At 46.6% G+C, this 57,671-nt stretch carries 48 protein-coding genes and 2 pseudogenes (1 of these 50 cut by a window edge); 32 read left to right on the top strand and 18 right to left on the bottom strand.

The genetic code is table 11. From position 1 onward, the window contains the following. Positions 1–112: the end of an O-fucosyltransferase family protein gene (locus BP95_RS0119965; RefSeq protein ID WP_021254640.1), read on the top strand. It extends 800 nt beyond the left edge of the window; only the last 112 of its 912 coding nucleotides appear in the window; the start codon falls outside the window, past its left edge; the stop codon is at positions 110–112. Between the two features lie 87 nt (positions 113–199). Here the strand turns inward: BP95_RS0119965 and mtnB are convergent, their stop codons facing one another. The 8 genes from mtnB to BP95_RS0119925 form a co-directional block, all read right to left on the bottom strand. Beyond that, positions 200–844, bottom strand: a complete 645-nt coding sequence (gene mtnB, locus BP95_RS0119960; RefSeq protein ID WP_021254639.1) for a methylthioribulose 1-phosphate dehydratase — start codon at positions 842–844, stop codon at positions 200–202. Between the two features lie 44 nt (positions 845–888). Next, positions 889–1,566, bottom strand: coding sequence for a 2-hydroxy-3-keto-5-methylthiopentenyl-1-phosphate phosphatase (locus tag BP95_RS0119955; RefSeq protein WP_036667429.1), 678 nt, complete (start codon positions 1,564–1,566; stop codon positions 889–891). 2 nt (positions 1,567–1,568) lie between these two features. Beyond that, positions 1,569–2,798, bottom strand: a complete 1,230-nt coding sequence (locus BP95_RS0119950) for a 2,3-diketo-5-methylthiopentyl-1-phosphate enolase (protein WP_021254637.1) — start codon at positions 2,796–2,798, stop codon at positions 1,569–1,571. Beyond that, entirely contained in the window at positions 2,795–3,667 is an 873-nt protein-coding gene (gene proC / locus BP95_RS0119945; protein ID WP_051614162.1) for a pyrroline-5-carboxylate reductase, read from the bottom strand. The genes BP95_RS0119950 and proC overlap by 4 nt, the downstream gene beginning before the upstream one ends. A 61-nt stretch (positions 3,668–3,728) precedes the next feature. Beyond that, positions 3,729–4,976 (bottom strand): glutamate-5-semialdehyde dehydrogenase, encoded by a 1,248-nt coding sequence (locus tag BP95_RS0119940; RefSeq protein WP_021254635.1) that lies wholly within the window; start codon positions 4,974–4,976, stop codon positions 3,729–3,731. Positions 4,977–4,991: 15 nt separating this feature from the next. Further along, positions 4,992–6,101, bottom strand: coding sequence for a glutamate 5-kinase (gene proB, locus BP95_RS0119935; protein ID WP_028533083.1), 1,110 nt, complete (start codon positions 6,099–6,101; stop codon positions 4,992–4,994). Between the two features lie 635 nt (positions 6,102–6,736). Then, positions 6,737–7,930, bottom strand: a complete 1,194-nt coding sequence (locus tag BP95_RS0119930; RefSeq protein WP_028533082.1) for a pyridoxal phosphate-dependent aminotransferase — start codon at positions 7,928–7,930, stop codon at positions 6,737–6,739. A 137-nt stretch (positions 7,931–8,067) separates the two neighbouring features. Further along, positions 8,068–8,571: a hypothetical protein gene (locus tag BP95_RS0119925; RefSeq protein WP_021254632.1), complete on the bottom strand. Its 504-nt coding sequence runs from the start codon at positions 8,569–8,571 to the stop codon at positions 8,068–8,070. A gap of 176 nt (positions 8,572–8,747) precedes the next feature. Between BP95_RS0119925 and BP95_RS0119920 the strand changes: the two genes are divergently transcribed. After that, positions 8,748–9,605: a carbon-nitrogen family hydrolase gene (locus BP95_RS0119920; protein WP_028533081.1), complete on the top strand. Its 858-nt coding sequence runs from the start codon at positions 8,748–8,750 to the stop codon at positions 9,603–9,605. A gap of 92 nt (positions 9,606–9,697) precedes the next feature. Beyond that, on the top strand, positions 9,698–11,566 hold the full coding sequence (locus tag BP95_RS31035; RefSeq protein WP_197035307.1) for a glycoside hydrolase family 3 N-terminal domain-containing protein: 1,869 nt from the start codon (positions 9,698–9,700) through the stop codon (positions 11,564–11,566). Positions 11,567–11,605: 39 nt separating this feature from the next. Here the strand turns inward: BP95_RS31035 and BP95_RS31030 are convergent, their stop codons facing one another. After that, positions 11,606–12,571: a LysR family transcriptional regulator gene (locus BP95_RS31030; RefSeq protein WP_021254629.1), complete on the bottom strand. Its 966-nt coding sequence runs from the start codon at positions 12,569–12,571 to the stop codon at positions 11,606–11,608. A gap of 147 nt (positions 12,572–12,718) precedes the next feature. On the opposite strand from BP95_RS31030, the gene leuC reads away from it, so the two are divergent. From leuC to gyrA, 16 genes are all read left to right on the top strand, one after another. Further along, positions 12,719–14,143, top strand: coding sequence for a 3-isopropylmalate dehydratase large subunit (leuC, locus tag BP95_RS0119905; protein WP_028533080.1), 1,425 nt, complete (start codon positions 12,719–12,721; stop codon positions 14,141–14,143). 14 nt (positions 14,144–14,157) lie between these two features. Further along, positions 14,158–14,769 (top strand): 3-isopropylmalate dehydratase small subunit, encoded by a 612-nt coding sequence (gene leuD / locus BP95_RS0119900; RefSeq protein WP_021254627.1) that lies wholly within the window; start codon positions 14,158–14,160, stop codon positions 14,767–14,769. Positions 14,770–14,989: 220 nt separating this feature from the next. Beyond that, complete coding sequence (locus BP95_RS0119895; protein WP_028533079.1) at positions 14,990–15,724, top strand: class I SAM-dependent methyltransferase; 735 nt, start codon at positions 14,990–14,992, stop codon at positions 15,722–15,724. 306 nt (positions 15,725–16,030) lie between these two features. Continuing rightward, positions 16,031–17,530, top strand: coding sequence for an N-acetylmuramoyl-L-alanine amidase family protein (locus BP95_RS0119890; RefSeq protein WP_028533078.1), 1,500 nt, complete (start codon positions 16,031–16,033; stop codon positions 17,528–17,530). Positions 17,531–17,596: 66 nt separating this feature from the next. Further along, positions 17,597–18,223, top strand: a complete 627-nt coding sequence (locus BP95_RS0119885) for a GerMN domain-containing protein (protein WP_028533077.1) — start codon at positions 17,597–17,599, stop codon at positions 18,221–18,223. Between the two features lie 129 nt (positions 18,224–18,352). Further along, positions 18,353–21,127, top strand: coding sequence for an S-layer homology domain-containing protein (locus BP95_RS0119880; protein WP_028533076.1), 2,775 nt, complete (start codon positions 18,353–18,355; stop codon positions 21,125–21,127). Positions 21,128–21,230: 103 nt separating this feature from the next. Continuing rightward, positions 21,231–21,926, top strand: coding sequence for an endonuclease III (gene nth, locus BP95_RS0119875; RefSeq protein ID WP_021254622.1), 696 nt, complete (start codon positions 21,231–21,233; stop codon positions 21,924–21,926). Then, the gene (locus BP95_RS0119870) at positions 21,926–22,198 is read left to right on the top strand and encodes a hypothetical protein (RefSeq protein WP_021254621.1); all 273 of its coding nucleotides are present in this window, start codon (positions 21,926–21,928) and stop codon (positions 22,196–22,198) included. Before nth ends, BP95_RS0119870 begins: the two co-directional genes overlap by 1 nt. A 105-nt stretch (positions 22,199–22,303) precedes the next feature. Continuing rightward, the gene (locus tag BP95_RS31025) at positions 22,304–26,218 is read left to right on the top strand and encodes a dynamin family protein (RefSeq protein ID WP_051614148.1); all 3,915 of its coding nucleotides are present in this window, start codon (positions 22,304–22,306) and stop codon (positions 26,216–26,218) included. A 286-nt stretch (positions 26,219–26,504) separates the two neighbouring features. After that, complete coding sequence (locus BP95_RS0119860) at positions 26,505–28,301, top strand: ABC transporter ATP-binding protein (protein WP_028533075.1); 1,797 nt, start codon at positions 26,505–26,507, stop codon at positions 28,299–28,301. Next, a complete protein-coding gene (locus tag BP95_RS0119855; RefSeq protein WP_028533074.1) occupies positions 28,298–30,178 on the top strand; it encodes an ABC transporter ATP-binding protein in 1,881 nt (626 codons plus the stop codon). Before BP95_RS0119860 ends, BP95_RS0119855 begins: the two co-directional genes overlap by 4 nt. Before the next feature lie 218 nt (positions 30,179–30,396). Beyond that, a complete protein-coding gene (locus tag BP95_RS0119850) occupies positions 30,397–31,218 on the top strand; it encodes a GDSL-type esterase/lipase family protein (protein ID WP_021254617.1) in 822 nt (273 codons plus the stop codon). Between the two features lie 39 nt (positions 31,219–31,257). Beyond that, positions 31,258–32,223 carry an ABC transporter ATP-binding protein gene (locus tag BP95_RS0119845; RefSeq protein ID WP_028533073.1) on the top strand — a complete coding sequence of 322 codons (966 nt, stop codon included), beginning with the start codon at positions 31,258–31,260 and terminating at the stop codon, positions 32,221–32,223. Next, a complete protein-coding gene (locus tag BP95_RS0119840; protein WP_021254615.1) occupies positions 32,216–33,205 on the top strand; it encodes an ABC transporter permease in 990 nt (329 codons plus the stop codon). Before BP95_RS0119845 ends, BP95_RS0119840 begins: the two co-directional genes overlap by 8 nt. 233 nt (positions 33,206–33,438) lie before the next feature. Then, on the top strand, positions 33,439–35,430 hold the full coding sequence (parE, locus tag BP95_RS0119835; protein ID WP_021254614.1) for a DNA topoisomerase IV subunit B: 1,992 nt from the start codon (positions 33,439–33,441) through the stop codon (positions 35,428–35,430). Between the two features lie 15 nt (positions 35,431–35,445). Next, positions 35,446–37,893, top strand: coding sequence for a DNA gyrase subunit A (gyrA, locus tag BP95_RS0119830; RefSeq protein WP_021254613.1), 2,448 nt, complete (start codon positions 35,446–35,448; stop codon positions 37,891–37,893). Here gyrA and BP95_RS33620 read toward each other — a convergent pair. Beyond that, positions 37,890–38,057 carry a hypothetical protein gene (locus BP95_RS33620; protein ID WP_175460722.1) on the bottom strand — a complete coding sequence of 56 codons (168 nt, stop codon included), beginning with the start codon at positions 38,055–38,057 and terminating at the stop codon, positions 37,890–37,892. The genes gyrA and BP95_RS33620 overlap by 4 nt on opposite strands. 226 nt (positions 38,058–38,283) lie before the next feature. On the opposite strand from BP95_RS33620, the gene BP95_RS0119820 reads away from it, so the two are divergent. Then, positions 38,284–38,754 (top strand): MarR family winged helix-turn-helix transcriptional regulator, encoded by a 471-nt coding sequence (locus tag BP95_RS0119820; RefSeq protein WP_021254611.1) that lies wholly within the window; start codon positions 38,284–38,286, stop codon positions 38,752–38,754. A 1-nt stretch (position 38,755) separates the two neighbouring features. Here BP95_RS0119820 and BP95_RS0119815 read toward each other — a convergent pair whose 3' ends face one another. The 4 genes from BP95_RS0119815 to BP95_RS0119800 form a co-directional block, all read right to left on the bottom strand. Beyond that, positions 38,756–40,126 carry a CapA family protein gene (locus tag BP95_RS0119815; RefSeq protein WP_021254610.1) on the bottom strand — a complete coding sequence of 457 codons (1,371 nt, stop codon included), beginning with the start codon at positions 40,124–40,126 and terminating at the stop codon, positions 38,756–38,758. A 220-nt stretch (positions 40,127–40,346) separates the two neighbouring features. Continuing rightward, positions 40,347–41,060: an RluA family pseudouridine synthase gene (locus BP95_RS0119810; protein ID WP_021254609.1), complete on the bottom strand. Its 714-nt coding sequence runs from the start codon at positions 41,058–41,060 to the stop codon at positions 40,347–40,349. A gap of 6 nt (positions 41,061–41,066) precedes the next feature. Next, positions 41,067–41,930 carry a class I SAM-dependent methyltransferase gene (locus BP95_RS0119805; protein ID WP_028533072.1) on the bottom strand — a complete coding sequence of 288 codons (864 nt, stop codon included), beginning with the start codon at positions 41,928–41,930 and terminating at the stop codon, positions 41,067–41,069. Between the two features lie 140 nt (positions 41,931–42,070). Further along, positions 42,071–42,772: a response regulator transcription factor gene (locus tag BP95_RS0119800; RefSeq protein WP_021254607.1), complete on the bottom strand. Its 702-nt coding sequence runs from the start codon at positions 42,770–42,772 to the stop codon at positions 42,071–42,073. Between the two features lie 160 nt (positions 42,773–42,932). On the opposite strand from BP95_RS0119800, the gene BP95_RS0119795 reads away from it, so the two are divergent. Continuing rightward, entirely contained in the window at positions 42,933–45,014 is a 2,082-nt protein-coding gene (locus BP95_RS0119795; RefSeq protein ID WP_028533071.1) for a sensor histidine kinase, read from the top strand. A gap of 15 nt (positions 45,015–45,029) precedes the next feature. On the opposite strand, the gene BP95_RS0119790 is transcribed toward BP95_RS0119795, so the two are convergent. Together BP95_RS0119790 and BP95_RS0119785 are read right to left on the bottom strand one after the other, a co-directional pair. Then, on the bottom strand, positions 45,030–45,341 hold the full coding sequence (locus BP95_RS0119790; RefSeq protein WP_021254605.1) for a helix-turn-helix domain-containing protein: 312 nt from the start codon (positions 45,339–45,341) through the stop codon (positions 45,030–45,032). A 219-nt stretch (positions 45,342–45,560) separates the two neighbouring features. Beyond that, positions 45,561–45,794, bottom strand: a complete 234-nt coding sequence (locus BP95_RS0119785) for a hypothetical protein (RefSeq protein WP_021254604.1) — start codon at positions 45,792–45,794, stop codon at positions 45,561–45,563. 271 nt (positions 45,795–46,065) lie between these two features. Here BP95_RS0119785 and BP95_RS34320 point away from each other — a divergent pair. The 3 genes and pseudogenes from BP95_RS34320 to BP95_RS32085 form a co-directional block, all read left to right on the top strand. Then, positions 46,066–47,094, top strand: a pseudogene (locus BP95_RS34320) (glycosyltransferase); the annotation flags it as partial. 99 nt (positions 47,095–47,193) lie between these two features. Next, positions 47,194–48,312, top strand: coding sequence for a glycosyltransferase family 2 protein (locus BP95_RS0119780; RefSeq protein WP_028533070.1), 1,119 nt, complete (start codon positions 47,194–47,196; stop codon positions 48,310–48,312). Between the two features lie 62 nt (positions 48,313–48,374). Continuing rightward, positions 48,375–49,637 (top strand): glycosyltransferase family 2 protein, encoded by a 1,263-nt coding sequence (locus BP95_RS32085; RefSeq protein ID WP_051614147.1) that lies wholly within the window; start codon positions 48,375–48,377, stop codon positions 49,635–49,637. Positions 49,638–49,713: 76 nt separating this feature from the next. On the opposite strand, the gene BP95_RS0119770 is transcribed toward BP95_RS32085, so the two are convergent. After that, the gene (locus tag BP95_RS0119770) at positions 49,714–50,871 is read right to left on the bottom strand and encodes a glycosyltransferase family 2 protein (protein WP_414813095.1); all 1,158 of its coding nucleotides are present in this window, start codon (positions 50,869–50,871) and stop codon (positions 49,714–49,716) included. Positions 50,872–51,049: 178 nt separating this feature from the next. Here BP95_RS0119770 and BP95_RS0119765 point away from each other — a divergent pair, with 178 nt between their 5' ends. From BP95_RS0119765 to BP95_RS34075, 6 genes are all read left to right on the top strand, one after another. Beyond that, entirely contained in the window at positions 51,050–51,355 is a 306-nt protein-coding gene (locus BP95_RS0119765) for an alpha-helical endospore appendage domain-containing protein (protein ID WP_021254600.1), read from the top strand. A 231-nt stretch (positions 51,356–51,586) separates the two neighbouring features. Further along, a complete protein-coding gene (locus BP95_RS0119760; RefSeq protein WP_021254599.1) occupies positions 51,587–51,898 on the top strand; it encodes an alpha-helical endospore appendage domain-containing protein in 312 nt (103 codons plus the stop codon). A gap of 36 nt (positions 51,899–51,934) precedes the next feature. Next, on the top strand, positions 51,935–52,321 hold the full coding sequence (locus tag BP95_RS0119755) for an alpha-helical endospore appendage domain-containing protein (RefSeq protein ID WP_021254598.1): 387 nt from the start codon (positions 51,935–51,937) through the stop codon (positions 52,319–52,321). A 17-nt stretch (positions 52,322–52,338) separates the two neighbouring features. After that, positions 52,339–53,133, top strand: coding sequence for a hypothetical protein (locus BP95_RS0119750; protein WP_155987314.1), 795 nt, complete (start codon positions 52,339–52,341; stop codon positions 53,131–53,133). A 44-nt stretch (positions 53,134–53,177) separates the two neighbouring features. Further along, positions 53,178–54,158: an MBL fold metallo-hydrolase gene (locus BP95_RS31015; protein ID WP_021254596.1), complete on the top strand. Its 981-nt coding sequence runs from the start codon at positions 53,178–53,180 to the stop codon at positions 54,156–54,158. A 30-nt stretch (positions 54,159–54,188) separates the two neighbouring features. Then, positions 54,189–55,319 carry a glycosyltransferase gene (locus BP95_RS34075; protein ID WP_231515148.1) on the top strand — a complete coding sequence of 377 codons (1,131 nt, stop codon included), beginning with the start codon at positions 54,189–54,191 and terminating at the stop codon, positions 55,317–55,319. A 17-nt stretch (positions 55,320–55,336) separates the two neighbouring features. Here the strand turns inward: BP95_RS34075 and BP95_RS0119735 are convergent, their stop codons facing one another. Next, on the bottom strand, positions 55,337–56,011 hold the full coding sequence (locus BP95_RS0119735; RefSeq protein ID WP_021254593.1) for a class I SAM-dependent methyltransferase: 675 nt from the start codon (positions 56,009–56,011) through the stop codon (positions 55,337–55,339). A gap of 53 nt (positions 56,012–56,064) precedes the next feature. On the opposite strand from BP95_RS0119735, the gene BP95_RS31005 reads away from it, so the two are divergent. Together BP95_RS31005 and BP95_RS31000 are read left to right on the top strand one after the other, a co-directional pair. Further along, on the top strand, positions 56,065–56,775 hold the full coding sequence (locus BP95_RS31005; protein ID WP_021254592.1) for a hypothetical protein: 711 nt from the start codon (positions 56,065–56,067) through the stop codon (positions 56,773–56,775). Positions 56,776–56,895: 120 nt separating this feature from the next. Further along, a pseudogene (locus BP95_RS31000) lies at positions 56,896–57,671 on the top strand (hypothetical protein); the annotation flags it as partial.

Genomic DNA, 57,671 nt, shown 5'->3' with positions numbered 1-57,671 from the left:
CTTTTCATATTTAGCGGGCTACATGCGTCATTATCGTAGTTATCAACCAGATACGCTGGATTTATTTCCAACGTATCAACCTTATTGGGATATGTGGTTTCCTTGCGTATAAATGATGTCATTCCTACACATGAATTATAAAGCCCTCTGTCTATTGTGACTGAGGGCCTTATCAGTTTTATGGAACAATAGCTAGAATTTATTGATGAAGTGCTTGTTTGCGGTATACATATTCGAACAAAAATTCGAATGCCTCCAGATGACGTTTGGCTTCAAAGGCATTGGCACCCCAAGCATATATACCGTGCTTCCGCAGCAGAATACCCGGAATACGGGGGTCAAGAGACGCTGTAACACAGGGTACGATACGGGGGATATCAGCGTAGTTAGGTACAACAGGGATGTGAATTTTTGCGTCTTCCTCCCAAATATTAAACGCTTTAATTAATTCCACGCCTTCGACGGGTACAGCACCACGATCTCCATATAAATCAGATACGATCGTGTTGAATACCGTATGTATGTGGAAGATGGCACCACATCCAGTGAGTCGATAGATTTCACAATGAATTAAGGTCTCGGCACTAGGCTTGAGATGAGTGGCTTCCGTTGCACGGCCATTCTCATCGACGAACAGGAAATCTTCGGGAGTATGGATCGATTTGTCTTTGCCGCTGGCTGTGATGGCAAATTGGAAGTGTTCTTGCTGGATGTCACCAACACGAACGGAGAGGTTACCGCTTGTTCCTGGGAACCAGTGGCGGCTGGCAAATTGCTCTTTGATTGTTCGCAGCTCTGCAAGTGCTCGCTGCTTCTGCTCTAAAGTGAGCGTATGCGTATTCATTCTATAGGTTGGCTCCCTTCACTTCATCCACTTCATCATCCGATCTACGGATGCGTTATATGTGTATTGGAATGACTCAAATGTTCAATAATATCATAAAACGTCTGGAACGGCGCATATGGGAGCTGAAGCTCATCGCATCGTTCGATTAATTGCGCTCTGGCAAACACGAAATCAGCTAGCTTGGCTGCAGTAAAATCAGTGACGCTGTCGCCAATGACAATACGCTCATACTGATCCTTAGGGAAGCGGCGCACGATAGTTGTTTTGCACATCCCGCAATCATTCGTACATGGCGGCTGACAATAATGCGGCCATGTAATCTGAATCTTATCACCACGAAAGTCACTGCCATTGCAATAGATGTGATCGATAGATATTTGATAAGGCTTCAGCAGCGGATACACGAAGAAATCGATGCCGCCGCTTGTAATATATAATTCGATCCCTTCTGCTTGGCAGAACTGAACAAATTGCTCGAAACCAGGGCGAATACGTGCCTGTGTTACGGCGTATTGAACAACCTCTTCTTGCAATGAAGAAGGGAGCAAGGCGAACATTTCCCCGACCCCTTGACGAATCGACTTGCGTTCATGGATGACGTCCTGCACGATTTTGTCCCATCCAGGCGGTTCGAAATGTCTAATAATCGACACGATGTTATCATTTTCAGTTATCGTTCCGTCGAAATCACAAAAGACAACTCGAAGCTTCTTCTCGATGCTCACTTCTTCACACCCCACAATCCAATTGCGGCAGCCAATGGTGCAGAAATAGCAGCTCGTGCTTCTAAGGTGTCACCCTTCAAGATGGCATCAATGGCATCGACAAACGCATGCCCGCCTGCAGCTGTTCCCATTGGATGGCCGTGAATACCGCCTCCTGCATTGACGACAACATCGTTGCCGAAATCTTGAAGAATGAGCGGAACCAAGCCAGGATGTATACCTGCGGATGGCACAGGGAAGCTTCTCTTATGTATCGCTCCAAATGAATCATTTACACTGGTCAGAGCGTGGCGGATCCCTTGTGTCTCTTCCTTCGGCATTGTGACCGAACCATATGGAGAAGGGAAGAGAACGAGATCGGCACCAGCTAATCGCATGAGCTTGCCAAGCAGAAGTGGGGCGGCAATTCCATGCTCCCTCGCTGGGTAGTAGGCACCGGCAAGTGCAGGATGAGCGGCGATTGGAACGGTAATATCAGGATCTTGGCTCAATCCATGCAGGACATCGTACCCGTAGCTTAATACGTTGAAGAGCAGGGCATTTGCTCCAGCTTCGATTGCACGGAGTGCTTGTTCACGAAGGGAGAACGTAGACCCTGTTAAGTTTACGGCATATAGCAATTTCTTGCCTGTCACTTGTTCGGCACGAGCGGCAGCTTCCATACATGCGCGGACACGCATGTCGATCGGTGTGAGGGGATTTTCAAATAAAATCTCGTCATCCTTGATCAAATCAACTCCGCCAAGTGCTTGCTGGTAGAACTGCTCCTTCAAAGCTGCTAGATCATGACCGATGACAGACTTGAAAATGCTCATTAACAGTGGGCGGTCATGGACGCCCAGCAGTTCGCGAACTCCATCGATTCCATACTTAGGTCCTTGAAATGAAGCTGTAAATGCATCGGAAAAATCAATATCCAGAAGTTTAATCCGACCATCCATGGACAGCTTGCCGAAGGCTGTAACGAGCAGGGCAGGAATGTCAGGGCTAAAGTTAATGTCCGGATAAGCAATTGCAATATCCGCGTAGCGTTCCCCAAGAACATCTGATGGATGTTCCTCAATCGAGATTACCTTGCCGAGATGCTTCGACATCTCGGCCTTTCTCGCCTCAGGGAGCTCGGTCCAGCTCCCGACCGTCAATCCAACGGCAATTCCTTCGGCCTTCTTATGAAAGTCTGCACGATCATCGAACAGCCGATAGGTGGCGACGCAGTGATCTTTCATTCGATTTCCCTCCCAATTTGGTGTTCCATTTCCTGAGATCGTTCTGCAGCGCGGTGCACAGCAGAAACGATGGTTCTGCCTACATGATGGGTATTCATGACGTCTATTGCAGCTTGTGTCGTGCCGCCAGGGGAGGTCACCTTGCGGCGCAGCTCAGCAGGTTCTTCCTGCGTTAGCCGTACCATTTCAGCCGCACCTAGAACAGTCTGGACGGTTAAATCCCGCGCATCCTCTTTTGTAAGTCCCCCATCTACAGCTGCTTGTATCATCGCTTCCATGACGTAGTACAAATAAGCAGGGCCGCTGCCAGATAATCCGGTCACGATATTCATGTACTGCTCTTCAACTTCAACTGCGATGCCGACTGCTTCGAACATCGCCATCGCGATGGCGCGCTGTGTGTCATTGACCGCATCCGAACAGCAGATTGCAGTCGCACCGAGACCAATCGTGCTCGATGTGTTCGGCATGGTGCGAACAGCGGCAACTGGACCAAGAATATGCTCAATGGCATGAAGCGATAGACCAGCAATCACAGAAATGATAAGCGTTCCGGAACGGAGAAGCGGCTTCAACTCATGAAGTGCTCCTGCGGCATCCTTCGGCTTCATGCACAATACAATGACATCTGCTTCCTGCAAGAGCTGCTGTTTGCCTTCTGATGAGAGCTCTATCGTGACGCCATACTTTCGCTTCAACTGCAGAAGCCGTTCGTTATTGCTGCGATTGATCATGGAGATTTGCGAAGGCTCAGTCAGCTGCTTCGCAAGTACTCCTCTCACAATCGCTTCGGCAATTGATCCTGCACCGAAAATACTAAAGTGAAGAGACCGGAATGTGTCCTTCTCTTGTGTTTTTATTTCATTCATGATGTCCATTCCTCTCCCTTCTTGCCAACACTTAAATGGAAAATAGCACTGGCGTGCGATGTTACTCGCGAATTTGACCTTTGCCATATATCCGATACTTCGTGGACGTTAGGGCAGGTAGGCCCATTGGACCTCTTGCGTGTAGTTTCTGTGTGCTAATGCCGATCTCAGCACCAAATCCGAATTCAAACCCATCTGTGAACCGCGTTGATGCATTATGGTAGACAGCAGCAGCATCAACTTCCCTTAAGAAACGGCTGGCACGGTCTTTGTTCTCGGTCACAATACATTCGGAATGCTTCGTTCCATAGCGAGCGATATGCTCAAGTGCTTCATCAAGCGAGTCAATGACGCGCACGTTCAGTACATAGTCGTTATATTCTGTTGCATAATCCTGTTCGGATGCTTTCTTAGCCCATGGCGCATAGGCGATTGTTCGCTCGCAGCCGCGCAGTTCAACACGATGTGTGTCAAATCCTTCAAGCAATCCTGTCAGATGGCGCTCGGCAAACTGCTCATGTACGAGCAGAGTCTCCATAGAGTTGCATACGGAAGGGCGCTGCACTTTCGCGTTGAATGCAATTGCTTCGGCCATCTCCGGATCAGCGGACTGGTCAATATAGGTGTGACAAATTCCTGCCCCGGTCTCGATAACGGGTACAGTTGCATTTTGAACGACATTCTGAATGAGCGATGCGCCACCGCGCGGAATGACGACATCCAGCAAGCCGTTACATTTCAACATCTCGTCAACAGAAGCACGATCCGCATCTTCGATTAGCTGCAAGGCTTCAACCGGAACAGAAGTGAGCTTCAACGCTTCATGCAGCACAGCGACAATGCGCTTGTTAGATTCCAGCGCAGAAGAGCCTCCGCGCAGTACGACCGCGTTGCCTGTCTTAAGACACAGGCCAGCCGCATCCACGGTGACATTCGGACGCGCTTCATAGATCATGCCAATTACACCTAGTGGCACACGGATTTTCTCAATATGCAAGCCGTTGGGACGGTCAATTTTCTCAAGAACATCTCCAACAGGATCTGTCAGTTCGGAGATCTGGCGCAATCCTTCTGCCATATCTTCAATTCTTGCCTCATTTAGTGCAAGGCGATCCAATAGAGAATCTGATGTTCCCTGCTGCTTCCCTCGTTCTAGATCTTTTGCGTTTGCTTCAATAATCGAATCTGCATGTTGGACAAGCAGATCCGCCATTCTCAATAATGCTTCATTCTTCTGATCGGTTGTCAGTCGGTTCATGACTGCGGCTGCTTCTTTCGCTAACGTAGCCTTGGAAAGTACTTCACTCATCGTACATGCCTCCATCTATGATCGTAGTGTGACCCATTCATCTCGATGTATCACTTCAATGCGCGGAACCTCGATGCGATTGAGAACCTCATCCGTAGACCAGCCCGCTGCAATCTTTAATTGATCGGCTTCGTAATTGACGATGCCTCTGCCAATCACACGTCCGTCCGCACCAGACACCTCAACCACATCTCCAGGGTGGAAGTCGCCTTCGACTCCTCGAATACCAGCAGGCAGCAGACTTGATCCTCGTGATATCAATGCCCGTTCAGCGCCTTCATCGACAATAATTTGTCCATGTGGGGTAGAGTGGAAACCAAGCCATTGCTTCTTCATCGGCAATGCGTGCAGGTGAGTATCGAAATAGGTACCCTTGCCAATACCGTCTACAGCAAGGAGCAAATCACCTGGCTCATTGACCCGGCCAACAAAGGCAGGTACACCGCCACGCATGGCGATACGTGCTGCATCTAGCTTCGAACGCATGCCGCCCGTACCGACAGATGAGCCGGCTCCTCCAGCATATGCGTAGATTTCCTCGTTAATTTCCTCGACTCTGTCGAATCGCTTCGCATTCGGATTGGAACGGGGATCGGCAGTATACAACCCGTCCGTATCCGTAATAATCACTAGCCGATCAGCATGAACAAGATTCGCAACCAGTGCTGAGAGCGTATCGTTATCACCAAACTTGAGTTCCTCAACAGATACGGTGTCATTCTCATTAATGATAGGGACGACACGCTGCTTCAGCAGTTCCTCCATTGTCATCTGGGCATTATGGCCGCGCTTGCGATTGGCGAAGTCTGGCCGAGTTAACAGCAGCTGTGCTGAAGGAATGCTGTACTTCTGGAATTGTTCTTGGTAGGCCTGCATTAGCAGCGCCTGACCGACTGCAGCAGCAGCCTGCTTCTCATGGAGAAGCTTCGGACGAGTCATATATCCAATATGTCGAAATCCGGCTGCAACGGCACCTGAGGTGACGAGCACGACATGTGCACCACTTTCCATAAGAGAGACGAGCTCGTGTACGTAGAATTCAATATGTTCTCGATTTAAGCCGCCATGCTCAGAGGTAAGCGAGCTGCTTCCAATTTTCACTACAATTCGTTGACACTGTTCCATCATTCATTCACTTCCTGATTCTTTGACTCTCATGAGTATAAGTATCATACATCTCACGATTTGCCGGTGCCAGATTGTAATACGATGATGTGAATGGATCAAGGGAATGCCGAACAGTGATGTCGCGAAAACGGATTATGGGTATAAAAAAAGACCCTCGTCCTCTAAAGGACGAAAGTCACACTTCCGCGGTACCACCTTCATTGAGGGTTCCTAGAGCATATACCTGAACTGCGTTGATCGCAGATTCATGATCATGCAGAAACCATCCCACTTGATCGCCTATAACGGAGGCAGCCGTTCAGCTTCACGCGTAACGCTTATGCTGACCGCTCAAGGATAGGTTCTGTAATGGCTCTGCGGCGGATGCTTGCAGCCTATGGCATTCCGCTCTCTGAACGCGACCTTCATTACGTACTGGTCCTGTCATCACGATAAGGGTATTCACTCTGGCACCCGCTGCTCCATGAGAGCAATGAGTGTATTACGAATAGAATACCATGTGATTCCAATGGAGTAAAGAAGGCGAATCCTGTATAAAGGCAGGTGACAGAAGATTCCTTTAGTTAAAAACACAATGAAATTGTTGATAAGCCCGATTATAAACCGAGACAGCATCATTGCACTGATCTAGCTTAGAATAGCGATAGTCTTCCTATTCGCTCGGCAGCTTCGCATAATCGAGCCTCTGGCGCGAGCAGTCCGACCCGGACGTAGCCCTCTCCATGCTTACCAAATCCGATGCCTGGCGCGGTGACAACATTGGCACGCTCCAGTAGTAAATCTGCGAATTGGGCAGAGTTGTAATTTGTAGGAACAGGGAGCCAAGCGAAGAAGGATCCTGCCGATGGAGCGGCCTCCCAGCCAATGCGATGAAGCTCCTTGAAGAATACATTCCTGCGCTGTTCATATGTCGCACACAGTTCATGAACTGGTTGCTGCGAACCGGTCAATGCGGCGGCAGCGGCAGCCTGAACAGCACCGAACAGGCTAACATACATGTGATCCTGCATCAGATTGATTAGGCGGATAAGCTCTTTATTACCTACAGCAAATGCAACTCGCCACCCGGCCATGTTGTATGTCTTGGACATCGTGTAGAATTCGATACCGACTTCCTTCGCACCAGGCGTCTGTAAGAAGCTCACAGGCCGTTTTCCGTCAAATCCAATCGATCCATATGCGAAATCACTGGCAACGACGATATTATGCTTCGCTGCAAATTGCACGGTGTCCACATAGAAATCAGAACTTGCAGTCGCCGCCGTTGGATTGTTCGGATAGTTCAGGAACATCAGCTTAGCCCGTTCTAGCTGCTGCTTCTTAATCCGTTCATAATCAGGAAGGAATTGATTTTCTTCTAACAATGGCATCATAACCATGTCAGCACCAGCAAGGGCAACGCCAGACCAATAATCAGGATAGCCTGGATCTGGAACGAGGCAGACGTCGCCTGCGTTAAGCAGAATTTGACTGATTTCAACGAGTCCCGTCTTGCCTCCGAACAATACGGCTACTTCTGTATCGGGATCGAGATCCACATTATAGTCTTCCTTATACCGCTTGGCTATCGCTTCCTTCAAGTAGCGATGTCCACTGAATGGAGGGTATTTATGATTGATTGGGTCAGTTGCTGCTTCCTGCAGCGCAGTCACAATATGAGGAGCAGTTGGCAAGTCAGGATTGCCCTGACCAAGATTGATGACATCATGACCGTCAGCGATGCGAGCGTTCGTCCGCTGCACAAGCTGGGCAAAGAATTGCTTCGGAAGCCGGTTCATGCGTGCGGCCGGCTTGATCGAGATAGAACGGTATGTTTCTTCTAACATGTCTTATCCACTCCAGCAACCGGATCGTTATCGGTTATCAAAATAATAACGATAATTTAGCATGTTTCCACTGAAGTGTATACCCTTTTTTTTCATCGATTTCCGTAACTTACATACGGTTTTTCTTTAAATACAACTTATCCGCTCGATTTTTCAGCCTTTCCTGTCGGTTCTGTTGTCAATAGCTGCTGCATAAATGGTTTGACATCTAAATTTATTCGCAGCAAATAGGGCTTGCGTTCCTTCGAGAATACGAGCAGCAGCGGATCTTTATCTGGGCAATAGATAAGAAATACGTCTTTTATCTGCACCGTCTCTCTTGGAAGAACCACATCAGCCACTGATGTTAATGGGATACGTACGATATATCCACATTGATGCCCAATCGTGAGCTGAGGGGACAGTCCGGTTATCGACTTGAGCCAAGAAGCAGCGACGGCTTGGAACTCCTTGCTGTTAGGGAACGTCTTCACAATCCGTTGTGCCTTAATATCGAACAGTTGGATCGGAGGACTTGCAGCCGAATCGCTGCCTTCACTCGGTGCCCATGCGGATACTGAATTCGTCATCAGTGTACTTGTGCTGCATACAAGTAAGAGAGCAATAGCTACGACCCATTTGACCATACAACGATTGCGCATGCTACTTTTCATCCTTTCGAGACCGCGGTGGGTGATTATTCGTTGTTTATTTTTGATTCCGCTTGCTTCCTTAACGTACCCATCTTGACTCCAATCCATGAAAAGGTATGATGGATGGTAGAAAGTGCTACCGAAGAACAAATGCTTGCTGAAAGCCGAGAAAAGGAGTGTATACGATGGAGCAATTATGGAATGTGTGTGCGATTCAAATGGATGTTGCAATCGGCGAACCGGACAAAAATATGGAGAACGTTATTCAATGGATCGGCAAAGCAATGGAGAGAGATTCGAAGCCGGACGTCATTGTGCTTCCAGAAATGTGGAATACAGGTTATGCACTTGAGCGGATTCACGAAATAGCAGATGTAAATGGACAGCAGACGAAGCAAATGCTCACGATGCTTGCTGCACGATATGGTGTAAACATTGTAGGTGGTTCCGTATCGGTTCGTGAAGGCGACCAGATCTACAACCGGGTGTATGCAGCAAATCGTAACGGCGACATTGTTGGCGCCTATGACAAGGTTCATTTGTTCCAGTTGATGGATGAACATGTTTATTTATCTTCCGGAAATGCGCTCGGGACGTTTACCCTAGATGGTGTGAAGTGTGGAGTTATTATTTGTTATGATCTCCGTTTCCCGGAATGGACCCGAACAATGGCGCTCCAAGGTACAGAAGTTCTTTTTGTTCCAGCTGAGTGGCCGCATCCACGGCTTCATCATTGGAAGACGCTGTTGACTGCGAGAGCCATTGAAAATCAAATGTATGTGGTAGCCTGCAATCGAGTCGGTACGAGCAAGGGAGCTTCCGGACAGGAGACAGCTTTCTTCGGACATTCGGCAATTATTGATCCATGGGGAGACACACTTGCTTCATCAGGGGAACAAGAAGCATTTGTGCAGGCGCCAATCTCTCTGTCGCTCGTACAGGAGGTGCGGGGTCGAATTCCTGTGTTCGCTGATCGTAGAGAATCGCTTTATCAATCTGCTACGGCTTCCTATGGTTCTGCACCCTTACTTGATCGTGTATGATGTCGAGAAAAGAGCGGCATAAGCGGGCAGGCACATCTCGTAAACGTCGTCAAGCACGTCTTCTTTTTCTCATTATTGGATGTACAATAGGTGTGCTCCTTTTAGTCTGGTCTGGATATGGCGCTCATGTGGTAGATTGGGTACTGGGTATAGATGGTGATGGTAGAGTCCTTCATCAAAACGGTTCGGATGCGATCCAATCGAAGGGTTCGGATTCTTCATTTGACCAGAAAATTGTAAACGGCTCTGCAGAAGACAACATTCAAGTGGAAAAATGGCTGCAAGCACTCACCTTAGACGAGAAAATTGGCCAAATGTTTTTGGTTCACTTATCTGCGCTTACTGCTGAGAAGCCTAACCAAGCGCTGTCGAATATCCTTCATGAACTGGCTCCTGGAGGCGTTATTTTATTCAAAGACGACATCAAGACTGTGGGGCAAACGGTTGAAGACAACGTCCAAATGCTCCGATCATCCCGTATCCCACTCTGGATTGGCGTAGATCAGGAGGGGGGAGTAGTAAATCGTATCCTGTTCACTGGCGATTGGAATGGAAATATGGCGATTGCTGCGACTGGACAACCCCAGCTTGCGAAGGAAACGGCTATTGAAACGAGCAGCCTCATGCAGCTGCTCTCCTTCAACCTAAATTTTGCCCCTGTTGCTGATGTAAATAATGATCCGTACAATCCCGTCATCGGACTTCGCTCATTTGGCTCTGAGCCTAAACAGGTGTCTGCGTACGTACGCGCCTATGTACAGGGAGCACATTATAGCGGCATGCCCGCCATTGTGAAACACTTCCCTGGGCACGGCTCAACACGTACTGATTCGCATGTGGGACTACCTCAGTTGACTCATGACTTGAAGCGGTTCGAGCAAGTAGAATGGTTGCCCTTCAAGGCAGCCATTGAAGAAGGAGTGGATATGATTATGTCCGCTCACATTCAGGTTCCTCAACTTGAGCCGAAGACAACCTCCTCTCAAAAAGATGGCTCACTCATCACGATTCCAGCTACACTATCTTCCCGTGTCCTTAAAGATATTTTGCGTGATCAATTGCATTTTCAGGGGGCCATTATTACGGATGCATTGAATATGAAGGCGATTGCGGATCATTTTGGTTCGGATGAAGCTGCTGTAATGTCGATCCAAGCAGGTGCAGATGTGCTCTTGATGCCCCCTAAGCCGCATCAGGCAATAGCTGCGATTCATAAAGCGATAGAAGAGGGGACATTGACCGAGCAGCGCATTGATGAGAGTGTGCGTCGCATCTTGCACTTAAAGTTGAAGTATAAGGTGACGAATGCAAAGCAGGCTTCTCAATTAAATGTGGAACAAGCGATTGGGAAAGCCCAATCATTTATTGCTTCCAATCAGGCGCAGGGATTAATGAAGCGCATAGCGGAACAGGCTGTTACACGTTGGGGGACATATTCTATTGCTAATCAGCCCAGTGAGCTGATTACATCCAGTATGAACCAAGTACTTCTGGTCGGTCATGATAGTGCCAGCTTGGAAGCGATGCAGCGTGCATTAGTAGCTGAGGTGAAGGGAAGACGAGATGTTGGGGCGGAGGAGAAGGAAGCTCATGCAGCAGCTAATCGCAACAAGGTGCGTTCGGCTGAGACAGACGTTCGAGTGAGTAAGCTTGAAGATACAGGATTGACCGATGCAATCAGAGCCGCAGACGCCGTCGTTATCGTGACGAACGATGTATACCGACAGCCTCGTAGAATCAAACTGCTTGAAAAGTTGGTAGCTCAGCTTGAACAAATAAAGAAGCCTGTTGCAGTCGTTGCAGCAGGACTTCCCTATGATGCTCAGGCTTTGGCTAACATACCAATCGGCTATGCGATTTATGGGCTGACGGATAGCAATGTGCGGGCTGCAGCACAAGTATTGCTTGGACGCGCAGCTGCATTAGGTCAATTCCCTGTTGCGGTTGCAGGATTGCCATAATGCGAATCGATGAGCTGATTCGTACATAGAGATACGAACTCATTCAGACTTCTTAGGTTGATTCATCATTCCTCCGGCGCGAACTCGCGAGCCGAAGCGGGCTGTGATCGTATCTTGCAGTGTCTGCATGAAGGCTTCTGCCGCATGGGACATATAGCGGCCTTCACGATACGCGATAACAAGCGTACGGGAAGGTCTTCCTGTCAGCGGAAGATATAACGGAACAAATTCGCTTCGAGGAGCAGTCGCAATAAATGAAGGAACTAAGGCAACCCCCATACCAGCTGCAACGAGAGACTGGACGGTCTCAATGTTCGTGCTCTCGAATACGACATTCGGGGTAAAACCGGCTTCCTGGCACAATTGTACGGTAATTTGCCGGAATCCTTGACCACGCTTCAAGAGAATGAAGGGCTCGTCTCGGAGGTCTGATAAGGACACCGGACTTGGCTCAGAACATTCGCAATGCTGCTTGGCAAGAGAATGCTGAGGGGGGATTGCCAGCAGAATCTCCTCTTCCACGACAGGTCGATAGGTAAGAGAATCATCCGTTAAGGGCAGAGATAGCAGGCATAGATCATTCTTGCCTTGGGCCGTCATTCGCTCCAGGTTGGACGTCGAAGTATCCTCTACGAGTACCAGATCGATGGCTGGATAGCGTTCATGGAATTGAGGAAGGACATGGGGGAGGATATGGGATCCCGTAATCGGCATTGTCCCGATAACCACCTTTCCCCTCTTCGTTTGGCTGATATCAGCCATTTCATTCTTCAACTGTTCCATCGCATCGAGCATCTTCTGCGCGCGGTCGACGAATATCTCTCCTGCATGTGTGAGTTCCACTGAATTGGTCGTCCGTTGAAATAAGAGGACGCCAATTTCCTTCTCTAGCTTCGACAACTGCTGGCTTAATGAAGGCTGTGCGATGTGCAGCTTCTCAGCAGCCCGGGAGAAGTTCCTCTCCTGTGCAATTTGGACGGCATAGAGCAGCTGTCTAAATTCCATGTCCGTTCATCCTTCCTCTGGATAGCTTATAGGTTAAACCTATTGTAATTATAGATATTATATCTTGGATCAATGAAGAAAGAAATGCTATATTTGGTGGCAAGAGAAATAGAGAGAGAAGCGTAAAATCGCGGAGAGGTGAAGGAAATGACGATAAAGAAGACCATGTACGAGAAGATTTGGGATCGGCACGTCATCGTGCAAGAAGAAGGCAAACCAAGCATTTTATACATTGATTTGCATTTGGTGCACGAGGTAACATCCCCGCAAGCTTTTGAAGGATTGCGCTTGAGCGGCCGCAAGGTAAGACGTCCGGATCTTACATTTGCAACAATGGATCATAATGTACCGACGAAGGATCGGTTCAACATAACAGATCCAATCTCGAAGCAGCAGATCGATACATTGTCACAGAACTGTGCAGACTTTGGTGTTACGCTGTTCGACCTGGACAGCATTGATCAAGGCGTGGTGCACGTTATGGGGCCTGAGCTTGGTCTTACTCATCCAGGGAAGACGATTGTCTGTGGGGACAGCCATACGTCGACGCATGGTGCATTCGGCGCCCTTGCATTCGGAATTGGCACAAGCGAAGTTGAGCATGTCATGGCTACACAATGCTTGCAGCAAGCGAAGTCGAAGACGATGGAAGTGCGCTTCGTTGGCAAGCGCAAGCCAGGCGTTACTGCGAAGGATATGATCTTGGGCTTCATTGCGCAGAACGGCACTGATTTTGCAACTGGGTATGTCATTGAATACACAGGCGAATCAATCCGCCAATTGACGATGGAAGAGAGAATGACTGTATGCAATATGTCCATTGAAGCGGGTGCACGTGCTGGTCTAATCGCACCAGACGAGACAACATTCCAATACTTGCGTGATCGTCAGTATGTGCCTCAAGGCGGAGCTTTCGATGCTGCTGTTGCAGAGTGGAAGAGCTATGTAACCGATGAGGGCGCTGCTTATGATGTTGTTGTTGAAGTGGATATGGATCAGCTTATTCCACAGGTGACTTGGGGAACGAGCCCAGGTATGGGTACCGATATTACGTCGAACGTACCGAACCCTGCTGATTTTACAACCGAAAATGAACGTAAAGCTGCTGAGAAAGCACTTGAATATATGGATCTGACACCTGGTACGCCGATGACTGAAATTGCTGTCGACTATGTATTTATCGGCTCATGTACAAATGGCCGTATCGAGGATTTGCGTGCAGCGTCAGAGATAGCTAGAGGCTACAAGGTGAGCGATAAGGTAACGGCTATCGTTGTTCCAGGCTCTGGTCGGGTTAAGCTTCAGGCGGAGAAAGAAGGCTTGGATCAAGTATTCGTGGAAGCGGGCTTCGAATGGCGTGATGCTGGATGCAGTATGTGCCTTGCCATGAACCCGGATGTGCTCCAGCCAGGACAACGATGTGCTTCGACTTCCAACCGTAACTTCGAAGGACGTCAAGGCCGCGGTGGACGTACGCATTTGGTATCGCCAGCAATGGCAGCAGCAGCGGCAATCAAGGGGCATTTCGTTGATGTGCGCAACTGGGAAATCAAAGCGGAAGTATTGAACTAAGGGAGGAACGAATCATGCAACCATTTACATCATTGAACGGTCTTGTTGCCCCAGTTGATCGGGTCAACGTGGATACAGATGCAATCATTCCTAAGCAATTTTTGAAGCGTATTGAACGGAGCGGATTCGGCCAGTTCTTGTTCTACGAGTGGAGATTCGACGAGGCGGGCAACGTTATTCCTTCCTTCACCTTAAACCAGCCGCAATATGAAGGAGCTTCCGTATTACTGTCCCGTGCGAATTTCGGTTGCGGTTCTTCACGTGAGCATGCACCATGGGCGATTCTTGATTATGGCTTCCGCTGTGTTATCGCTCCATCATTCGCAGATATTTTCTACAATAACTGCTTCAAGAATGGTATTCTTCCTATTAAGCTGTCAGAAGAGCAAGTTGATGAACTATTCCGTCGTGCAGCGGATAAGGACGGCTATCGTCTGGACGTGAATTTGGAAGAGAAGACAATTACGGATGAGTACGGATTGAACTACACTTTCGATCTGGATGAGCACCGTCGCCAATTTTTGCTGCAAGGTCTCGATGATATCGGATTGACGCTGAAGCATGAAGATGCAATTACTGCATACGAAGCTGCGAATGCGGGGCGTGTCGCTTACCCAGTCGTATAAGCACCGTTGACAATAGAAGGTATTACAATCCCTGGATTCGCTTCGGCGTTCCAGGGATTTTGTTGTATAAGCGTCGAGTAGCTGATTAAGATTAGTAAGTAGCATGCGGCACATAACGGACTTTTTCCTATTTGAGAAAAAATACATATTTAAAATTAAAAAGAAAATGGATTCCGGATTTCGTCCATGACAACGCATGGATATGGGAGATGAATAATAACTGAAGCAAAACAAATACGATGATGCGAATTTCTTTGCCGCATATGAGAATATGTCCCGTTCTATCCATGGGCTAGAAGGAGCGGGAGAATGGCATGTTTTACAGTCACTAATTCCAGATTTGCGCTACAAGAGTGTGCTAGATCTGGGCTGCGGCTTCGGCTGGCATTGTAGATATGCCCGAGAACAGCATGCCGACTCTGTAATAGGGGTTGATATTTCAGAGAAAATGCTGGAGAAAGCACGTGAATTGACAAATGATTCGTCAATCTCCTATTTGCAAATGCCAATTGAAGACATTCAGTTTGCAGATGAGCAATTTGATGTGGTGATTAGTTCGTTAGCCTTTCATTATATTGAGTCGTTCGATACGATTTGTGACAAAGTCTATCACAGCTTAAAACCAGGGGGCGTGTTTCTGTTCTCGGTGGAGCATCCGATCTTCACTTCGCGCAATGAACAAGATTGGGTGTACGATGAGCAAGGGAATATCCTCTATTGGGCAGTGGATGGCTATCAGGATGAAGGGAAGCGTGAAACGGCCTTCTTAACGGAGGATGTCGTTAAGTATCATCGAACGTTTGCTACGTATATGAGTAACTTGATTGATGCGGGATTTACGATACGTGCAGTGAATGAGCCGACTCCATCTGAGAAAATGCTGCGAGAAATACCCGGGATGACTGATGAACTGCGCAGACCCATGTTCTTGATTATTTCTGCTACTAGAAGTTGATATTTTTAGCGAGGGTAGACCATTTTCTATTTGCACTTTTTGTATGATCAGGTGCGAAATAGAGAACGGTCTTTTTGTTGTTGTTACGTATCCTGTCAATATTTATGTTCAAATGTGCAATTTTTGTCTTGCCATGTGGGAGTAGGTGATTTACAGTGAAAACAAGGGATATTTTAGCAGGTTTATTTTAGCCAAAAAATGTAGAAACTACGCAACTTTTGTACTTTTTATACGTCTAATAATACGTCCGTTCTTAATAGACAAATAGAATAGTGCGGAACATGACGAAAGGATGTAGAGGTGAAGATGCAGAAAAAACAAAAATTTGCGGTTGGATTGCTATTAATGCTGTTGTGTTTAGTGTTTCCTACGCTGGGACAAGCTGCACCTAATACGAGCTTGTACTTGAATGGAAATTCTTTGGCGATGCCAGAGAACATTTTGATGCTGAACAATTCGGTCATGGTCCCGATTCGCGTCGTTTCTGAAGAGTTGGGTTATAAGGTTGATTGGAATCAGAAGGCGAAGACGGTAGCTATAAATGATAATAGCAGAAGCATGAATCTCACCGTCAATCAGAAGACGGCGACAGTTGACAACAAGAGTGTTACACTTGTTGCACCACCGGTTATTAAAGGCGAGACTACACTAGTCCCACTTCGTTTTATCGGGGAGAATATGGGGTTGAAAGTGGATTGGGACAACTCAACCAAATCCGTGTACATGTTCACTTCTGACGAAGTAACGCCCCCAACACCTGATAAAGGCAATGAGGACAAGCCGACAAAGCCGGACAACGGCAATGGAGATAATGGCAGTAATGGTGGAGACCAAACAAAGCCAGATAACAATACTTCAGTCGTTACGAACTTTTCTTTTGACAATAATCAATTACATATTGCTTTAGATCATAATGTAAGACCGAGCATTATGACGATGGACAGCCCTAACCGGGTAGTTATTGATTTGCCGAATGCAGTGTTCTCGGACGAGTTCTATGAAAAATATAGTTTCAATAAAGATGGGCAAGGGGAATATGTAGTATCAGATTACCCAGATGTTCAGCGCATTCGCTTTGCAATGTTCAGCGATAAGCCGAATACAGCGCGCTTCGTTCTTGATTTGAACTACCCGTTGAATGGTGAAGTCACACTGAATGATCAAGGTTTGACGACCATTTCGCTGAATCAAAAGAGTGGAAATGACGATGGAAACGGCAATGGCGGAACAACGAAACCACCTGTAACGCCAAACAAACCAAATGGTACTTATACCGTTGTGATTGATGCAGGCCATGGAGGCAAGGACTCCGGTGCGCTTAGTTTGACGAAGAAGACGGAAAAGGACTTTACTTTGTCACTTTCCTTGAAAGTCGGAGAACTGCTTCGTAAAGAAGATAAGATCAATCTTGTTATGACGCGCGAAGACGACTCATTCCCTGAATTATCGGATCGTTCATCGCTTGCGAACAAAATTGGTGCGGATATATTCGTATCGATACATGGAAACAGCGCGAAAAATAGCCCTTCCGTAACAGGTACGGAGACGTTCTATTATCACAAGAGCAGCGAAGCATTTGCCAAGACGTTGCACAAAAATTTATTGAATGGAACGCAACTGAAGGATCGGGGTATCAAATTTGGAGATCTCCATGTTGTTCGAGAAACAAAGATGCCGTCGGCTCTGCTCGAAATAGGCTTCTTGACGAGCACGAATGACGAACCAAAAATGTATGACGACCAGTTCCAATGGCGCGTTGCGGAGAACATTGTCAAAGGGATTAAAGAATATTTGGGCGTATCCTGATTCCATAAAAAATGCAACCTTTGACGATCTGTTGCGTTATGAACGATGTAAAGGAGGTCGTGCTTTATGAAGACACGAAAATGGTGGGCACTTGCTGCCGCAGTTCTATCCATTACAATTATAAGTGCATGCGGTGCTAAGCCGACAACAAATGGAGCTGCTCAACCTGAGCAGCCAACAGCTGAACAACCTACGACGGAGCAGCCGACAACAGAGCAGCCGAACGAGGAAAAGCCGTCAGACGAGACAACGAAGCCTGAGCAGCCAACAACTGACAAAGGTCAAGAAACGAAGTCTGACAAGCAAGAAAAGTCGCTTGACGTATTTGTCTCTGATGATCAGCTGATGGAATTGAAGTCGTATAAGAAGACGATCCAGTTCTCTAATGATGACGAGAAATATGAAGCTGCACTTTCAGCGTTGAAGACATCTGACAATGATAAAGATATTCCGTTGTGGGAAAAGATCGACTTCAAATCTGTGAAAATGGATAAGGGAACGCTAGTCATTGACATTCATATTCCGGAAGAGGGTCATCTTGGAGCGGGCGGAGAGGCTTTTGCATTAGATGCTCTTACTAAAACGCTGTTCCAATTCGATGAAGTAAAGGCAATTGATATTCTGGTAGATGGAAAGTCAGATGAAAGCTTGATGGGCCATGTTACGTTGAAACATCCAATCAAGCGTCCATAGAGATCTGCACGAATCATGTAATTGAACAAAATAATACCAACAATTATTCAAGAACAGGGGCAGGAATTGCCCCTGTTCTTGTCGAAAAAGAACATCTTACGAAGAAATATATGTGGAAGGGGATGCATCATGCAAATAAATTCTAAACCGCGTGCACGCAAAGCGCGTGCATTGACAAGTGCGATCTTGGCCGTATCCATGATGCTGACATCTATGCAATTTGCGATGGCAGCTGAATCAAATACCGCTACAAAGACAAATCAAGTTACATCAACTTCGAGTACAAGTCCGATATTCAGCGATGTTAAGCTTGGTTATTGGGCAGAGAAACATATACATAAGCTTGCAGCATTGGATATTTTAAAGGGGAATAACGGCAAGTTCCGTCCTGGTGACGATGTAACGCAGCAGGAAGCCATCACAATGGCAATTCGCTATATGGGACTAGAGGGTGAATTGAATGCTGCAGATTCCGTAGCACTACCTGCTGATTTTAAGGTCGGAAATTTCTTCAAGCCGTATATTGTTCTGGCATTCCAAAAAGGGCTGTTGGAAAAAGAAGAAGAGATGGCGAAGCCGGATCCGAAGCAAGCATGGGGCGATCAAAAGGCAACCCGTGAATGGGTGACGAAAATTTTGGTTCGTGCTGTAGGAAAACAAGCAGATGCAGAGCGTGCAAAGAACAAGAAGACGACATTTGCCGATAATAGCAAGATTAGCGCGTCTGCATTAGGATATGTCAACACTGCTGTTGATCTGGAATTGACTACGGGAATGAGCGGCAACAAATTCGAGCCGCAAGGCAAAGTAACGCGCGCGCAGCTTGCAACATTCTTCAGTCGCGGAGAAAAAGTATCTAAGGTAAAGCACGCATTCGAATCATTCGGTTATGTGATGAGCCTAACGGATCAAGAGATTCGCTTGTATACGGAAGAGGGCAAGACAGCAACCTTCCGCCGCGATAAAAACACGATGTACTACAAAAATGACAGCGAGCAGGCGATCAATGCCTCCGATATTGGCCTATACATGAAAATCCGTGTCGCTGGACAATCGGGAAGCGCGGCATATGTTGAATTATTAGACGCTGAACCGAAGGTGGAAACTTCAACGGTTAAGCTGAGATATGTTGCGCCATCAGAGAAGAAGCTGTATTTCACGAAGGATGGCTCTGATGCATTGTCTGATATTGTGTACGACAACAGCGCGACTGTATTCAAGGATGCCAGCGGCAACACGATCGATCCTTCTAAGCTGATGGCGGACAGTGAGCTTGTCATCAAGCGTGAGACGTTTACGAATGAACGCAAAATTATTGAGGTTCAAGTAAAGTCTGGGCCTGTCAACAAATCGGCCAAAGGTACTATTACTTCTATTGATGTGAGAAGCCGTTCCGTGACGATCAAGAACGAACAAGGTGAGAGCGAAACCTACACGGTTGTGGAGGGAGCTTACGTTCGGTATAAGGATCAATTGTTGTCAGGCCTTAGCAGTATCAAGGAAAATGACACCGTCAATTATACGGTGAAGAATAGCGCCGTAACGGAAATCGAATTGACAAATGCCCAACAAGTTACGATTTCTGGTACGCTGTACGAAAAAGGTGCGACGAAAACGAGCATCACGATCCGAAAAGAAAACAATGAACTCGTAGCGAAGCTGCTTGCTCGTGATGTAAAGATTGAAATTGATGGAATGAACAATCCTACGTTCGACGATATTGTCGCAGGAGAATACGGAGATCGCGTCGAACTGGCCATGAACAATGAGGATCAGGTTGCCAACATCAAAGTAATGAACCGCAAGGCGGAAATGATAATTGGAGCTACAGTTGTAGATTTTGATAAAACGAACAAACTATTAATGGTAACTGACGAGCGCAAAGAACCTCACGTCTTTAAGCTCACATATGAGACTCGCTATGAGAATAACGGCTCCAAGGTTGGACTTGAGGATATCGCAAATCAGCTTAAGGATGGCAAACGCAAGGTGAATGTGCAACATACGGCCAAAAACGCGCTTCTGGTGCAGCTCGTCAACAAATTCGAAGGAACATTTGTCTATGCAAGCTCTACCGCGAAGACAGTGACGATGAAGCTTGCGAACGGACAAACGGTAACACTGCCTTATAAGGGGACTGAGCTAAGCGTAGAAAAGTATGGGAAAAACAATGTGACCTTGAATGATGTGAATAATGGTGATACAATAGTTGCCTACTTCACGGATGATCAATCCACACTATCGTCTCTCGCTGTTCGGCAAACGCTACAATTCGATATCGCGTATCGGGATGCGTCGGGGTATCGCCTTCGTCTGCGCTCGAGCGACTCGAAGGTTGAGGACTTTTATGTGGGAAATGCCAAGATCTATGATCTGAATAATAAAGAGATCAAGATTGCAGACTTGAAGGATAATGACTATGTCAACGTTGTAATGGACGGACGTTCTATCGTGGAAGTGCGTCAAGTTCAAGTTACTTATGGCCGAGTAGAGTCTGTGGATACAAACAACGGAACAATTCGAGTACGCGACAATGCTGGCTCCTTATCTGTGCACCAAGTAGGCAAGAACGCGCAAATTCAGGTTGATAATTCTTCTTCTACTTCGAATTTGAGCGCATTGAAAGAAGGAGACCGCGTAGAGGTGCGCAAGGACACAAGCGATCTTTCAGCTGTGAAGCTGGTCAGCGGAATGAAGCGCAGCTTCTGGCGCTATAATTCAAATACAAATGAATTGTATGTAAAGCGCACGATGGCTGAAAACAATTATATATTCAAAGTTCATCCGAATGCATCTATTCATTCGAAGGGCGAGAAAATCAGCCTGTCTTCCATCAAAGAAGATACCGATATTATGTTGTATATCATTAAGGATCAGGTTGTTGAAATCGAGAAAGTGTCTTAAACTACGATTAGGTTCACTTCGAACCGTCTCACCTTAGCGGGTGAGACGGTTTTTAGATGTGAATAGTCAAGCAGAATGGATAGAAAGGTGAGGTGACTTCCAGATGGCAACAAGTGCCCGCGTCCGACATATTCTCGATACGATTGGTCAGATGTACCCTGACGCGCATTGCGAGTTGACTCACGCCAATCCGTTCGAATTGACAATTGCAGTCCTGTTGTCAGCGCAGTGCACGGACGAGACGGTGAACAAAGTAACAGCTACGCTGTTCCAGAAATATAAAACACCGGAAGACTATCTAGCAGTTCCGCTTGAAGAGCTGGAGTCAGATATTCGGCGCATTGGCTTATTCCGCAACAAGGCCAAAAATATTCAAAAACTATGCCGCATGCTCATAGATAAATATGAGGGTGAAGTGCCAAGGGAGCATGCTCAGCTAACAGAGCTTCCAGGTGTCGGCAGAAAGACGGCCAATGTGGTCGTATCCAACGCCTTCGGTGTTCCTGCAATGGCAGTGGACACACATGTCGAGCGCGTCTCCAAGCGCTTGCGACTTGCCAACGAAGACGATAGTGTGTTGGAAGTGGAGAAAAAGCTGATGCGTAAAATTCCCCGTGAGGAATGGACAGATACGCATCACCGGTTAATCTTTTTTGGACGTTATCATTGCAAAGCGCAATCCCCCAAATGTGACATTTGTCCGCTGTTAGATAGCTGTCGAGAGGGTAAAATACGTATGAAAGCGACCAAACCTAGAAAGACTGGAAACTATAAGAACGTGGATGGGAGTCGGTCGTGATGAAATGTATTTCGGTATACACGAATGATTTTGAACAATTCTCTAATATTTATGAAAAGATTATGCAAACACCTATGCAAGAGGATGAAGAACGTGAGATTGACGGTGTTACGGTATATGCAGCTGGACAAGTTCCTGATCAGTATGTAGAACGTATGCGTCAAAAACGTGATGTTGTCGTAATGCGCGTGAAAGATTCAGGCATTACTATTTTACAGCGCGGAGAACAATTCGAAATCATTCTCCCCGAACAGCAAAATATGGTACACTAGAAACCGAGTATAAGGCAAAAAGAGGAAGCCGATTACTCGGTTTTTTCTATGCGCAAAAACGACAATTCGTGTTCCGTTAGGATAAAAGCGGTGAGGGAGACGTGAATGGAGAAGATGAATGCGAGGTTGCACACCAATTCGGCCATTGTGGAAAGAGATAGCGATGAACTCGGAAAATGGCTGAAGCATACAGCGGATCAGATGCGGCATAGGGGAGATGTGCAGCACGCCGAGAAGATGATTGAGCTTGCGAAGAAGTGGCAAGAAGCGATTGTGATGGTCACGTTTTGTGGACACTTTTCGGCAGGCAAATCAAGTGTAATTAATGCATTATGCGGCAAGCAGCTGCTTCCGTCGAGTCCGATTCCAACGAGTGCGAACGTGGTTACGCTCCGCTACGGAGAGCGTCAGGCGCGGGTTCTACGCAGATCTGAACAAGATGGAACGGTTCTTGAAGAGCCTGTGCAATTCGAGCAGCTGGATGATGTGTGCCGTGATGGTGCTGGTATAGAACGTGTCGTTCTCTTTGATGAAATTGATTGGTTGAAGCAAGGCGTTGCTCTGCTGGATACACCCGGAGTAGATTCTACAGATGCGGCACATCGAGCAGCTACGGAGGAAGCCATGCATCTGGCTGACATTGTGTTCTATGTGACGGACTATAATCACGTCCAGTCGGAGACGAACTTCGCATTCGCGAAGGAGGTTGCAGATGCAGGTAAGCCGCTTATCTGGATTGTGAATCAAATCGACAAGCACAGGGAGCAGGAGCTTACCTTCGAATCGTATCAGAGCGATGTCCGAAGTGCACTTGATGCATGGCAGTTGAAGCCCGAAGGCGTATTCTACATCTCTGTAAGGCAGCCAGAACATCCATTGAATGAATGGAATGCATTAGAAGCCTTTGTTCGTCAGACGGCGAGAGAACGGCTGCCGCTCGTTCGATATGGTATCTTACGTGCGGCACGTGAGCTCGTGTCTGCCCATGCAAAGGTTTTAAAGGAGCCGTTTGTAAGTAAACGTGAACAGCTAGTGGAACGTATAGGCGACGAAGCCTCCTTGGCTGCTTGGAAGGAACAGCTGCATCTTACGGAGCAGCGCATTGCAGAGCTTACAGCTCAGGAGCAGGAAGTAAATGCATCGTTCCAGAAGCAAGTGCAACATCTGCTTAGTAATGCGAATGTTACGCCTGCAGTAATGCGTGAACAGGCGCAGTCATATTTAGAATCCCGCAAGCCTGGCTTCAAGGTCGGTTTCTTATTCTCCAGTGCGAAGACAGACAATGAACGCACGCAACGACTGCAGTCCTTCACATCCATCTGGAAGGAAGGGTTGCGGGCAAATGTTGAGGTTCATCTCATCCAAATGATTCGCTCGCTGGCTGAAGAGGTAGGAGCAAACGAGCAGGAGGCATCGGCTGCGATGGAGCAAGCCATGCCTGATCTAGGTGATTCCTGGCTTGCTGATTCGGTGTCAGAGGGAGCGAGCGGTTCAGCTGAGTATACCTTGAATTATTGCAGATCAATAGCTGATGAAGCACGCGCGATGCTGCGTAGAGCCGCTTTGACAGTGGCAGAGCCATTACTAGAGATCAAGCTCCGTCAATATCGTGAAGAGCTTACGCGGGCAAAATCTAAGCTTGCTTCCATGAGCGAGCTCTCCCTCGAGTTCTCGGAAGTGGAGAATCGCCTACAAGCTACTACAGGGATCGAATCGGAATTGGTTCGAGCCATACAATTATGGCTGCCTGCTGATAAGCTGGAATGTGGCTGGATCGGTCTTCTTCCCGATATTCACAGCTTGAAGCAGGAAGCAAACAGCAAGGAGAAGGTAGTAGACCAGCAGCATGCTGCAGAGGCCAGGAACCAGGAACGCGTTCACAATGCTCCGGCCGGTAATGGCATAATTGATCACGTACAGCAGAGACGTTCAGATAAGCAGGCAATCGTTGAATCATGGTTGGAGTTGTCTACAGAGGCTGATGGGCTCGGGACAAGCGGCGATCTGGATAGACATGCCCAAGATCAATCTTTTGTAAAAGACTCTGAGCGCAATCTTATTGCTCATGGGTCAACTCCTAGTGGAACAGAACAGCGGTCAGAGGCTGCTGCTCCTAGCCAAGTTCGGGGCAAGCTGGTCCATACAGCTCAGAAGCTGGAGCAAGCAGCAGACGTGCTTGAACGGCTGGAATCGATGAAGATGCTTGCAGCAGAGATGCGGGAGAAGGCGAAGCGGCTCGACGAGAATCGCTTTACGGTTGCCTTGTTCGGTGCGTTCAGTGCAGGCAAATCATCGTTCGCGAACGCCCTTATCGGGCAAGATGCACTGCCAGTATCACCCAACCCGACAACAGCCGCAATTAATACAATCGAGGCAGCGACAGATAAGCATCCGCATGGCACGGCTCGCGTAACAATGAAGCGCCAAGCGAAGCTGCTTGATGACCTTCGCTATGCACTAGAGACCTTGGGCGAGCCTAATGCATCTACCATGGATATGGATGAAGTGCTCCATTCGCTTGCGCGAATTCGTCCAGAGACAATTCATCCGTCTGGGCGGCCATATTATCGATTCATTCAGGCTGTGGATCGTGGGATAGATGAGGCTCGAGGCCTATTAGGTCAGGAGCTAATGGTTGATGAGGCACAGTATCGCTTATTTGTAAGTGATGAATCAAGATCAGCGTTCGTAGAGCGCATTGATTTGTTCATAGACAGTGAGCTTACGAGACAAGGCTTCGTATTCGTAGATACTCCGGGTGCGGATTCCATTAACGCAAGGCACACGGGCGTTGCATTTGAATACATGAAGCAGGCGGATATTATATTGTTCGTGACGTATTATAACCATGCCTTCTCCCAAGCTGATCGACAATTCCTTACGCAGCTGGGTCGGGTGAAGGATGCCTTTGAGCTTGATAAAATGTTCTTTGTGGTCAATGCATCTGACCTTGCTGCCTCACCTGAAGAGCTGTCAAGTGTACTGGATTATGTGGAGGATCGTCTACGCGAATTCGGTGTGCGCAGTCCGCGGCTATTTCCGATTTCGAGCTTGCAGGCATTGGAGGGTAAGCAGCAAGCGCAGAAGGACAAGATTAGAACGTCGGGTATAGGTGAGTTTGAGCAGTCATTCCTAGCGTTCGCAGGCAATGAGCTGACTCAGCTCAGTATTCATTCGGCTCACAAAAGTCTGGATAGGGCAGCAAGACAGCTGAAGGCGATGTGGGATGCCTCACATGCCGATGCAGCAGAGCGTGAACGGGAAGTCATTCGTTATCAAGCATTGGCCGAACAAGCGCGTCGCAGCTGTACGGAGTGGCTGGAGCGTGATGAATCAAGCCTATTCCAGCAGGAAGCAGATGAATTGCTTTACCATGTGGGTCAACGATTGCAATTTCGCTTCGGTGATATGTTCTCTCACGCCTTCAATCCGGCTTCCCTGCGCAGAGATGATCGGGATATAGATAGTTCGCTGCAGCGTTGTTATGTAGAATGGATTCGCCTATTTAGCAAAGAGCTTGCGAATGAACTGTATGCGACCTCATTGCGGATGGAGCAAGGGGCCAAGAAGATGGTGATGAGCTATCACAATCGCCTGCAGCAAGCCATAACGGAGCAGCTGCCCGGATACTCACCGGCTGATGTGGATATGGGGGCTTGGCCAACGCCAGAGGTATCAGGTGAGCTGGACTTGCCGAATGTAACAACGCGGTGGATTCGTGGTTATTTCCGCAATAGTAAGGCCTTTTTCGAAGGCAGCGGTCGCAGCGAACTTAGACAGGCGCTGGAGCTGCAGGCGATGCAGGCGGTTAAGCGGGTAACAGAAGCTCATCGGGAACAATTTATCGAACATATCCTCACTCACTATAATAAGGTCATTCAAAAGTCCTACAAGGAGCTGTCAGACGCATTGGATCTGTATATGGAAAGATTGAACAATGCGCTGTATGCAAATGTGGATGAAGAGTTGCTTCAAGCTGTGATAAGTGCTTTGGAAGAGGTTATTTCGACAGATTCATAAAAGCATCCAAGTGAAGAGATGAATTCACGCGGAATCGATATCAAAACCGTATAAATTCCGTTCAAACGCTTACTGGGCATATGCTTGGTAAGCGTTCTTTGTTGAATAATGAACGACAAGTCAGTAAATCAGACGATTTAAAAGAAATGAATGGATATGTTACTGCAAAGCTCGGAAAAATCGGGCACAAACGGCATTATGATGAAATTGGCGTTTTGCTGTTGTGTTTTCATGATGATAAACTGCATTACATCTCACGAGAACGTAGAAAAGGGGAGGAGAAATCATGAACGTCTTCAAGCGGCTAAGCACTTTTTACTGGCCGAAAAAAGGCTACCTATTCGTATCTATACTTTGCTTGATGGCGGCAACAGCGCTCGGATTGGTGTATCCCAATATGCTGCGCATCTTGATTGACGACGTCATAGCAAAAGAACGATTCGATTGGGTGCCTTGGCTGTCATTGACGGTGGTCGTCGTTGTCAGCATCAAAGGCACCCTCACATTTTTACACGGCTATTTTGGCGGTCGTCTAGGCAACTATGTTGCCTACGAAATGAGAAATGCCTGCTATCGCAAGCTGCAATTCCTTTCATTCCGCTACTATGACAAGGCAAGAACAGGGGATTTGATGTCCCGCTTGACTGCAGATCTTGAAGGGATACGCAACTTTGTTGGGTTCGGCTTCGCACAAATTTTGAATATGGTGCTGATGGTTCTATTTGGCGCGGGAATGATGTTCTCAATTGATTGGAAGTTAACGCTAACAACGCTTATCCCGATACCGCTGTTAATTCTAGTCGCGCTTCGGTTTGAATCTAAGATACATCCGGCCTTCCGCGAAATGCGCGTCGCCTTCAGCCGCCTGACAACGGCAGTACAGGAGAATATTACGGGCGTTCGTACGGTCAAATCTTTCGCGCGTGAAAGCCATGAAGTTGATAAATTCTCTGTACGGTCTGAAGCGTATAAGGAAAATCAAATTCATGCTGCGACACTATGGGGACGATACTTCCCTGTGATGGAACTTCTTGCTTGCTGCTGTGTGGTCATGCTGCTTGCGCTTGGCGGTACGAAGGTCATTAACAAGGAGCTGTCGCTTGGTGAATTAGTTGCCTTCTTCAGTATGATCTGGTACATTATTGGCCCGATGTGGGGAATTGGCTTCCATATCAATAACTATACGCAATCGAAGGCATCTGGAGAGCGTGTGCTGGAACTGCTGGATACCCCAATTGACATCGCGAACAATGATCGTGCGGTTGTATTGAATGATGAAGAAGTTAAGGGACATGTTCAATTCAAAGATGTTACCTTCCGCTATGAAGGTGATGTAAACGCTCTTAGCCACATTACGCTAGACGCAACACCTGGGAAGGTGATTGGATTGCTTGGCGGTACAGGAGCGGGCAAGTCAACGATTATTCAACTGCTCATGCGCGCGTATGATGTGAAGTCAGGTAGCATTATGCTGGATGGTCATGATATTCGAGACTTGGATGTGAAGAGTCTCCGCAGTCAGATGGCTACCGTATTCCAAGAGACGTTCCTGTTCTCATCTTCGATCTATAACAACATTGCTTACGGACGAGATGATGTGACCGAAGAAGAAGTGGTGCGAGCAGCCAAGCTTGCGCAAGCACACGACTTCATTATGGAGCTGCCGCTTGGCTATGATACGATTGTGGGCGAACGCGGTATGGGACTCTCAGGCGGTCAGAAGCAGCGGATTGCGATTGCCCGCGCGCTGCTGAAAGATCCGAAGATTTTGATTTTGGATGACGCAACAAGTGCCGTTGACATGGATACTGAACACGCGATTCAGGCTGGCTTCCAAGAGGTTATGCGTGGACGTACGGTATTTATAATCGCACACCGTATCTCGTCGCTGCGGCATGCAGATGAGATTCTGGTATTGGATCAAGGGAGCATCGCACAGAGAGGTACTCATGAGCAATTGATTGAGGTGCCGGGTACCTATCAAGATGTATATCGTATTCAGTATGCTGATAAGTTTGAGTCAGAAGATCAGATGGATTCTACAACCGATGGAACGTCGAACAGAGAGCAGGTGAGAGTATGAGTGGAGCACGATTCACAGCAGCATCCACGGCGGCGAGCCCGGCGCATGAAGACGAGAACACAGCTGCGGAGAACGCAGAACGTAAGCGTTCCCGATTCGTCTATCAAGATGATGAAGCAATAGAAAAGCCGTTCAACTGGGCTCAGATGCGCCGCCTGCTGGTGTACATGAAGCCGTATAAACGCCAACTGCTGCCGGTATTGTTGGTAATGATGGTTCTGGGTACGCTTACGAAACTGGCAATCCCATTTCTCATCAGCTATGCCATTGACCATGCGATACAGCCCGCTGACGGAAATCCATCGCTGCGTATGCTGTATATGATCGCGGGAACGGTGTTTGGACTTTATATTGTGCAGTGGGGCGCCAATGCGTTCCGCATCAAATTTATGAATGTGATTGGCCAGCGCATTATTCATGATTTGCGAGGGGATCTGTTCAAGCACATTCAGAAGCTGTCATTCCATTTCTATGACAAACGTCCAGCTGGTTCCGTGCTAGTGCGCGTGACGAACGACGTCAACTCCTTGCAGGAACTGTTCACGAACGGTGCTGTCAACACTCTAATTGATTGCATGCAGCTGGCAGGTATTATCATTATCCTCTTGTTCTTGAATGTTCAGCTTGCACTGGCAGTTATGATTACGGTTCCAATCATGTTCTTAGTGTCGACGAAGCTGCGGAAGAAGATCCGCTTCGCTTGGCAGGACGTCCGTATGAAGCAATCGCGGATTAATTCTCACTTGAACGAGGCGATCCAAGGCGTTCGTGTCACTCAAGCGTATACACAAGAAAAGCAGAACATGGAATTCTTCGATCATATGAACAATGTGAATAAGAAGTCTTGGGATCGCGCTTCTGCCATGAACCAATCGTTCGGCCCTGTTATCGAGATAACAAGTGCTGTAGGTGCATTTATTCTATTCATGTACGGCTCCTATTTGATCCAGAGCCATGTGATTACGGTTGGGGTACTATTCGCATTTGCCCAATACATCGGGAACTTCTGGGAACCTATTAATCGCTTGGGGCAAATGTATTCGCAAATGCTAATTGCCATGGCTTCTTCGGAACGCATCTTTGAATTTATGGATGAACAGCCATCTATTGAGGATACAGCGAAATCAAAAGTGCTTCCACCAATCCATGGCGATGTGGAATTCGAGAACATAATGTTCGAATACGAGAAGGGACGTCCCGCGTTGAAAGGCATTTCATTATCAGCCAAGGCAGGCGAGTCCATCGCGTTAGTCGGACACACAGGTTCCGGTAAGAGTACGATTATCAATTTGTTGTGCCGTTTCTACGATACGACAGAAGGTCGTGTCACCATTGACGGTCATGATATTAAGCAAGTTACAATTGAAAGTCTGAGGTCGCAGGTTGGTATTGTATTGCAAGATACCTTCATCTTCTCAGGTACGATACGAGATAATATTCGCTTCGGCCGTCTCGACGCAACAGATGCGGAGGTAGAAGCGGCAGCACGGGCCGTGTATGCGCATGACTTCATTGCAAGTATGAAAGATGGCTATGACACTGAGGTCGAGGAACGCGGGAATGTGCTGTCCATGGGTCAGCGTCAGCTTATCTCGTTCGCACGTGCCTTGCTTGCAAACCCTAGAATATTAATTCTTGATGAAGCGACTGCAAGTATTGATACCGAGACCGAATTAAAGATTCAAGAAGCATTGAAGACGTTGCTGCAGGGTAGAACCTCCTTCATTATTGCGCACAGGTTGTCTACGATTCGCAATTGTGACAATATCGTTGTGCTTGACCATGGGGTTATTCAGGAACAAGGCACGCATGATCAATTGATGAATCTGCGTGGCACTTATTACAATCTAGTAGCGGCTCAGTATAAGTACATGTAGTCGCACCGCGTGTAGCGATAGAGCGATTCTGCTGCTTGTAATTGCTTCTGTGTTTTGTACAATCGTATAGGAGATTGATGAAAGAGGCGGCCGAATTGATCGGTCGCCTCCCTTGTTACCAGGGAACGTGGTAACAGCTGACTCAGTTTGCAAATAGGAACCTGAACAGGTAATGTAAAGGGAGAACAGAGTTCAGGGATTGAGACAGGAGGACTAGGATGAGTCGTAAAACGGCATCGCGGCAATGGTTATGGATTGCTTCATGCGGCGTGGGATGTACGCTGCTCTTGCTCGTTGGCTTCGGACTTGGAATTGCGGATATTATCTATCCTGCTTCTGTTCCGTTTGCGGATGCGCCTGGGGTGAAGACTTCACCGACAACAGATACCGCCACTCACTCGGAGCAAGAGATACGGATTGCTGCTCTTGGGGATTCTTTGACAAGAGGTACTGGCGACGGGACGGGACAAGGATATGTACGACGTGTGTTGAGTACGCTTGAGAAGAGCAAGGAGAAGCCGGTTACGCTTCTGAACAATCTGGCAGTGAACGGGCTTCGTGCAGATCAGCTTGTGGAACGAATAGAGAAGGATAGTGCGGGTTATGTATTGAAGCAAGCGAATGTCATCCTACTAACGATTGGCGGCAATGACTTATTCCAAGGTGCTCAATCGGAACAGATGAGCGCCAAGGAAATGCAGCTCGATACACTCGTAGCCAAGGTGGATGCTGGCATTGTCCACTTGAAACAGGTGCTGACTCAACTGCGTAAATGGAACCCGGATGCGCTTATCATCTATGTAGGACTGTATAATCCATTCTCGGATCTGCAGGCGATGCGTGAAATAGGAAATGCCGTCGTTCAGAAATGGAACGATTCAGCTTATGCGTTTATCAATAAGGACAAGAATATGATGATGGTTCCAACCTACGATTTGTTCCAGCGGAACAGCAGCAAATATTTATCTTCTGATCATTTTCATCCTAATGGAGACGGATATGATGCCATTGCGAAGCGGATTGTGCAGAGCATTCAATAATAGAAGGACACTAGAGGACGGCCAGGAGGTGGCTTAGTGATGGAGCATGCGAAGGAAGTTATATTATCTGTAGAACATGTGAAGAAGAAAATAGGCTCTAAGCTGATTATCAAGGATGTAACTTTCGAGGTTCGAGCAGGCGAAATTTTTGGCTTCCTCGGGCCGAATGGGTCTGGCAAGACAACGACTATTCGAATGCTGGTGGACTTGATTACTCCCACTTCAGGCCGGATTCAAGTATGTGGTCTGGATGTGAATCGAGATCCGGAGCGGGCCCTGCGGCATGTTGGCTGTATCGTAGAGAACCCGGAAATGTATAACTTTCTGACAGGATGGGAAAATTTAGAACATTTCGCGCGGATGGTAAGCGGCATTGGTCAAGAACGCATTCAAGAAGTTGTCGAGATCGTTGGGTTGTCGAATCGAATTCATGATAAAGTGAAGACCTATTCGTTAGGGATGAGACAACGGCTTGGGATCGCGCAAGCATTGCTTGCTGAACCGAAGCTGCTCATTCTGGATGAACCCACGAATGGATTGGATCCACTCGGCATTAAGGAGCTGCGATCATTTATCCGTACGCTGGCTGACAGTGGTATGGCTGTGTTCGTCTCGAGTCACTTGTTAAGTGAAATTCAACTAATGTGTGATCGCGTTGCGATTATCAGCCATGGTGAAGTGCTTGCTGTAGATGATGTCGAACAGCTGCTTACGGGACGCAATCAGTTCGTAGTATGGCAGGCACAGCCTGCGGAGCGGGCTATGGAGATGTTAGCAGAAAACGACGGGGTTACAATTTATAGCCGAGAGACAGCGCCGATTGACGAGTCTACCTTGATCGGGATACCTGACTACGCAATCGTAACGGAAACTGCACCGGATATCATTCCAGAACTGAATCGCAAGATGATGCATGCCGGCATCCAAATCGAAGGAATCCAGCATATTATGCCTACCCTAGAACAGCTATTTCTAGAATTAACGGAGGGTGAACGCATTGAGTAGCTTGCTGCCGCTTATCCACAATGAGACATTAAAAGTGTTGAAGAAAAAACGATTTTATGTCATCATGCTCATATTGATCGTGTTAATTCCTGTCTTCACATATGCGCAAATGAAGATGGCGGAAAATAGTAGGGAGAAGTTCAAAGAGGACTGGCGACTGGAGTTGCAGCAGCGCATCACCGATATTCAAAATTCGCTCGGAAGCGACCGAATACCCGAGGAGTGGAAGAAGTATCGGCTCATTATGCTGCAGCAGCTGCAATATTATTTGGACCATGATGTCAATCCGAGTGAGCCGAATGGGGTGACATTTACCCGTACTTTTATGGACAATGCAGTAACTCTGTTCATTCCGCTGCTTGTTATGGCGATTGCTTCGGACATCGTTTCATCGGAGCGGTCTACCGGCACGATCAAGATGCTGCTGACTAGACCGGTTCGCAGGTGGAAGGTGTTAATGAGCAAATGGATTGTCCTGATGATGTTTACCGGAATCATTGTCGTGATGACAGCACTGCTTGCTTATTTGATTTCAGGGGCGGTCTTCGGGTATGGAGGTTGGTCTTTTCCGATATTTACCGGATTCTCGGTAGCGGGCACGAACGTGGATTTCAATGCCGTACATACGCTTCCCTCATGGCTGTACTTGCTTATGCAATGTGGCCTTATCTGGTTCTCCAGCATCGTAGTCGCAGCACTTGGGTTTATGATATCCGTGCTCGTCCGGAGCACAGCGGCAAGTATTGTAACCTTAATGGCTACCCTGATTGCAGGTACCATCTTGTATAATATGGCCTCTTCTTGGCCGACTGCCAAATATCTGTTCATGATTAACTTGAAATTGACGGACTATATGGCGGGTACTCCGGCCCCTGTAGAAGGGATGAGCTTGCCGTTCTCGCTTGCTGTATTAAGTGTATGGGGCATTATTTCCCTATTCATTGCATTCCGTGTCTTTACGAAACAGGACATCTTGAATTAAAATATACAAGAATGCGAAACATCTGTTTGCATCCGGACGATATAAGTAATGGGGCATTTTGTTGTTCCTCTCGTCCGGCAGCGGCAGATTTTCTTTTGCCAACGAAGGTTGGAACGCTAATAAGGTAGCATTTTATTTATGAAGTACGCATTTGGTATGAAGCACGTATTATGGTATGGAACGCGCATGATTATTGATTATGCACTACATGTATTTTTGAAGGAGGAGCATGAATGGTCGAGCAAGTCGATATGTTCGGACAGTCGCCTGAGAATGGGGGGGCATCTGGCAACCGCAATTCTGAGTATGGGGCTGACGACATTCAAGTGCTCGAAGGGCTTGTCGCGGTACGCAAACGGCCAGGGATGTATATTGGCAGTACAAGCTCCTCGGGGCTGCATCATCTGGTATGGGAAATCGTAGACAACGCTGTCGACGAGCATCTCGCCAAATTTTGCTCTCAGATTGATGTGACAATTCACAAGGACCAGTCGGTCACCGTTCGAGACAATGGACGAGGAATTCCGACAGGTATGCATAAGACAGGGGTACCGACCCCGCAGGTCGTCTATACGATCTTGCATGCGGGTGGTAAGTTCGGTGGTGCAGGCTATAAGAAATCTGGCGGTCTGCACGGCGTTGGCGCTTCAGTCACGAATGCGTTATCGGAATGGCTTGAGGTGGAGATTTGTCGAGACGGCAAGATTCATCGCATGCGCTTTGAGACATGGACGGATAAGAAAGGCAAAGAGCATGTCGGCGAACCGGTAACGGGGCTGGAGATTGTCGGTAATACGAATCGCACAGGCACGAAGGTAACATTCAAGCCGGATGTGAAGGTATTCCATGGCAATATTCATTTGAATTATGACAATCTTGCTGAACGATTGCAGGAGATTGCATTTTTGAACTCTGGCTTACGGGTCACATTGAAAGATGAGCGGACAGGGAAGGAAGAAACTTTCCTTTATGAAGGCGGAGCAAGCGAGTTTGTACGCTTTTTAAATGAAGATAAAAACGTGCTGCATGAAGTGATTCATTTCACTGCTGAGAAGGATGATGTTGAGGTTGAGATTGCACTTCAATATAACGATGGGTATACGGAGACAATCGTATCGTTTGTAAACTCGATCCCAACTCGTGGCGGCGGTACGCATGAGACAGGCTTCAAGACAGCCTACACGCGTGTGATGAATGAATATGCGCGCAAGAACAGCTTGTTGAAGGAAAAGGATAAAAACCTAGACGGCAACGACCTACGGGAAGGCATGATGTCGGTCATTAATGTGAAGATGTCCGATGTGGAATTTGTCGGTCAGACGAAGGATCAGCTCGGTAGTGCCATGGCTAGGGGCGCTGTAGATACAATCGTAGCAGAGCATATGAGCATTTTCCTGGAGGAGAACCCACAAATTGCGCAGATGTTAGTCAAGAAGGCCATTCAGGCGTCAAGGGCGCGTGAAGCGGCACGTAAGGCGAGAGAGGATGTGCGCTCAGGCAAGAAGCGCAGCGAGAGCTCAAACCTTAACGGCAAGCTGACACCAGCGCAGTCTAAGGATTATACACGCAATGAGCTCTTTATCGTCGAAGGGGACTCGGCGGGCGGTTCTGCGAAGCAAGGGCGCGATTCCAAGACGCAGGCAATCCTGCCGCTGAAGGGGAAGCCGATGAACCCGGAGAAGGCCAAGCTGGCCGACATCTTGAAGAATGATGAATATCGGACAATTATCCATGCAATCGGAGCAGGGGTAGGCTCCGACTTCGATGCGGATGAGAGCAACTACGCGAAGATCATTATTATGACAGATGCCGATACTGACGGTGCGCATATTCAGGTGCTGCTGCTCACGTTCTTCTATCGTTATATGCGTCAGCTTATTGATAAGGGCAAGGTATATATTGCACAGCCTCCGCTCTATAAGATATCGCATAAGAAGGGCAAGCACTCGACGGTTCGCTATGCTTGGACGGATGAGCAGCTTGCCAGCTACGTGAAGCAGTTCGGACAAAGCGCTGAAATTCAACGCTATAAGGGTCTTGGCGAAATGAATCCCGATCAACTGTGGGAAACGACGATGGATCCGGAGACGAGAACACTGCTGCAGGTGCAGATCGATGACGCTGCCAAGGCAGAGCGCCGTGTGACGACATTAATGGGCGACAAGGTGGAGCCGCGTAAGCGCTGGATCGTAGAGAACGTTGACTTTGCGGAGTTCGAGGAATAGAAAGGTGAGAGACACATGAGCGTATCGGAACAATTCAAACCCGCGTTCTTGGAAGACGTGGTTGGCGACCGGTTCGGGCGCTATTCCAAATATATCATTCAAGATCGTGCGATACCCGATGTCAGGGACGGTCTCAAGCCGGTACAGCGACGCATCTTGTATGCAATGTATGAATCCGGCAACACACCGGAAAAGCCATACCGTAAGTCGGCCAAAACGGTCGGGGACGTCATGGGTAATTACCACCCGCACGGGGATTCTTCAATATATGACGGCATGGTGCGCATGGCGCAACCATGGAAGATGGGGCATGTCCTGATTGACGGTCACGGCAACTGGGGGTCAATCGATGATGATCCAGCAGCTGCAATGCGTTATACAGAAGCCAGATTGTCCTCCATTGCAATGGAGCTGCTTCGGGATATTGAGAAAGACACCGTTCCGTTCCGTCCAAATTTTGATAATACGGAAGAAGAGCCTGTTGTATTGCCTTCGCGCTTCCCGAACTTGCTCGTAAATGGTGTTAGCGGGATTTCGTCCGGCTTTGCAACGGAAATTCCCACACATAATTTGCGGGAAGTAATTGAGGCATGCATCGCCATGATCGACAAGCCCGAGATTGATCTGGATGAGATTATTAGCATTGTGCAAGGTCCGGATTTCCCTACAGGCGGAATCATCATGGGTGCGGAAGGCATTCGCGATGCATATCGTTCGGGTAAGGGCCGCATTTACATTCGCGCGAAGACGGATATTGAGGAGATGCGCGGAGGTCGTCAGCAGATCGTCGTTACCGAAATCCCGTATCAGGTCGTGAAGTCGCGTCTCGTGACCGCAATGGAGAACATCCGATTAGAGAAGAAAGTAGACGGTATTGCAGAGGTTCGTGATGAAAGTGGACGCGAAGGGATGCGTATCGTCGTTGAGCTGAAGAAGGACGCGGATGCGAACGGCATTTTGAACTATTTGTTCAAGAAGACCGACTTGCAAGTGACCTATAACTTCAACATGGTAGCGATCGTGAACAAGGCTCCGATGCAAATGGGTATTTTGCCTATGCTCCAAGCCTACATTGAACACCAGAAGGAAGTTGTCACGAATCGTACCCAATATGACTTGTCGAAGGCAGAAGACCGCGCACATGTGTTGGAGGGCTTGGTCAAGGCGCTTGATATATTAGATGCGGTTATCGCGACTATCAAAGCTTCGAAGAATCGTCAGGATGCACAGCATAACTTGATTGAACAATTTGGCTTCTCCGAACGTCAAGCTGATGCGATCTTGACATTGCAACTGTACCGCTTGACGAATCTGGAATTGACTTCATTGATGAAGGAATTAGAGGATATTCGCAAGAAGGTTGCCGACCTTCGTTCGATTCTGGAGAGCAGCAAGAAGCTGATGAAGGTAATTAAGAAGGAACTGACGGATATTCGTGATCGATATGGAATTGATCGCCGTTCAGTCGTGCAGGGGGAAGTCGAGGAAATCAAGGTGAACCTTGAGGTCATCGTAAATGCCGAGGATGTTCTCGTCACCTTGTCCAATGATGGATACATCAAGCGGACGAGTCAGCTATCCTTCACACGATCTGGCGGAGAATGGGATGCATCTGGCGTTAAGGAAGGCGACTACATCCGCCAAATTTATGAAGTGAACACCTTGGATCGCCTGCTTATCTTTACGCAGCGGGGACAATATTTCTCCTTGCCTGTCCATATGATTCCAGAATTCAAGTGGAAGGACAATGGTACAGCCATCGTCAATGTGATTCCGATTGCGAAGGAAGACTCTATCGTAGCTGTTATTCCAGTCAAGTCATTCGCAGACGAGTTGAGTTCGCTCTTGTTCGTTACGCGTCGTGGCCAAGTAAAGCGTACGATGCTCAAGGAATACGAAACCAACCGTACAGGGGCAGTCGCTGCTTGTAAAGTAGCAGACCAAGATGCGTTGTTGGCTGTCATGCTCAGTGATGGGGCAGCAGATCTTCTTCTCGTGACCGAGCAAGGAATGTCTATCCGATTTACAGAAGCGGAAGTGAATCCGATGGGACGCGCAGCTGGTGGTGTTCGTGGAATGCAGCTTAAGGATGACGATGCAATCACAGCAGCTCTTCGGGTCACTGGTGAAGAGGGCGAGATTACTGTTCTAACGGATATTGGATGGGGCAAGCGTTCGTTGCTGCTGGATTACCCAACACAGGGACGCGGCGGTAAAGGAATGGCTACATTCGAGTTCAAAGAAGGGAAGCGAGTGAAGCCGAATGGGAAGAAGTTAATTGGCGCTTACTTCAGTAAAGAGTCGTATCCGATTACGATCATTACGGAACAGGGACGCTTGCATCAGCTTATTACTGAACATGCCCCTCTCATGGATAAGAGAGCGCAAGGCCGAAGCTTGGTTGCAATCGATAAGGAAGATAGTATTGTAAATACGATGATTATTACCCCACCATCCGTCTAATCGAATGGCTTATGCGGTGGATTCAACACATCGTGCAGGGTATTGATAATCTCTAATAGGACCCACAATGGTACGGGCTCATCGAGTCGTTCTATCCATTGTGGGTCTTTTATGATCCCGATCTCCATTGCTTTACGGAAAATACTGGATTTGTCCTGATCCATTGTGTCCCCTCCTCGCAGTTAAAGCATCAAATTAGTGAGAAGTTGGTGTGACAGATGCCTATACAACAGTATATGTGCTAGTTGATTGCTTGGTTCCTGAACTTTCTTTGGCAATAAATTTGTAATTAAATGGCATTATGCTAAGATTAGGGATGTCCTATCCACTTTGCTGTGGTATAATTTAGGTGTTTGTAGATCGACATGGAATAAAGGGGGAGTCGTTTGCATGCATGCAACCGAATTTGCCAAGCTGTGGTCGAAGTTATCCAAGGATTATAAGTCAATGATGGACGAGTCCCTGGCGCCAAGCTTGACAGAGAGCCAGTTAACCGTATTAGAACGAATTGCGGAATATGGGAAGGTTAAGCCTTCTGATCTGTTGCCTCACTTAGCTACGACTCCTGCTGCGATTACAACATTGATGGATCGGATGGAGAAGAATGCTCTAATTATTCGAGAGCGAGACCAGGATGATCGTCGAATTGTGTGGATCCAGGCAACCGAATTCGGAGAACAGGAAATGCGCCGTGGAGTCGCTATTCGAGAGAACTACTGGAATGAAATTTTACATCGGATCTCAACGCATAACCAGCAGCTGCTTATCCTTTTGCTTGGCAAGCTAACTCAGCCGCCACAACCGTCTACTGTTGAGAAAGAGACGGCTGCAGCGTCAGAGCCTGTTCGTGCAGGCCAATAATCTATGGTGAAGGCGAGACATTGAGTATAACCGGTACAGCCGATCTTGAGGCAAGATGGCTTGTCGCGCTGGTTAGCATCTTTTTCATTGCCTGATATTGCTGTGTGCTTAATCGATTGTCAGAATGTGATTTGATCGTTTGTTCCAGTGGGAGTACACGGTACTTGCGCTTGTCACGGGCACCTTCAATATGCACCCATGTTGGAATCGTTGTCACATTTTTTAGTTCGATTGTGCCTTCAGGCATATGCTTATTAATTTCTACACCGAAGATTACTCCAATATCAGTACCATTGCCTGTCTGATTGGATATAAAGTTCCCCATTGAATAAATAATAAGCCCATCGCGCTTAGAGCCGTCGGGCTCTCTTACCGTAATACGCTCATAGGGTTGAATGACATGTGGATGAGAGCCCAATATAATATCTGCTCCAGCTTGGATCAGCGAACGCGCCAGTCGAATTTGCTCTTGATTCGGCGTGTGCTCATATTCAGTGCCGAAATGAATGGCAATTGCGACAACGTCAGCTCCAGCCTTCTTCGTATTCTGAATATCCTGTATCATGCGCTTCTCATCAATGAGAGAAACAAGATAAGGCTTCTGTTTCGGGAGCGGGATGCCATTTGTTCCGTACGTATACGCGAGAATGCCTAGTTGTATTCCGTTTTTCTCAACTAATGTTGGCTGCTTGGATTCCCATAATGAGGCGGAGAGTCCCTTCGTTACCAGCCCTTTTTTCTTCAACACTTCTAATGTGCGCAGGGCTCCGGCTTCATATCGATCTAATGAATGATTGTTCGCCGCCGTTACAATATTGAAGCCTGCGAACTTCAAGGCATCTGCAAGCTCTGGTGGTGCGTTGAACATGGGGTATCCGGTATAGACCTTCTCGCCGCCTAGCAATGGAGTCTCCAGATTCGCCCAGCACCAATCTGCTGTCTCGAGAATAGGCTTCACCTTAGTAAAATAGGTCTTGAAATTGTATGTGCCTGTCTTCTTATTGAAATAGGCAGGAAATTGAGGGGAGTGCATCATAATATCTCCTACCGCAAGAAGCTTGCCGGAAAGAGTATATGGCTTTGCCTTCGTGTTGTTAGGTGGCGTAGTGGCCGTACTAGCCGGGATGTTCGTAGAAGAGTTGAGATGATCGGCATCGGTCGATGAAGGTGAACTGTCCTTATGCTGAGCTAGTGCTGCTTTATGTGCCGGTTGGGGCTTTGTCTGCTGTTCGCTGCCCGTTGTTGATTGCGAACTAGATGCATCTTGATCGACAAGCTGTGATGGCGCGGCAATTGCGCAAGCAGTGGATAAAATCAAGAGAACAATTGTAATGACCAGCAAACCTGTTCGTACATACCGTCCGTTACTCATTTTCCTATTTTCCTCCTTTCATACACGAATAACACCATGCGTTAAATGAGCATGAATGAATGATGACTGTGACTGCTAATGAACTCATCGTGTACAATCGCATCGAGAGAAGGCTGCTTCTCAGCAATGCGATCGTACAGTCACGGTGTTGCGTGCAATGATTATTTACCGAATCGGTAAGATTGCCCCAGCTTGATTGTTGATGTACATGGAGAACACATCAACAGGAAGAATAGATTGCCGGATCCCAGAGATTCCATGGGTATTCCATGGGCGGCTGAGATCTAAACTCCATAACTTCCTTCGTAGTCGGATGGGGGAACGATAGCTGCACAGACCATAGAGCAATCTGCTGACCAGGCTTATTGCGATCAGCGCCGTACTTCTGATCACCATATAATGGACAACCAATCGTTTTCATTTGTACGCGAATTTGGTGCGGTCGTCCGGTATGGAGCTCTATACGCACAAGCGTCATGTCGCCGCTTATGCCAGCTACCTCATAAGACAGGCGTGCCTCCTTGGCTCCTGGAGTTCCAGGAGCAACAGCGCGGACTGTGTTCGTGCGGACATCCTTCAGCAAATGGTGAGTTAGTGTCCCGTTGGTCTTAGCTGGACGGCCGTGAACGACAGCCATGTAAGTCTTGCCCAGCTTGTGTGTGCGAACGACATCAGATAAGCGTGAGGCAGCCTTGCTCGTCTTCGCGAACACCATGGCTCCACCGACAGGACGATCCAATCGGTGGACTAGACCTACATAGACATTGCCAGGCTTCGCATAACGCTCCTTCAAGTCTTGCTTCAGTAAGGTCACCATATCTGCATCCTGCGTATCGTCCGCTTGTGACAAGATATTAACTGGCTTCTCGACAACGATTACGTGATTATCCTCGTATAAGATGCCAATATGCGGAGTTGCAGGTTGGCCTAACATCTATCGTTATGCCTCCCATCTTCCCAATATACCGCAAGGGAGTACCATACCGGACTTCGTAATCGGGATGCCTATTTCACCTGAGGACAGCTTGCCGCCGTAGCGCTTTTTCATTGTCATACTCAGCATATTGCTTAGTACGGTAGGCGAGATCCCAGTCGTATATGAATTGATTTGCAGGAAAAGTGGATTGTCCGACATAATTGTCGTACAGAACTCAAGAAACGGATACAAGCTTTGCTCCAGCTTCCACGTTTCACCGCCAGGTCCTCTACCATAGGAAGGGGGATCCATAATGATGGCGTCATATTTGTTGCCTCTGCGCTGCTCTCTTTGTACGAACTTGAATACATCGTCCGTGATGAAACGGATAGGGTGAGATTCCAAACCGGACAACGCGGCATTTTCCTTCGCCCACTGCACCATCCCCTTAGCAGCATCAACATGGCAGACTTCGGCGCCGGCAGATGCACAGGCCACTGTTGCACCGCCAGTATAAGCGAACAGGTTAAGAACTTTAATTGGACGATTCGCACTCTTAATTTTGTTCATCATCCAGTCCCAGTTTACTGCTTGTTCAGGGAACAGACCTGTGTGTTTAAAGTTCGTTGGCTTAATATAGAACTTGAGATGCTTGTATTCAATCGTCCAACGCTCTGGAATAGGCTTCTTCATATCCCATTGACCGCCGCCGGAGGAACTGCGATGATAATGGCCGTGTACATTGCGCCAAATATCTGTCTCCTTTTCAAGAGGCCATATGATTTGTGGATCGGGACGACGAAGCACAACATCTCCCCAGCGTTCAAGCTTCTCTCCGCCGCCTGTATCAATTAATTCATAGTCTTTCCAGTCAGTAGACATGTACATGTAATGTGACTTCCTTTCTTCTGTTCAAACTTCCTTAACACTAAGCGTTATTGTACTATAAACAAGCCCAAGCTTCCAGAAAGTTTACGAAAGCAATACCCGCATGAGATGAATTCATGCGGGTATTGGTGTAGAGCTGGTTATTCGGTTTGAAATTTGTACCCTACGCCTCGTACGGTTACGATGTAGCGTGGGCGTGTAGGATCCGGTTCAATCTTCTTGCGTAGATTGCTAATATGTACCATGAGTGTTCGTGTATCACCGAAGCTCTCGGTATTCCAGATATGCTGATACAATTGTTCCAACTTGAATACTTTGTTCGGCGATTGCGCCAAATACGCGAGTAAGTCGAATTCTTTGGCAGATAGTGCAACAGCTCTGCCTTGTACGGTCACGGTGTGGCTCTGCAAATCCATCTCCAATTCTTCGTAGGACAGTCTGTGTTGAGCCGAGCGTTGCAGTGCTTGAGCAGACAGAGAGTTGCGGCGCAAATGGGCCTTGACCCTAGCAACGAGTTGACTAGGGCTGAATGGCTTCGTAATGTAATCATCTCCACCGACTGTAAGACCTAATATAATGTCTACATCGTCACTCTTGCAGCTTATAAAGAGGATTGGAACATTCGATGTCTTGCGCACTTCCTTGCATACCTCAATACCATCTAGCGACTTGAGGAGGATGTCCAAAATAATTAAGTCTGGTTCAATTTCCTTCATCATCTGTAAGGCGGTATATCCGTTGTCTGCAACGTATACACGGTAGCCTTCCCTGCGCAAATATAAGGATATGAGTTCGGTAATCTCTATTTCATCATCTACGATTAATATTTTGCTCTCGTTCACTGCAGGTTATCACCTCCGCCACTTCTTTCATTATAGCGAAAATCGTCAGGATATGGCAATCTATTCCTAATTGCGACATGAAACCTTAATTCCTTGGATTCTTCTATCGTCAAATAAGAAAGTATGTTATAAAATGGAAGGGTTGAGGAGGGCGTCATCGATGCGTCGAATAACTTTTCATATTATGATGGCCATGATTATTGTAACTATAATTATTCTACATGTTGCAGGGGCGATTATTGATTCGAAGCGTGCTCCGAGCGCGGAAAATGGAATACTTGATTTGCGGAACTGGAATTTTGAAAAAGATGGAATTGTGCCATTGAACGGAATGTGGAAGATGAAATGGGGGAGCTTGCTTCCTACGGAGAAAATAACGGATTCCTCTTCAATGATGGCGGATGTGAAGGTGCCATCTTCTTGGAATCAGTTAACGAATCCGGGGTTCTCCAAGAAGGGTACGGGAGTCGCGACGTATTATCTTACGATAAAGAAGAATGCGAAGGATAATCTGTTGGGTGTATGGCTCCCCAGCATATATAGTTCATATCGCATGTGGGTGAATGGTAAGCCGATTATTCATGAAGGACAAGTCTCCGAGTTTGAGGACTATGCTGTTCCTTCTATGAAGCAACGCATGGTTATGGTGAGTACTCCTGGAAACACCGCAGATATCGTTATCGAGGTTACGAATTTCTCGCATCATCGTGGAGGAATATGGCAGTCACTATACCTGGGTTCATCGGAGAAAATTATAAGCAAGGGCAGATTGGAATTGGTTAGGGATAGTATGCTGTTCGGCTGCTTATTAATGGTGGGGCTCTATCATATTGGTCTGTTCATAGAGAGGCGCAAGGATTGGTATACGTTTCTATTTGCGATTCTTTGTATTGCAATGGCAATCCGAATCCTAACATCGGGAGATGCCATTCTGCTTACTTGGTTTCCTGGTTTATCGTGGTATTTCGTTATTCGCCTGGAATATGTGCTAATGATCGTGGCGACGATGGCAGGATGCGGATATGTGAGATATTTATTTTATGAGGACGCGTGCTATAGGACGTATACGATAATGAATGTAGCAGGAGCATTGCTAATTGGCTCCATTGTATTCCTGCCTGTGCGTACGTTCACCTCTTACCTTCTGCTTTATCAATTATATGTGATAGCAGCGGCTTGCTATGTAATCATAATGAATATGAAGGCTGTCTATAATCATCGGATGGGAGCGCATATTGCATTATTCGGCTTTACTGTTTTCAATATATTGGTTCTTAATGATATTTTATATTATCATTCGCTTGCTCCCATTCGAGACTTGGCTCCAAGTGGACTTGTATTTTGCGTTTTCATGCAGTCGCTTATGATCTCAATGAGATATTCCAAGGCGATGTACGACGTAGAATCTGTAACGATCGAGTTACGAGAGTTGAATGCTAACTTAGAAGCGCGGATCCAAGAGCGCACAGCTGCCTTAACTCAAATGAACGCAAATTTAGAAATGAAAAATTATGAGTTAGAGCGGATGGAGACCTCCCGCAGGCATCTATTTACGAATATTTCCCATGATTTGCGAACACCAATGACCTTAATTCGTGGTTACTTGGAGGCGCTCCAAGATGAGGTAATTCAGGATAGAGAGCAGCAGAAGAAATATATCCGCCTCATGCTAAATAAAATTAATGGCTTGAATCATCTGATTGACGATTTGTTTGAGTTGTCCAAATTAGAAGCAAGAAGGGTGCCTGTATCGATAGAATCTGTACTTCTTGAACATTTTATTTCACATCTGGAAGAGCATTACGAGTTGGAACTGCGAAGCAGAGGGTTAATGTTCGCATGTTACAACTTGACGTACCGCAATGCTCCGCCTGTAAGTCTTATGCTGGAAGTGGACATTGATCGTATGATGCAGGTATTTGACAACATTATTTATAACGCGGTCAAATTTACGCCAATTGGCGGCTCGATTACCATTGAAGTGGACTATCTGAAACAGGAGCAAGCGGTTCATATTCAAATTACGGATACCGGAATTGGTGTGGGAGAAGAAGACTTGCCTTATCTATTCGACCGTTTCTACAAAAATGATAAGTCGCGAAATTCAATGACAGGCGGCAGCGGTATAGGGCTGGCAATTGCCAAAGAAATTGTCGAATTGCACTTAGGAAGAATCGGCGTTGAGAGTGTGCAAGGACATGGAACGACATTCTACATTATATTGCCTGCTCAAGTAAAATAGGGATGGTCGTAAACCCTATCGCTTGGAGTAGAGTGATTGCCTCATGAGCTGGAGTGTCTGCTGTCTTGAGTCGGCATCAAGCCCATGCCATAGCTGCAGCAGCTGATTCGTCTCGTGTGATTCCAGATAGGAGTTATCATTGATTAGGTAATCCACGGATACATCAAATAAGACAGCTAGCTTAAGAAGGGTTGTATAGACGGGCTGCCGATTGTTAATTTCGTAATGGCTATATGCCGAACGAGTTAATCCAATATGTCGAGCTACTTGCTCTTGCGACATGTTGCGGGCCGTTCGTAAATTGCGTAAGCGCTCTCCAAAGGTCATAGCAGGACTCCTTTGTCATAAATATGCTAGAGTAGGATCGCAGATTCATAAGTTACGTTACACATACTTGTAATGTATGATACAAAGTGTATCGTGTCAAGTTTGATTTTACAAAAGAATAACGTGTAAAGATTGCAAAAGGCGTAATTCCAAAAAGGAATTACGCCTTTTGCAATGATCTATCAAAACAATTCTGTCGGAATTCAAATGCACGAATGATTAATATAAGGACAATGCTACAGTGTCCATTTCACGTCTTGAATGCAAGATTGCCTCTGAGCCGATAATTTCAATACTGATCAAGGTTTCAAGACAGGTCTTGATCGCTCGCTTGCCTGTATTCATCTTGCGGTTAAGTGCATCCATAAGTAGTGAGAATGTATTTTTGTGGGACATATTTGTGCAAAACACGGGTATTTTTCGTTGTTGGAATTCAATATAAACTGTTTTCATCTGGCAACGGACCTCCTTCTATTGATCTATTTCCGTTAATACAAATAATACGAAAGGAACATTAAATGAACATTAAAAACTGAAGACAATGTTGTTACATTTACGAAATGTAACAAAAAAATCTATGAATATCGTAGAATTTGGACGACATGATAGCGTTGAAGTCAAAGGAACCCATTTCCGACATGCACGACTGGGCTATTTGCGGCATATATCGTTTGTAGCGATGTGAAAAGGGGATGGGAAGTTGGAGAAGCGACTATCATTATGCATGATCGTTAAGGATGAGGAGACATTTATCGGCATTTGTCTGGACAGCGTCAAGAATGTTGTAGATGAAATCATTATTGTCGACACGGGATCATCCGATCAGACGATTCCAATATGCCAATCATATGGAGCGAACATATATGAAATGCCGTGGAATGACAACTTTGCCGAAGCTCGCAATTATGCCCTGAAGCAAGCAACTGGCGACTGGATATTATGGATGGATGCGGATGAGAGGCTGGATTCAGATCAAGCCATGTTGATTCGAGATATATTGCAAGAAGAGCAAGCTCACATCGGTGTAATTCAGCTGTTGAACTACATTGGGGAAGACACACCTAGCAGTGAGAAAACATACTTAATTGGTCAGCATCGGCTGCTTCGCAATCATATGGGTTTTCAGTTCGTCGGAGCGATCCATGAACAGGTAAATGTACATGAGGTTCTGGGCGAGCAATTCGATGTTAAAATCTTGCCCGTACAACTTCATCACTATGGCTACCTAGAAGCAGTAACTCATTTGCGGAACAAGTCGGAGCGGAACTTGCGATTATTACAGATGGAGAAAGACAAGCCGGACTACAACCCGTGGGTCGATTATCATATTGCAAGTGAGCAGTATCGGCTGAAAAAGTATGCTGAAGCTTATGAGTCTGTAAATACATCCGTTATGCGGTTTGTAGAACAGGGGAAGCTGCCACCGTCGCTTCTATATAAATTAAAATATGAGCTTATGTTGATCATGGGCAGTTATGAAGGGGCATGGCCTTCGATCGATAAGGCGATCGCGTTATATCCAGATTACGTTGATCTTCATTTCTACAAGGGGATCATCTTGTATTTAAAACAAAAGGTTGAACATGCATTGCCTGTATTTCAGCACTGTGTTGAGCTGGGGGAACAAAATATCTATCATCTTACGCTGCGAGGAGTTGGAAGCTTCCACGCTTGGTATTATGTCGGGAAGTGCCATGAACTTCTTAATCATCGGGAAGAAGCGATACAGGCCTATGAGAATTGTCTAGAGGTAGATCGCAGCCATAAAGAAGCCAGAGAAGCGCTTGACCTGCTGCTAGCTCAGTCTAATCAGGTACAGCTAGATTCACATATTGAGGAGGCAGAAATGACGATGGATCAGTCTGCATCAATCACGATTAGTCTATGTATGATTGTACGTAATGAGGAGATTGCACTAGCGCAATGTCTTGCATCAGTCCATAACATTGTTGATGAGATCATTATTGTTGATACGGGATCTACAGATCGAACGAAGGAAATTGCTGGACAATATCAAGCCCGTATATTTGATTTTGAATGGATTGACGATTTTGCTGCTGCACGGAATTATGCCTTCAGTCAAGCTACTCAAGAATATATTCTATGGCTCGATGCGGACGATGTGATAGAGAGTAAGGATCAACGCCTACTAGTAGAGCTGAAGAAGACACTCACTCGTGATGTTGATAGTGTGACCATGCACTATGTATTAATGGTTGATGATAAGGGGAATGTTACGTCTAGTCTGCGGCGAAATCGCTTAGTTAGGCGTGATCGTGGGTTCAAATGGTATGGGCCAGTGCACGAATATTTGGAAGTAGGCGGACATATTATTCATAGTGATGTGTGTGTCACACATAAGAAGGATAAAGCATATACCGATCGCAATTTGCGAATTTACGAGAAGAGACTTGCCGAGGGAGAGCAATTTACGCCTCGCGATCTATACTATTTTGCGAATGAATTGCGAGATCATTCCCGGTTCGAAGAAGCAGCACACGGATATATGAAGTTCCTCGAAACAGAGCAAGGGTGGGTAGAGGATAATATTCAGGCGTGCAGAAAAATGGCGGAGTGTTATGGCAAGTTGGGTCAACGTACCGAACAGTTTATGGCGCTGTTCCGCAGTTTCGTCTATGATAAGCCGCGAGCGGAAATATGCTGTGCGATTGGGGCCATGTGGGTGGACTCGGGGCATTTTCTACAAGCGAAGTACTGGTTCGAGCAAGCTACACTGCTTCCAGCAGATGAAGCGCAAATGTCTATGGTAGAGCCATCCTCATGGACGTGGGTACCGCATTTGCAGCTATGTGTATGTCATGATCGTCTTGGTGACATCGAGAGGGCTTGCTATCATAACGAGTTTGCACTCAGCTACCTTCCCTCTCATCCAAGTATGCTTCATAATCAGAAATATTTCCGCGAGAAGCTTGGCGAGGAACGATACGAACAGTTGAGAATTAAATTGTAGAGGCATTTCATTAATTACAGTCATATTTCCCAAGTATGTGATTGCGAAGTGAGGGGATTGTGTTGAAGGTCAGTATTGTGATACTCACGTTGAATCAATTTGCTCATACGATTCGATGTCTAGAAAGCATTCGTAAGTATACGCCAGAGCCTTACGAGTTAATTGTCGTTGACAATGGTTCGACGGACTTAACGCTTCCCTATCTGAGACTGCAGTCGGATGTAATCTTGATTGAAAATGCGGTGAATGCAGGATTCTCAAAAGGATGCAATCAAGGAGCAGCTCTTGCGACAGGGGATCATATTCTTTATTTGAATAATGACACCATCGTCACGCCAAATTGGTTAACCAATATGCTGCGCGTGCTTCACTCCAGTGAAGATGTAGGCATGGTCGGACCGTTTACGAATTATTCGAGTGCTCATCAACAAATTCCAGTAACGTATACCGATTTATGGGACTTGAACAATTTTGCGAGGGAACATGAACATAAATTTGCTGGAACGGTGACAGAAGTTCGCCGACTTGTTGGATTTTGCATGCTGATGAAGCGAAGTGTTGTCGAAGAGGTAGGGGGCTTCGATGAACGCTACGGATTAGGAAATTATGAGGACGATGATCTATGTTTGCGAACAGCGAATGCGGGTTATCGTATGCTCATTGCGAATGATTCCTTCATCCATCATGTGGGCCATGTGACTACGAATCAGCTCGAGCAGTCAAGCTTGATGATGCTGCTGCATACGAATCGGGAGCAAGCACGTCGGAAGTGGGGGGCTGATATATTCGACCTGTTGTACAAAGCAGAGTCAACCATTACCTTCTGCATTCGCTGGAGAGCACGAACAGAGCCGTTGCAAGCTTGCATCGCTTCGATTCATGAAGTGGCAAATGAAATTATCATATGTAATTGTACCGGAGAACAGCGGGAAGACGTTGAACTGGAGACGTCTGTTCCGATTCGGTGGATCGATGCAACGGAAGATATGGATGCAGGCGAAGCATACATCATACAACAAGGATCAGAACAGGCCACACAGGATTATATTTTTCTGATCGATGCGTCAGAATATCTTCCTGCACCTGAACGCAGGCAGCTTCGGGCACTCAAACGCTCCCTAAATCCTGAAGTGAATGCGGTGTGGATGGTGGGAGAGGCTAAGCGGGATGGCCTGCATGAGACTGGGGCAGAACGATTGAGATTGATTCGCCGCAATGTCCAGGTGCCGAATCTGAATGAGATCAGTTTAACGGATTATGATGCGAAACAAGGCGATACATCGCAGCATATCAAGAGTGAGATTCGAGTTGCTAGCTTCATCTGAAAGCTTGAATGTCAAAAGCCTGAACCTTCACTGCCAGTGATACACTGACGGAGGGTTCAGGCTTTTTTTATATAAATTAAGAAATTGGTGATGGTTGTTCGTGCAAATCAGGATGAGAGACGAGCAACTGTTGAAGTGCAAGATTGGCAGGCTCATATTCAGGATAGAAGTTCAGGGCTGAACGATATGCTGACCATGCATCTTGTGGCTGATTTAATTGCTCATAACATTGTCCCTTATAATAATAGGCGTGGAAGGTAGCGCTGCCGTGAAGGGTTAAATGGTTCAGCTGTTTGTCGCCTAATGCAATACAATGGTCGAACGTTTCGAGTGCCTGTTCGTGTTTGCCCAGTTGATGCAGGATGACACCCTTGTATAAATGAAGATCTACATAATCGGGGTAAAGCACTAATACCTTGTCAATGGCTGGCCAAGCTCCCTCTATACTTCCTGTCTCCAGTAGAATCGAATATTTCAGCTTATACACAAGCGATGGCGGCGTAAGTCCTTCGGATAGGAATCTAACAATTGACCAATTCACGTATTTAAAAGCAAAATCATATTTCTTCATACGCGAATATTCACTCGCTAAGTGATACTCCAGCCATGGATTTGGCTCTTTGGCTTCGATTGCTTTGAGCAATAACGTTATATTGCGCTCGCTTTTGTTCTTGGCATAAGTTACATCATTCAAATAACCGTAATGGTACACTTTGACTGGCAATGTATCGATCTGCGATTCATCTTGATCTGGCAGCACTTCATGAACATTCAATGTCTCGTGAATACTGAACTGGAACTTAAATCCCTTGTGATTTCGAAAGAGGCGAGCATGCGCAATATGAAATGATTCATTCGCTTGAACAGTTGCTCCAATGTAATTAACTAAATGAATCGAGTAGATATCCTTGTCTAAGGTAGGAAGCAGATTCTTCATTGTCTGACGATCATCCACATCCATTTCCTCATCAGCATCCATCCACATAATCCATTCACCTGATGCCTGCTCTAATCCATAATTGCGTGCCAATGAAAAATGATCCTGCCACTCATGTCTAAGCACGGTTGCGCCGAACTCCTGGCATATTTCGATTGTACGATCCGTTGATCCTGTATCCACAACAATAATTTCATCTGCGATAGGCTTGATGCTCTGCAGGCAGCGAGCGATGACATCCTCTTCATTCCGCGCAATCAAGCAGATGGATAACGTAGGAGATTGCAATCCATTCACTCCTTTTCAGCTTCGTATAAGATAAGTAACTGTATGCAGTGCCTGAAATTGATATTCGGGTACAAGGGAATAAAAACGTTGTTCAGAATTTAGCATATGAGATAAACCCTCAGACATAGGATGAGTAACGTAAGTTGCAATGAGGTGCTTGCAAAGGAAAAGAGAGAGGTGAACAGTTTTGTCACAGGCTAATATTCCAAATATTACTCCCACTATTACGATTACCCTTGGCCAAACCGTAACGTTGCTTTTGGCTTCTATCGCTCTGGAAGAACTGGCTCTTGCTCACATCGTGAATGCAGAGGCAGAGAAAATTCAACTCGTTGTTGGTACACTTGCACCTGGCATTACCCCAGCGGCAACGGTTGCGGAATTGCTGGCGATTGACGACAGTGTAAGAAAAACATTGCAAGATGTAATTAAGAAAGAAATGCTTCTTCAATTTAAGTTAGACAATATACTTAGCAGCTTCCCTGGATTGTAAACTACCTGCAGGTATAGTCATCTAAACAGTCAAGCATCTCGTTGCGCTTACATTTCTCCTGTGGAGTGGAACGATCTACAGGAGAATGTACTTTCTTTTTGCAAAAGGATCATGTTCAAGGGACAAACAAAGTTCGAAACTCAGCATGATGTATTTGTCTATGGCATAAAAATATGAGGAATCGAACTGTAAATGTCTGTGAGTAGCACCTCAATAAGGAGGATATGTATCATGTCCATGCCAAATGTTCCGGATATAAAACCGGAAATTATTTTGAAACGAAAAGAAGTTGTGAACCTGCTGCTAACCTCAATCGCCCTTGAGGAAATTGGACTGTCTCATATTATCAATGCGGAAGGCGAAAAAATTCAGGCCATACTTAGAGATCGGGATGTATGCTTGTCCGAAGCACTTCAAATTAATGAAAGTGTTGATCGCATGCTGAGAAACGTTGTGAAAAATCAGATTCTGTTGCACTTTAAGCTGGAAGATGTGATTCGACTTGAGAAGCAGCATGACTGTTTTGAGGATTGTGAAGAATAGCATTCCGCCATTATCCGGAGAGAGAGGAGGGAGAACATGAGCATTCAAAAATATGATGATCAAATTCCATCAATTGACGAGGCAGTTGCGCATCTACTGCAATCGCTCTCTCTGGAAGAAGGTGCCCTTGGACAGCTGCTCCTTACCGAGGCAGAGAAAGCAAAGGCGTTCGTTGGCAAGGATAAGAACTTCCCAACTCATCCGACACCTAAGGAAATTGTGGATTACAACTCCTCTGTTGTACAAATTCTGGATTCAATGCTAATGGCGGAGTGGCTGCTGCTGAAGAAGCTGAATATGGTCGTACATATGGAATTCCAAGCACAAACAAGAGATCCTGCTGTCAAGACCAGCGCCCTGATCACAAAGCAGAATGATATAGGCGAAGAGCTGGATTCTGATTCAAACGAATTCGATTATTAATAGATGGATCGAGGTGGATGATGATTAAGACCTTTCAACCTTTGTCTCAAATGCTGCTATCGGTGTTCCATCTCATCCACGCGTTGGATATGAGATGGGATCAGAAAAGTAAAGAATTGCATGTTATACAAATATTGTCAATGGTAGATACGCTGCGTGAGCTTCACCTGTGTACGTATCGAAGGGTGCAGGTATATAAGCAGACGGTAATCGATACACATTCTGAACAATTGGAAGAGGATCAGATCAAGGAAGTGCTCGACTCCGTGCATCGCACACAATTTCTGCTCGGTAGATGGATGCTAACGAATCGCTTACTTGTCGAGCAGCTACAAGAGCACTTGCGGTATCTGGAAGACTACTATAAATCTTTCAACCAAGCTTATAAACAAGCAAAGCCGGAACAGATAACGAAGGAAGTTGTTCAACCGATTCAAACTGAGAATCAGGTGTCGAAGGAAATCGTTCAACCGATTCAAACTGTGAATCAGGTGCCGAAGGAAATCGTTCAACCGATTCAAACTGTGAATCAAGTGTCGAAGGAAGTCGTTCAACCGATTCAAACTGTGAATCAGGTGTCGAGTGCGTTAGATGCCGTCAAGGTTGGCGGTGCTGTGAAAAAGAGACGTCCATCAAGTCCTCCGTTTATGTCCAAAGATGTGCGTAAGCCTCGGCCTCAGACGAAACCAGTAAAAGTAAAGCTGCCAGTGGCGCCGCTCATTATTACCCATCATCAGGTGGGCGGGGACATGATGCCGAATCAAAACAAGATTGTATCAAAAATAGGAAGCAGAATTTACTATAGAAAATAAACGCAACTTACCTCATCACAATGATGTGGAAAGGAGATTGCTTGATGGCAAAATTGAATCTCATTCGAATTGCGGGCTCCAGTTATTGTGCATCTGGACGCTGGGCCGTTGGCGTATACATGGATCCAAAGACCAAGTGTGCGGTACTCATTGATAGCGGTGCGAGTACAAGCGTGGCAAGAGAAGTTGATCATGCTGTCAAAGAGTATGGAGGCAAAATAACGGCAATTATTACAACGCATGGGCATGAAGTGCAGTGTAGGGGAATCCATTATTTCAAGGATCAATATCCGAACATCAAGATATACAGCACGCATCAAACAGGGATGTACATGCAGCATATGCTCGACGAATCAGATGCTTCTCGTGGAGGCGACAGCATTAAGAGTGAAGATCATGAGCGCAATCATTTGATCACTGACTATATTCCATATGAGGAGGGATCTTTCCAAGCAGGTGCCATTCAGCTGCAAATTGTTACACTGCCAGGACATTGTGCAGGCATGATTGGAGTGATTACACCGGATGATGTTGTATACTGCAGTGATGCATTGTTCGGGTATCATACTTTATCAAAGCAGAAGCTTCTTTACTATACAAATATTGCAGATGCCAAGACATCCATTCGCAAGTTGTTATCGTTAAGTTCCGAAGCGTATGTGCTGTATCATGGCGGATGCATCCGGAAATCGAAAATAATGGATTTGGCGAACCAGCATTTGTCGCGAATAAATGAGTTATCGAATGTTATCTATCAGATCATTCAAGACAGGCCGATAACCTTGGAATCCATTATAGAAAAGGTTATGAGACGATATGGGATTGAGCAGACTATGCAGCAATATGAGATTACAAGTGAGATTACGCGTGCACATGTGACTGAGCTTCGTCGTACGGGTCAGATCTTGCCGAATTTGTTCGAAGGATACCTGTATTTCAAGGGGAGTACTCAGGAGACCATTCCAGACACCGATGATCAAGAGAAACATATAATAGAGAGTAATGCGAACTATGTTTCGAGCTAGTCTTAATGGCTCTAAAGGAGGAGCATGTCATTGGATACTCACAAGCATTCAGAGGATGGCCATGCATCAGACATTTCCTCAATACTGAAAGATGCTGCGACGTTCATGGAGAAGGGCGAGTGGAAACGGGCTGTTATTATTTATGAATTATTGTTGGACAAAGGGGATATCGATGCGAAAACAGCCGTTTCCGTGTGCGGGCTCCTAGCGAACGGTTATAAGGAACTGGGCATGGATGCCAAAGTAATTAGAACGATTCTGAGGACGCTGCAATATGAGCCTCCGAGCGCTGATAGTTGCTGCCGCATCGGCTATCAATATTTCATACAAGAGAAATGGTCAGAAGCAGCTAGCTGGTATGGATTAGCATTACAAATGCCGTTCTCATCCGCTCAAGCGGACGCAATTGCGAATCATACATGGCTGCCTCACCTGCAATTATGTGTATGCTATGACAAGCTAGGTGATCTCAAGCGAGCCTACCACCATCATCAACAGGCTGCGTTATATGCACCTGATCACCCAAGTGTCATTACTAATGAAGTGCATTTTGGCCCCTATTTTGAGATGCTGGACAAGAGCGGATCTCAGAATTGTGGGCTATCTCTGCTTATTCCGTCAGTTCCGGAGCGTTTCACCTTTTTATCTTCATTATTAGCTGACCTTCATCAACAAGCGTTTGGTAAACCTGTAGAAATACTAGTCCTCATTGACAATAAAAAAAGAACAATTGGCGATAAACGAAACCAATTGCTCAAACAGGCTCAAGGACGGTTTGTTGCCTTTATTGATGACGATGATCAAATCAGTCCTCATTATGTGGATGCTTTGCTGGAGGCGATCGAAAAAGAACCTCGTGCCGATTGTATTGTGTTCGACGTACAGGTGAAGCTGAACGGCATTTCCGATAAACTGTGCAAATACGGTGTTGAATATCAGCATGGGCAAGACGCGCAGTATTATTATCGAAAACCGAATCATCTCATGTGTTATGCGAGACGAATTGCACTTGTACATCAGTTCCAAGATATTAGCTACGGGGAAGATGATGAATGGGGCGGCAGATGCGCTGGTGACATTCAGCTTCAACATCGGATTCCGCAAGTACTTTACACGTATGATTGGATGCCTAAGCCTTGGGACTGGTACCACAAACAGTAGAAAACTTGGCTGTCAGTCTATTGATTAGGGTGTGCATACATTTGTAGAAGTTGATGCGAAATGAGAGGATGTATTTCTGAGTAAGCGGCATCTCCTTTAGGGAACAACACGCCCAATCCGCTGGAATGCTCAAATTGAAAAGAAGGGTGCTGAGCGATTAATTCGTCCCATAGCTGCCACACGCCAAATCCATAAAGTCGGACGGAGATATCATGGAACAATACGATTCCGTTATCAGCTAGCTTAGGCAGCCAAGTATGGTAGTCATGGTGTACAGCCTCATACTCATGGAATCCGTCAATATGAAGAAGATGAATGGAGCCATCCTCGAAGTGCTGAAGCGCATCATCGAATGTGGATTGTAATAACGTGGCAACATTCGGATATAAGGATGCTGCAATCTGTCCCACTTCTTGATACACGTCCTCATTATAGGCACCAGAATGGGAGTCACCTACCCATGTGTCCACTGCATAGCACTTCGCAGACAAGTCATTGTCCCTTACAGCTTCGCAGAAGCTGAAGAAGGAAGCTCCCCAATGCGTGCCAAGCTCAACGATTAATTGCGGCTTTACAAATGATACCAGATCATATGCGAATTCACGATGACCTGTCCAAGCGGAATAGGTTAGCACATGTGGTGCAACATGATCATACTCGAAGCTTTTACGATGGAATTTCCATTCAGTCATAAGGATACCTTCTTTCTATACTTGAATATTTTCGAAATGCATGGAGGCTATGGATGGATATGAAGCATCAAGTTACCTTCGAAACGAAATGTTACGAAAAGGATTGGAAGGCCCTGCTCACGACGGATCGATTGCAAAGGGCAGTGGCACTGAATGAGTACTCCTTCTCTGAAGTGATTCTCTATATTAATAATGTAAATGATGTCGAAGAAGTTTCCTTCTATGCACAGAAATTAGTGGATTCAGGAGTAATCACCGAATATGCAGTTGTTGAACATTGGGCCGACGAGGTACTGCAGTATTTCCAGATTGAGAAGGAATCTTTTGCGGGAGGCTACTATTATTCTATTTCGGAGCTGGTAAGTATATACCGATGCCATACGCCTTATTTGCTCCATTTCTCCGGGGACTCCATACTAGAATCCTCCTTCTCTTGGATTGATGAGGCTATCAACCGCATGGAGTCCGATCGGAGTATCAAGGTAGCTAATCCGGTATGGAATGGTAGATATGATGAAGCGAGGTTCGAAGCAGAGAGCGAAGACGAGTTCTTCTATTTCGGATATGGATTCTCAGATCAATGTTATCTAGTAAATGCACAAGATTTCAAGTTTGCGTCTTATCATGAGATACATCCTGCGTCGCAGCGATATCCGGTATATGGTGGAGAACTATTTGAAAAACGAATTGATGCATGGATGCGCAATAAAGGCTTCAAGAGATTGACTTATAAATATGGAAGTTATGTTCACCCAAGATATTAAGGATGGAATCATCGTTGAAATAGGTATTTGGTTATAGATGTGACGAGAACCCCTTATCCTGTAATCACATATATGTATATGGTATCCAGAGTTTACATTATAGGATAGGGAGGGATATTGTTGTCGCAAGCTAACATACCTAATATTACACCCATTATTACGGTAACTAGGGATGACGCAATCAATTTATTACTGTCCTCTATTGCTTTAGAAGAGCTTGGGTTAAGTCATATCCTTAATGCAGAAGGTGAAAAAATACAGTTTGCGCTTGGTACGCTGCCAGGAGTTACATCTCCTCCGGCGACTTTGAGCGATGTATTATTAGTCAATCAAAGTGTGCGTGACACACTTCGTGATGTGACGAAAAAAGAAATGCTGCTTCAAACAAAGCTGGAAACGGTTCTGGCAGCGCCAGTTGTTTCCGCAACAGGAGCAACAGGTGCTACCGGAGCCACAGGAGCAACAGGTGCAACGGGTGAAGCTGGGACAACAGGTGCAACGGGAACAACCGGGGCAACGGGCGCAACAGGAGCAACCGGGGCGGGAGCCACAGGTGCGACGGGCTCGACTGGTGTAACAGGTGCGACAGGAGCAACTGGAGCGACTGGCGCCACAGGTTCGGGAGCCACGGGTGCGACAGGAGCCACGGGTGCGACAGGTGCACAGGGTATTACTGGTCCAACTGGCCCAGGAGTAGGAGCCACAGGAGCTACGGGAGCCACGGGTGCGACAGGCGAAACGGGAGCGACAGGAGCAACTGGAGCAACGGGTGCAACAGGAGTAACCGGAGCAGGAGCCACGGGAGCAACAGGTGCGACAGGAGCAACTGGAGCGACCGGCGCCATCGGAGCAACGGGTGCAACAGGAGCAACCGGAGCAGGAGCCACGGGAGCAAC

Source organism: Paenibacillus sp. UNC217MF (genome assembly GCF_000686865.1).
Classification (GTDB): Bacteria; Bacillota; Bacilli; order Paenibacillales; family Paenibacillaceae; genus Paenibacillus_B; species Paenibacillus_B suaedae.
Note: the sequence above shows the minus strand (reverse complement) of the source record. Positions and strands in the feature narration are given on the sequence as shown.

What these genes read in the sequence shown, in the direction of transcription:
- BP95_RS0119810 (WP_021254609.1), bottom strand. Translation starts at nt 41,060, where the DNA reads ATGTTAGGCCAACCTGCAACTCCGCATATTGGCATCTTATACGAGGAT.
- proB (WP_028533083.1), bottom strand. Translation starts at nt 6,101, where the DNA reads ATGGAACAGTGTCAACGAATTGTAGTGAAAATTGGAAGCAGCTCGCTT.
- BP95_RS0119925 (WP_021254632.1), bottom strand. Translation starts at nt 8,571, where the DNA reads ATGCGCAATCGTTGTATGGTCAAATGGGTCGTAGCTATTGCTCTCTTA.
- BP95_RS0119755 (WP_021254598.1), top strand. Translation starts at nt 51,935, where the DNA reads ATGAGCATTCAAAAATATGATGATCAAATTCCATCAATTGACGAGGCA.
- BP95_RS0119940 (WP_021254635.1), bottom strand. Translation starts at nt 4,976, where the DNA reads ATGAGTGAAGTACTTTCCAAGGCTACGTTAGCGAAAGAAGCAGCCGCA.
- BP95_RS0119805 (WP_028533072.1), bottom strand. Translation starts at nt 41,930, where the DNA reads ATGTACATGTCTACTGACTGGAAAGACTATGAATTAATTGATACAGGC.
- BP95_RS31025 (WP_051614148.1), top strand. Translation starts at nt 22,304, where the DNA reads ATGGAGAAGATGAATGCGAGGTTGCACACCAATTCGGCCATTGTGGAA.
- BP95_RS0119855 (WP_028533074.1), top strand. Translation starts at nt 28,298, where the DNA reads ATGAGTGGAGCACGATTCACAGCAGCATCCACGGCGGCGAGCCCGGCG.
- BP95_RS0119920 (WP_028533081.1), top strand. Translation starts at nt 8,748, where the DNA reads ATGGAGCAATTATGGAATGTGTGTGCGATTCAAATGGATGTTGCAATC.
- BP95_RS31030 (WP_021254629.1), bottom strand. Translation starts at nt 12,571, where the DNA reads ATGGAATTTAGACAGCTGCTCTATGCCGTCCAAATTGCACAGGAGAGG.
- BP95_RS0119845 (WP_028533073.1), top strand. Translation starts at nt 31,258, where the DNA reads ATGGAGCATGCGAAGGAAGTTATATTATCTGTAGAACATGTGAAGAAG.
- BP95_RS0119885 (WP_028533077.1), top strand. Translation starts at nt 17,597, where the DNA reads ATGAAGACACGAAAATGGTGGGCACTTGCTGCCGCAGTTCTATCCATT.
- BP95_RS0119760 (WP_021254599.1), top strand. Translation starts at nt 51,587, where the DNA reads ATGTCCATGCCAAATGTTCCGGATATAAAACCGGAAATTATTTTGAAA.
- BP95_RS0119850 (WP_021254617.1), top strand. Translation starts at nt 30,397, where the DNA reads ATGAGTCGTAAAACGGCATCGCGGCAATGGTTATGGATTGCTTCATGC.
- BP95_RS0119795 (WP_028533071.1), top strand. Translation starts at nt 42,933, where the DNA reads ATGCGTCGAATAACTTTTCATATTATGATGGCCATGATTATTGTAACT.
- leuD (WP_021254627.1), top strand. Translation starts at nt 14,158, where the DNA reads ATGCAACCATTTACATCATTGAACGGTCTTGTTGCCCCAGTTGATCGG.
- BP95_RS0119860 (WP_028533075.1), top strand. Translation starts at nt 26,505, where the DNA reads ATGAACGTCTTCAAGCGGCTAAGCACTTTTTACTGGCCGAAAAAAGGC.
- leuC (WP_028533080.1), top strand. Translation starts at nt 12,719, where the DNA reads ATGACGATAAAGAAGACCATGTACGAGAAGATTTGGGATCGGCACGTC.
- parE (WP_021254614.1), top strand. Translation starts at nt 33,439, where the DNA reads ATGGTCGAGCAAGTCGATATGTTCGGACAGTCGCCTGAGAATGGGGGG.
- BP95_RS0119790 (WP_021254605.1), bottom strand. Translation starts at nt 45,341, where the DNA reads ATGACCTTTGGAGAGCGCTTACGCAATTTACGAACGGCCCGCAACATG.
- BP95_RS0119785 (WP_021254604.1), bottom strand. Translation starts at nt 45,794, where the DNA reads ATGAAAACAGTTTATATTGAATTCCAACAACGAAAAATACCCGTGTTT.
- BP95_RS0119820 (WP_021254611.1), top strand. Translation starts at nt 38,284, where the DNA reads ATGCATGCAACCGAATTTGCCAAGCTGTGGTCGAAGTTATCCAAGGAT.
- BP95_RS33620 (WP_175460722.1), bottom strand. Translation starts at nt 38,057, where the DNA reads ATGGATCAGGACAAATCCAGTATTTTCCGTAAAGCAATGGAGATCGGG.
- BP95_RS31015 (WP_021254596.1), top strand. Translation starts at nt 53,178, where the DNA reads ATGGCAAAATTGAATCTCATTCGAATTGCGGGCTCCAGTTATTGTGCA.
- BP95_RS0119750 (WP_155987314.1), top strand. Translation starts at nt 52,339, where the DNA reads ATGATGATTAAGACCTTTCAACCTTTGTCTCAAATGCTGCTATCGGTG.
- BP95_RS0119870 (WP_021254621.1), top strand. Translation starts at nt 21,926, where the DNA reads ATGAAATGTATTTCGGTATACACGAATGATTTTGAACAATTCTCTAAT.
- proC (WP_051614162.1), bottom strand. Translation starts at nt 3,667, where the DNA reads ATGAATGAAATAAAAACACAAGAGAAGGACACATTCCGGTCTCTTCAC.
- BP95_RS0119815 (WP_021254610.1), bottom strand. Translation starts at nt 40,126, where the DNA reads ATGAGTAACGGACGGTATGTACGAACAGGTTTGCTGGTCATTACAATT.
- BP95_RS0119880 (WP_028533076.1), top strand. Translation starts at nt 18,353, where the DNA reads ATGCAAATAAATTCTAAACCGCGTGCACGCAAAGCGCGTGCATTGACA.
- gyrA (WP_021254613.1), top strand. Translation starts at nt 35,446, where the DNA reads ATGAGCGTATCGGAACAATTCAAACCCGCGTTCTTGGAAGACGTGGTT.
- BP95_RS0119735 (WP_021254593.1), bottom strand. Translation starts at nt 56,011, where the DNA reads ATGACTGAATGGAAATTCCATCGTAAAAGCTTCGAGTATGATCATGTT.
- BP95_RS0119890 (WP_028533078.1), top strand. Translation starts at nt 16,031, where the DNA reads ATGCAGAAAAAACAAAAATTTGCGGTTGGATTGCTATTAATGCTGTTG.
- mtnB (WP_021254639.1), bottom strand. Translation starts at nt 844, where the DNA reads ATGAATACGCATACGCTCACTTTAGAGCAGAAGCAGCGAGCACTTGCA.
- BP95_RS0119930 (WP_028533082.1), bottom strand. Translation starts at nt 7,930, where the DNA reads ATGTTAGAAGAAACATACCGTTCTATCTCGATCAAGCCGGCCGCACGC.
- BP95_RS0119950 (WP_021254637.1), bottom strand. Translation starts at nt 2,798, where the DNA reads ATGAAAGATCACTGCGTCGCCACCTATCGGCTGTTCGATGATCGTGCA.
- BP95_RS0119780 (WP_028533070.1), top strand. Translation starts at nt 47,194, where the DNA reads ATGGATCAGTCTGCATCAATCACGATTAGTCTATGTATGATTGTACGT.
- BP95_RS31005 (WP_021254592.1), top strand. Translation starts at nt 56,065, where the DNA reads ATGGATATGAAGCATCAAGTTACCTTCGAAACGAAATGTTACGAAAAG.
- nth (WP_021254622.1), top strand. Translation starts at nt 21,231, where the DNA reads ATGGCAACAAGTGCCCGCGTCCGACATATTCTCGATACGATTGGTCAG.